General features: G+C 42.1%; 41 protein-coding genes and 1 tRNA gene. 2 read left to right on the top strand and 40 right to left on the bottom strand.

Annotated features, from left to right (window positions below; all coding sequences use genetic code 11):
* Positions 1–334: 334 nt before the first annotated feature.
* Positions 335–559 carry a hypothetical protein gene (locus BMZ06_RS05205; protein WP_089750801.1) on the bottom strand — a complete coding sequence of 75 codons (225 nt, stop codon included), beginning with the start codon at positions 557–559 and terminating at the stop codon, positions 335–337.
* Between the two features lie 262 nt (positions 560–821).
* Positions 822–897: transfer RNA gene (locus BMZ06_RS05200), tRNA-Arg, on the bottom strand.
* A 482-nt stretch (positions 898–1,379) separates the two neighbouring features.
* Here BMZ06_RS05200 and clpP point away from each other — a divergent pair.
* Positions 1,380–2,003, top strand: a complete 624-nt coding sequence (gene clpP / locus BMZ06_RS05195) for an ATP-dependent Clp endopeptidase proteolytic subunit ClpP (protein ID WP_269448406.1) — start codon at positions 1,380–1,382, stop codon at positions 2,001–2,003.
* An 80-nt stretch (positions 2,004–2,083) separates the two neighbouring features.
* Here the strand turns inward: clpP and BMZ06_RS05190 are convergent, their stop codons facing one another.
* The 38 genes from BMZ06_RS05190 to BMZ06_RS05005 form a co-directional block, all read right to left on the bottom strand.
* Complete coding sequence (locus tag BMZ06_RS05190; protein ID WP_089750799.1) at positions 2,084–2,338, bottom strand: HPr family phosphocarrier protein; 255 nt, start codon at positions 2,336–2,338, stop codon at positions 2,084–2,086.
* Between the two features lie 134 nt (positions 2,339–2,472).
* On the bottom strand, positions 2,473–3,429 hold the full coding sequence (gene whiA, locus BMZ06_RS05185) for a DNA-binding protein WhiA (RefSeq protein WP_089750798.1): 957 nt from the start codon (positions 3,427–3,429) through the stop codon (positions 2,473–2,475).
* Between the two features lie 35 nt (positions 3,430–3,464).
* On the bottom strand, positions 3,465–4,418 hold the full coding sequence (locus BMZ06_RS05180; RefSeq protein WP_089750797.1) for a gluconeogenesis factor YvcK family protein: 954 nt from the start codon (positions 4,416–4,418) through the stop codon (positions 3,465–3,467).
* Positions 4,419–4,421: 3 nt separating this feature from the next.
* A complete protein-coding gene (gene rapZ, locus BMZ06_RS05175; RefSeq protein ID WP_014644245.1) occupies positions 4,422–5,306 on the bottom strand; it encodes an RNase adapter RapZ in 885 nt (294 codons plus the stop codon).
* Positions 5,307–5,323: 17 nt separating this feature from the next.
* Positions 5,324–5,791, bottom strand: a complete 468-nt coding sequence (locus BMZ06_RS05170; RefSeq protein ID WP_014644246.1) for an 8-oxo-dGTP diphosphatase — start codon at positions 5,789–5,791, stop codon at positions 5,324–5,326.
* Between the two features lie 219 nt (positions 5,792–6,010).
* Positions 6,011–6,961 carry a thioredoxin-disulfide reductase gene (gene trxB, locus BMZ06_RS05165; RefSeq protein WP_089750795.1) on the bottom strand — a complete coding sequence of 317 codons (951 nt, stop codon included), beginning with the start codon at positions 6,959–6,961 and terminating at the stop codon, positions 6,011–6,013.
* A 210-nt stretch (positions 6,962–7,171) separates the two neighbouring features.
* A complete protein-coding gene (locus BMZ06_RS05160; RefSeq protein WP_089750793.1) occupies positions 7,172–8,188 on the bottom strand; it encodes a tetratricopeptide repeat protein in 1,017 nt (338 codons plus the stop codon).
* Between the two features lie 86 nt (positions 8,189–8,274).
* Complete coding sequence (hisIE, locus tag BMZ06_RS05155; RefSeq protein ID WP_089750792.1) at positions 8,275–8,898, bottom strand: bifunctional phosphoribosyl-AMP cyclohydrolase/phosphoribosyl-ATP diphosphatase HisIE; 624 nt, start codon at positions 8,896–8,898, stop codon at positions 8,275–8,277.
* Positions 8,895–9,653, bottom strand: coding sequence for an imidazole glycerol phosphate synthase subunit HisF (gene hisF / locus BMZ06_RS05150; protein WP_089750789.1), 759 nt, complete (start codon positions 9,651–9,653; stop codon positions 8,895–8,897). Before hisF ends, hisIE begins: the two co-directional genes overlap by 4 nt.
* On the bottom strand, positions 9,653–10,384 hold the full coding sequence (gene hisA / locus BMZ06_RS05145; RefSeq protein ID WP_089750787.1) for a 1-(5-phosphoribosyl)-5-[(5-phosphoribosylamino)methylideneamino]imidazole-4-carboxamide isomerase: 732 nt from the start codon (positions 10,382–10,384) through the stop codon (positions 9,653–9,655). Before hisA ends, hisF begins: the two co-directional genes overlap by 1 nt.
* A gap of 13 nt (positions 10,385–10,397) precedes the next feature.
* On the bottom strand, positions 10,398–11,027 hold the full coding sequence (hisH, locus tag BMZ06_RS05140) for an imidazole glycerol phosphate synthase subunit HisH (RefSeq protein ID WP_089750785.1): 630 nt from the start codon (positions 11,025–11,027) through the stop codon (positions 10,398–10,400).
* Complete coding sequence (gene hisB / locus BMZ06_RS05135; protein ID WP_089750783.1) at positions 11,028–11,621, bottom strand: imidazoleglycerol-phosphate dehydratase HisB; 594 nt, start codon at positions 11,619–11,621, stop codon at positions 11,028–11,030.
* The gene (gene hisD, locus BMZ06_RS05130) at positions 11,618–12,892 is read right to left on the bottom strand and encodes a histidinol dehydrogenase (protein WP_089750782.1); all 1,275 of its coding nucleotides are present in this window, start codon (positions 12,890–12,892) and stop codon (positions 11,618–11,620) included. The genes hisB and hisD overlap by 4 nt, the downstream gene beginning before the upstream one ends.
* A complete protein-coding gene (hisG, locus tag BMZ06_RS05125; RefSeq protein WP_089750780.1) occupies positions 12,892–13,527 on the bottom strand; it encodes an ATP phosphoribosyltransferase in 636 nt (211 codons plus the stop codon). The genes hisD and hisG overlap by 1 nt, the downstream gene beginning before the upstream one ends.
* Positions 13,520–14,704: an ATP phosphoribosyltransferase regulatory subunit gene (locus BMZ06_RS05120; protein WP_089750778.1), complete on the bottom strand. Its 1,185-nt coding sequence runs from the start codon at positions 14,702–14,704 to the stop codon at positions 13,520–13,522. Before BMZ06_RS05120 ends, hisG begins: the two co-directional genes overlap by 8 nt.
* A 434-nt stretch (positions 14,705–15,138) precedes the next feature.
* Positions 15,139–16,800 carry an acyl-CoA dehydrogenase family protein gene (locus BMZ06_RS05115; RefSeq protein ID WP_175477802.1) on the bottom strand — a complete coding sequence of 554 codons (1,662 nt, stop codon included), beginning with the start codon at positions 16,798–16,800 and terminating at the stop codon, positions 15,139–15,141.
* A 10-nt stretch (positions 16,801–16,810) separates the two neighbouring features.
* Positions 16,811–18,328: a class I adenylate-forming enzyme family protein gene (locus tag BMZ06_RS05110; protein ID WP_089750776.1), complete on the bottom strand. Its 1,518-nt coding sequence runs from the start codon at positions 18,326–18,328 to the stop codon at positions 16,811–16,813.
* Positions 18,325–18,714 (bottom strand): MerR family transcriptional regulator, encoded by a 390-nt coding sequence (locus BMZ06_RS05105; protein ID WP_089750774.1) that lies wholly within the window; start codon positions 18,712–18,714, stop codon positions 18,325–18,327. The genes BMZ06_RS05110 and BMZ06_RS05105 overlap by 4 nt, the downstream gene beginning before the upstream one ends.
* Positions 18,715–18,844: 130 nt before the next feature.
* Positions 18,845–19,654: a hypothetical protein gene (locus tag BMZ06_RS05100; protein ID WP_139205802.1), complete on the bottom strand. Its 810-nt coding sequence runs from the start codon at positions 19,652–19,654 to the stop codon at positions 18,845–18,847.
* Positions 19,655–19,789: 135 nt separating this feature from the next.
* Positions 19,790–21,457 (bottom strand): glycerol-3-phosphate dehydrogenase/oxidase, encoded by a 1,668-nt coding sequence (locus BMZ06_RS05095; RefSeq protein ID WP_089750770.1) that lies wholly within the window; start codon positions 21,455–21,457, stop codon positions 19,790–19,792.
* 243 nt (positions 21,458–21,700) lie between these two features.
* The gene (gene glpK, locus BMZ06_RS05090) at positions 21,701–23,197 is read right to left on the bottom strand and encodes a glycerol kinase GlpK (protein WP_089750769.1); all 1,497 of its coding nucleotides are present in this window, start codon (positions 23,195–23,197) and stop codon (positions 21,701–21,703) included.
* Positions 23,198–23,228: 31 nt separating this feature from the next.
* Entirely contained in the window at positions 23,229–24,029 is an 801-nt protein-coding gene (locus BMZ06_RS05085) for an MIP/aquaporin family protein (protein ID WP_089750767.1), read from the bottom strand.
* A gap of 118 nt (positions 24,030–24,147) precedes the next feature.
* Positions 24,148–24,702, bottom strand: coding sequence for a glycerol-3-phosphate responsive antiterminator (locus tag BMZ06_RS05080; RefSeq protein ID WP_089750765.1), 555 nt, complete (start codon positions 24,700–24,702; stop codon positions 24,148–24,150).
* Between the two features lie 139 nt (positions 24,703–24,841).
* Positions 24,842–25,354, bottom strand: coding sequence for an acyltransferase (locus BMZ06_RS05075; RefSeq protein WP_089750763.1), 513 nt, complete (start codon positions 25,352–25,354; stop codon positions 24,842–24,844).
* 3 nt (positions 25,355–25,357) lie between these two features.
* A complete protein-coding gene (gene ppaX / locus BMZ06_RS05070) occupies positions 25,358–25,996 on the bottom strand; it encodes a pyrophosphatase PpaX (RefSeq protein WP_089750761.1) in 639 nt (212 codons plus the stop codon).
* Positions 25,971–26,927 (bottom strand): nucleoside recognition domain-containing protein, encoded by a 957-nt coding sequence (locus BMZ06_RS05065; protein WP_089750758.1) that lies wholly within the window; start codon positions 26,925–26,927, stop codon positions 25,971–25,973. The genes ppaX and BMZ06_RS05065 overlap by 26 nt, the downstream gene beginning before the upstream one ends.
* Before the next feature lie 13 nt (positions 26,928–26,940).
* A complete protein-coding gene (lgt, locus tag BMZ06_RS05060) occupies positions 26,941–27,774 on the bottom strand; it encodes a prolipoprotein diacylglyceryl transferase (protein WP_089750755.1) in 834 nt (277 codons plus the stop codon).
* Positions 27,775–27,788: 14 nt separating this feature from the next.
* Positions 27,789–28,721: an HPr(Ser) kinase/phosphatase gene (hprK, locus tag BMZ06_RS05055; protein ID WP_089750753.1), complete on the bottom strand. Its 933-nt coding sequence runs from the start codon at positions 28,719–28,721 to the stop codon at positions 27,789–27,791.
* A gap of 881 nt (positions 28,722–29,602) precedes the next feature.
* Entirely contained in the window at positions 29,603–29,953 is a 351-nt protein-coding gene (locus BMZ06_RS05050; RefSeq protein WP_089750815.1) for a phage holin family protein, read from the bottom strand.
* Positions 29,954–29,984: 31 nt separating this feature from the next.
* Positions 29,985–31,022, bottom strand: a complete 1,038-nt coding sequence (locus BMZ06_RS05045; RefSeq protein WP_089750751.1) for a DUF4097 family beta strand repeat-containing protein — start codon at positions 31,020–31,022, stop codon at positions 29,985–29,987.
* 115 nt (positions 31,023–31,137) lie between these two features.
* A complete protein-coding gene (gene bshB2 / locus BMZ06_RS05040) occupies positions 31,138–31,785 on the bottom strand; it encodes a bacillithiol biosynthesis deacetylase BshB2 (RefSeq protein WP_089750749.1) in 648 nt (215 codons plus the stop codon).
* Entirely contained in the window at positions 31,778–32,149 is a 372-nt protein-coding gene (locus BMZ06_RS05035; RefSeq protein WP_089750746.1) for a YojF family protein, read from the bottom strand. Before BMZ06_RS05035 ends, bshB2 begins: the two co-directional genes overlap by 8 nt.
* A gap of 165 nt (positions 32,150–32,314) precedes the next feature.
* On the bottom strand, positions 32,315–35,191 hold the full coding sequence (gene uvrA, locus BMZ06_RS05030; protein ID WP_089750744.1) for an excinuclease ABC subunit UvrA: 2,877 nt from the start codon (positions 35,189–35,191) through the stop codon (positions 32,315–32,317).
* Between the two features lie 6 nt (positions 35,192–35,197).
* Positions 35,198–37,180, bottom strand: a complete 1,983-nt coding sequence (gene uvrB, locus BMZ06_RS05025) for an excinuclease ABC subunit UvrB (RefSeq protein WP_089750742.1) — start codon at positions 37,178–37,180, stop codon at positions 35,198–35,200.
* Between the two features lie 156 nt (positions 37,181–37,336).
* A complete protein-coding gene (locus BMZ06_RS05020; RefSeq protein WP_089750740.1) occupies positions 37,337–40,546 on the bottom strand; it encodes an ATP-binding protein in 3,210 nt (1,069 codons plus the stop codon).
* Positions 40,546–40,908 (bottom strand): response regulator, encoded by a 363-nt coding sequence (locus BMZ06_RS05015; RefSeq protein WP_089750738.1) that lies wholly within the window; start codon positions 40,906–40,908, stop codon positions 40,546–40,548. The genes BMZ06_RS05020 and BMZ06_RS05015 overlap by 1 nt, the downstream gene beginning before the upstream one ends.
* Entirely contained in the window at positions 40,905–42,542 is a 1,638-nt protein-coding gene (locus tag BMZ06_RS05010; protein ID WP_089750736.1) for a GGDEF domain-containing response regulator, read from the bottom strand. The genes BMZ06_RS05015 and BMZ06_RS05010 overlap by 4 nt, the downstream gene beginning before the upstream one ends.
* Before the next feature lie 134 nt (positions 42,543–42,676).
* A complete protein-coding gene (locus tag BMZ06_RS05005) occupies positions 42,677–44,260 on the bottom strand; it encodes a peptide chain release factor 3 (protein WP_089750734.1) in 1,584 nt (527 codons plus the stop codon).
* A 345-nt stretch (positions 44,261–44,605) separates the two neighbouring features.
* On the opposite strand from BMZ06_RS05005, the gene BMZ06_RS05000 reads away from it, so the two are divergent.
* Entirely contained in the window at positions 44,606–47,803 is a 3,198-nt protein-coding gene (locus tag BMZ06_RS05000) for a DEAD/DEAH box helicase (RefSeq protein WP_089750731.1), read from the top strand.
* Positions 47,804–48,120 lie beyond the last annotated feature (317 nt).

Below are 48,120 nucleotides of genomic sequence, written 5' to 3'. Positions count from 1 at the left end.
GATTCTTTGGGGAATCGGTTACCGCATGTGTACGGCTTGTCCATCAGACCTCCCCGGGTAAAAGCATAAACTTCCTTTCCATATCCCCGCCTCATTTACTGCCTGCCCCTTTGGTCGTTGGGGTTTCGTCTTGTTATGCAGACTCACCCCAGACAGACAGCCTTTTATGAGATTTGTGTTCCTCGGGGCGGAAATTTGTCTCCGGCTTCCTTCAGATTTCAGGTCACCCTGGACACCCTTGCCTTTGACTAACGGCTACAACGACCTTCGCCGCTCGGGACTTGAACCCTAGAGTTTACACCCGTGCCGGGCACACATAAAGAGCATGCTCTAGTCAAGAAGCATGCTCTTCATTATCATAAACGCCATTATCTATTTTTAATTTCCTCTTCTGTAAAAACTCAGTTAATTCTTCGTAGGCATTATTCTTAGGTGTTCGCTTCAACGATTCATAATTAAAAGAAAGTTTTTGCTGCTGCTGCATATCGAACACGTGAATCCGTCTGTCCTCAGAAATTTGCTCAGTCGACAACATTTTATAACGGATTAAGTTTGTCATAAATACCCCTTTTCTTTGGCAAAAGCGTCAAGAAACGGCAACTACATGAAATAATAATAACATAGAAAACGAAATAAAAAAATTACATTGACATAACAATCAACTTACGATTGTCCGTATATATTTTGTTTCACCATTGTTTAAGTTATCAGCTTTTATACCTTGCCCAACAATATTATTACAATATAAAAAAACAATTATACACAAAAAACGCCTTTCTTTCGGAAAGGCGTTTTTTGTGTATAATTGTCTCATTTAGTAGCGCGCCCGAGAGGATTCGAACCTCCGACAGACGTAGAACCGGAATCTACCGCTCTATCCAACTGAGCTACGGGCGCAAATTGACATGCAATATACATTATATGAAGAACAGGTGAATATTGCAAGGTTTTTTTATTATTTGACTCCAACCACATGCGAATATAGTTAAGAATTGGAATCAGCCCGTTTAATAAGGTGAAAATTTCAAAGCAGTTTCTAAAACTACATCGTCCTCAAACATAAAGGGATCATTCAACTTCTCCCCCCAGATGTTAGAATCCTTCGCAGAAACTTCTGCGTAAGAGGCACAAAGGAGATGAGACACATGTCAATCTCTAACCATGAGTCCGCTAGATCATTTACCACCACCTGGGCCCATAAATCAAATCTTTAGGTGGATGGCCCTGTAGAGAACTTTATTAAATAAATCTATATTTAGGAATAAAAACCATACACTCTACGTTTATCCAAAAATATTTAGGGAATGATGGTATAAGGAATTCTACGAAAAAGGTCGATCGTTTTTGTTTGACCTTTATTGACCTTAATTGTATGATAAATGTATTCCATCATAACTAGTGATGATAAGGAGGAAATCACAATGAACTTAGTACCTACAGTTATTGAACAAACAAACCGAGGAGAGCGTGCTTACGACATATACTCCCGTCTATTGAAAGACCGGATTATCATGCTTGGCAGCCCGATCGACGATAACATTTCCAACTCCATTGTAGCTCAATTGTTATTCTTGGCAGCTGACGATCCGGACAAAGATATTTCACTATATATTAATTCACCTGGTGGTTCTATCACATCCGGTATGGCTATTTATGATACGATGCAATTTATCAAACCAAATGTGTCTACCATCTGCACGGGCATGGCAGCTTCAATGGGTGCTTTCCTGCTAAACGCTGGTGAACCAGGCAAGCGTTATGCCCTTCCAAATAGTGAGGTTATGATCCACCAGCCTCTAGGCGGCACACAAGGTCAGGCTTCCGATATTGAAATTCACGCTAAACGTATTATTAAAATGCGCGAGAAGCTGAACAAAATTCTTTCTGAACGTACAGGCCAGCCTTATGAAGTGATCGAACGTGATACTGATCGTGATAACTTCATGTCTGCCCACGAAGCTGTAGATTATGGATTGATCGACAAAGTTATGGAGAAATCTTAATCTAATACTTATCCGCTGTGTAAAATACACAGCGGATTTTTTATGAGCTTATTTAAGTTCATTCTTTCACAAATACAGGTTTACTTCTCCTTCACAAATTCGTGAAGCTGTTCCATTGCAGTTTCTTCATCGGAACCATCTGCAATCAATTTAATACTTTCACCGGTGCCCACTGCAAGACTCATTAGACCCATAATGCTTTTGGCATTTACCCGCTTGTTTTCCTTCTCAATAAATATATCACTGCTGAAGCGATTAGCATTTTGGACAAATTGAGCGGCCGGCCTTGCCTGTAATCCTGTTTCCAGTTCAATCTTTATATCTCGTTCTATCAATGAATTCTCTCCTCCCTTACTCTCTTATTTCACCACCGAAAACGCATTCATAAAAACCGAAAGAAAACGCTCCCCGATCCATGAAAGCGTTTTTAATTATAGTTCATTATAGCATGAATTAAAGTGGAGAAACATTAATTTCTTGTGTTTTCTGTGACTTCTCCTCTTCGAACTTTTTCAGCAAATTCATCTATTTTACGCAGCCGGTGGTTGATACCAGATTTGCTTATTGCGGCTCCTGAAACGTATTCCCCAAGTTCTTTTAAAGAAACATCCTGATGTTGTAAACGCAAGGAGGCAATCTCCTGAAGCTTATCAGGTAAAGCTTCTAGGCCGACAGTGCGCTTAATAAATTTAATATTTTCAACCTGTCGGAATGCTGCTCCTATCGTTTTATTTAAATTAGCTGTTTCACAATTCACTAAACGATTGACAGAATTCCTCATATCTCTAACGATCCGTACATCTTCGAATTTAAATAATGCTTGATGAGCTCCAATATTACTGATTAGTTCAGTAATTTTATCGGCTTCCTTCAAATACGTAATAAACCCTTTTTTTCTTACGAGGGTACGAGCGTGCAGCCCAAAACTATTCATTAGCTGACACAACGCTTCGTTGTGTTCCTCATCAGAAGAATAAATTTCGAGGTGATACGAGGAGGTTTCTGGATTATTGACCGAACCACCTGCTAAAAATGCCCCTCTCAGGTAGGCACGCTTGCAGCACGTATCCTTTAAATACTTTTTAGGAATTTCCGGATTAATGGATAGTGGACCTTTCAGGATTTCCAGATCATGCAGCACCTGCTCAGCTTTTTCAGAAAGACGTACAATGTACACATTGTTTTTTTTCAAGCGCATTTTTTTTCGAACCAGCAGTTCTACTGGATAAGGATACAATTTTTTGATTAACATATACGTTCTTCTTGCTATGGCTGCATTTTCTGTTTGGATATCCAATATATAATGACGGTTGGAAAAAGAAAAAGTCCCGTTCATTCTAATTAAGGCTGCTAATTCTGACTCCATACAGCAAGCATCTGCTTCAACGTTGGTCAGTTCTTTTTTTATCTCTGATGCAAATGACACAGATGAACACCTCCCTCTGGCAGAAAGCCTCTCCGTTAAAGCATCGAATGCAGTAACTGAGTAAGCTTATCTGTATCATGCCGCAACATGGCTTGACTTTCATCTATAATATCTTCTTCCACTACTTCAATTCCCATTGACTTAATACGCTCTATGTCATAAATAACGGGTTCAGCATTTTCTTTCGCGTAGGCTTTCTTTACTTTTTGTTCAATCGGCTGGTTATGAACTACGATCGAGTTAATAACCCCTTGTCCAATGTGATCAAATAACGCCTTCAAGTGGTCTCCAGCAGTATATCCTGAGGTTTCCCCTTCTTGGGTCATAACATTACAGACATACGTTACTTTTGCTTTCGTATCTCTTAAAGCCTGACCAATTTCAGGAATAATAATGTTAGGAAGAATACTTGTATAGAGACTACCAGGTGCGATCACAATTAAATCCGCTTCCTTAATTGCACTCACAGCTTCCGGAAGCGGCTGGATAGGTGTAGGACTTACAAACACCTTTTTAATTTTTTTCTGTTGTTTAGGAATGCTCGATTCCCCTGTAACAATGGTGCCGTCTTCCATTTCTGCATGTAAATTCATGGAGTGATTCGCAATAGGATAAATGTGCCCTCTTACGTTTAAAACACGAGAAATTTCTTTAATTCCCTGATAAAAATCTCCAGTCATGGATGCGAGAGCAGCAAGAAGTAAGTTACCCATGGAATGACCAGACAACCCGTTTCCATCTGCGAAACGGTGCTGGAAAAGATCTAAAAGCATCGGTTCAGCATCTGATAAGGCAGCGACTACATTTCGAATATCCCCCGGCGCAGGTATAGCCATTTCATTACGAAGTTTTCCTGAGCTGCCTCCATCATCCGCTACAGTTACAATGGCAGATAAGTCAATTGGCAGATTTTTAAGTCCCCGAAGAAGTACAGGCAGCCCTGTGCCTCCGCCTATAACCACGACTCGGGGTGTGGCTGTATGATCCATCCTTTACAAACCCTTCCTTTTATCAATGTCTCTATGGGTCACGTGTGTGACGTAATCATTAGAGAAATACTCTGATAAATATTCTGCCAGTGCCACTGAACGGTGCTGACCGCCCGTACAGCCTATGGCTATAACCAACTGGCTTTTACCCTCCCGTTTATATTGCGGGAGCATGAACTGTAGTAAATCTTTAAGCTTCTCGAGGAACTTCTGCGTATCCGACCACTTGAAAACATAAGAAGAAACTTCTGTAGTGAGACCAGTAAGCGGCCTCATATGTTCTACGTAGTGGGGATTCGGCAGAAAACGAACGTCAAACATCAGATCGGCATCAATCGGCACACCATATTTAAAGCCGAATGACACCATTTGGACAGAAAATACCTGTTGCTCACGCTGCCGATAGCTCTCTACAATGCGTTCACGAAGTTCTTTTGGTTTTAAAGAAGTCGTATCAATCAAAGTTTGCGCGCGTCCGCGTAACTCATCAAGCATTTCGCGTTCTTTACGAATCCCTTCCAGTGGAAGTCCTTCTTTCGCTAAAGGATGAGATCGGCGGGTCTCTTTATAGCGTGATACTAGCGCTTGGTCTTCAGCATCAAGAAATAAAATCTGCTCGTGGATCCAGTCTTCTTTACCGAGCCGGTCTAATGAATCAAAAAGAGAATCAAAAAATTCCCGACCTCGTAAATCCATGACTAGTGCGACACTTTGAATGTTATTAGTAGAATCCTTCATCAGTTCTAGAAATTTAGGAAGCAAGGCTGGCGGCAGGTTGTCCACACAAAAAAAACCGAGATCTTCAAAGCTTTGAACAGCCACGGTTTTCCCTGCCCCTGACATTCCGGTAATAATTACTAACTGAGTATTGTTCGCTTCTTCTTGCATCCTCGATCGCTCCTCATTTAGTCAGGTCGTGACGGATCCATATCCTTATCAATCAGCTGGAAATCCGTCGTATATACAAATGTCCCATAAATTTGATCATCGCTATTTAAGATGTGTTTAAATATATGGCGGTCTCCCTCAGCCATTGGTTTACCGAGCACCTCATCTACAGGCACCCATTCGAGTTCGCCTTCCTCACTCGTCTCAAGGAGATTTCCAGAAGCAGAGGTGCAGTGAAAAGTGAACATCATCCATTCTTGAACTGTTTTTTCACCTTCACGCATAACAAAAGTAAACGATCCTCTTAATTCCGGCTCGTTAATTTCAAGTCCTGTTTCTTCCTTAAATTCACGGATAGCTGAATCTTTGATGTTTTCACCGTTCTCCATTTTACCACCAGGCGCTACATACCAGCCCCTTCTCGGTTTTTTTAACATTAATATGGAGTCATTCATTCTTAAAATACAATTGGCTACACGTTGCAACTTACAGTCACCTCATTTTCTTTCTAGAGGACATCATCCCTCATTATACAATGAATATGTCAGAAGCTACAATATTATAATTCGATGCAAAAAAAATACACAGGTGATAAGCACCTGTGTTTAATAGAGATATCTAATAAAAGGGGGTCAATTGATCAACTACATTGTAACTTAGTTTTATGTCATAGAGGTTACAGCATAGTTAATTTGAAGTGATTTTTAATTGACCATTTTAAGCTCTTCTAATAGGTTCTCAATATAATGCTGAGCAGATTGTGCAGCAATACTGCCATCGCCTGTAGCTGTTACGATTTGACGCAGTTCTTTTTCACGAATATCCCCTGCAGCAAACACACCCGGCACTTTCGTTTCCATTTTTTCATCTGTTTCGATATAGCCTTGATCATTCGTGACGCCAAGGCTTTCAAATGGCTTACTTAATGGAATAAGACCAATATAAATGAACGCACCATTTGTATTAAATTCATACTCTTGATTTGTTTTCTTATTGTTTAGGGTCACGCTGCCTACTTTGCCATCCTGTTCATTAATGGAAGTAACAACGGTGTCCCATATGAAATCAATCTTGTCATTATCAAAAGCACGATCCTGAAGGATTTTTTGAGCGCGAAGCTCATCACGGCGGTGTACAATCGTTACTTTGCTGGCAAAGCGGGTTAGATACACGCCTTCTTCTACCGCTGAGTCTCCTCCACCTACAACCACGAGTTCTTTATCGCGGAAGAATGCGCCATCGCATACCGCGCAGTAAGATACGCCGCGGCCGCCTAATTCTTTCTCTCCAGGTACACCAAGCTCTTTATATTGAGCCCCTGTCGTAATAATGATGGTACGTGCTTTATATTCTTTTTTTCCTGCTTTAATTGTTTTATACTCTTTTCCATCGATTACTTCTTTGATATCTCCGTAAGCGTACTCAGCTCCGAATTTTTTCGCGTGGCCAAACATTTTATTAGAAAGGTCTGGCCCAAGAATACTTTCGTAGCCCGGGTAGTTCTCTACATCTTCCGTGTTGGCCATCTGCCCGCCCGGAATTCCGCGTTCAAGCATTAGAGTATCAAGGTTAGCACGGGAAGTATAAACGGCTGCAGTCATTCCTGCTGGTCCAGCCCCTGCGATAATAACGTCGTAAATACGATCTTCCGTCATCCGTTATCAGCTCCTTGTTTCAGTGTGTGTCCTGTTGCCTTCGTTCATTTCATGTACATATCATATTAAAACAAATAAAAACCGTCCATTAATGTGCTTGTCATCTGATTATAATGAGCGTTTATTTTCTATAAACCTACAAATTTCGCCACAAAAACAAGTAGACACTTCAAAAAAAAGCGGCTAGCTGTTGTGACTATTCTTTTTAAATCAGTATTGTTTCCAGGGGCCCTCTTCTTTACTCAAAGTAGGGAATTGCTGGCACCCTTTTTCCCATAATTCTAAAGCCTTAGAAGGATTACCTGTATGATAAACCGAAATACTGTACCATTTATAATAAACTCGTCTTCTTGTAACCTGGCGGTCTTTCAAGCTGCGAAAGCGCTCCACAGCTTCTTTGTAAAAGCCTGCTCTTGCCAGCGTCTCAGCAACAGCTAATTTTTGCTGACTGTGCATGGGATAGACATTACGAAGGAGATGGATGTGTAGCAAAGCTTCTTCCCTGTCCCCCTGCATAATAAGGAAGGCAGCGAGGTTTACGTGGCTGTGTATATTTTCAGGTTCATTTTTCAACCATTCTTGTTCAATTTCGATAGCTTCCTGCTGATCCCCGTTCATGAACAGCGCATAAGCGTACTTATGCTTCGCCATCTGAAAGTCAGGAAAGAGCTGCATCATTTCTTGTAACAAGCTTAACGCCTTGTCCCACTCTTGGTGCTCAAGGTGATAGAAAGCAGTCTCTTGATAGATTAATAAATCATCTTCATCATCAAAAGCCCACTCATCATCATCCTCTTCTTCATCCACTGACTCCAGCATTTCCAGAAGCTGCTTGGATGCTTCCTCAAATTCTCCGTCTTCGGACTGTTCAAGATAGGTTTCGGCATATTTTTTAGCATCACTTAATAAGCCAAGATGAGCATAGTTGTTGGCCATCAAATAGTAACAATCCACATATTCTTTTCCGAACCGGGCCAGTACTTCCGTCAACAGCTGGTTAGCTGCGTGATACGAACCGATTTCCGTGTACACAACAGAAAGCTGGCAGGTATAAAGTGGTTCGTCAGGTGCTGCTTCTATTGCTTTTTTAAGCCACTTCACAGCCACATTGAAACGACGCTTCTGAAACGCCTGAATTCCATGGGTGAAATAGAAGTTTCCAGATGGCAAAAAAGGGATAATATTCGTATTTTCTTGAGCAGCTGTGCTATTTAGTGATGTCGTCATGAGCGTCCCCCTATTTCCGTTACAAATCTCACTAATAAAGCAGTATAACATAGAAATGTGTTATGAAATAGGAGATTTTGTAACTTTTAAGAGTGGCGTTCTTCCAGAACCGATAGTACGTCATCAAGTGGGACTCCACGATCAGTCAGAATAACAAGTAAGTGGAAAAGCAAATCTGCTGATTCCATAGCCATTTCTTCTGGATCATCATTTTTAGCTGCAATGATCACTTCTCCCGCTTCCTCTCCAATTTTCTTAGCAATCCGGTCTACGCCTTCATTGAATAGTTTGGCTGTATAAGAACCTTCTGGAAGTGTAGATTTCCGTTCGGCAAGTGTACTTTGTAGCTGGTCCAGAATTTGATAGCGATTCTCTTTCACATGTCCTTCCGTGTCGGTTAATGATTCGGAGAAGCAGCTGTAATCACCTTTATGGCATGCAGGTCCATTTGGAACGACTTGCACAAGTAAAGCATCCTGATCACAATCGAAATGGATGCTCGTTACTTTTTGTGTATTGCCAGAGGTTTCTCCTTTATGCCACAACTCTTGACGAGAGCGGCTGAAAAAAACGGTTTCCCCCATTTCCAATGTTTTTTCTAATGATTCTTTACTCATATAGGCAAGCGTTAATACAGCCTTTGAACGCGCATCCTGCACAATAGCTGGGACAAGTCCTTGTTCATCGAATTGTAGATCATTTACATTCATCTCACGATTACCCCTTTCTCCTTCAAATATGCTTTCACATTCGCAACTGACGTTTCTTTATAATGGAAAATCGACGCAGCTAAAGCGGCATCCGCATCGACTTCTGTAAATACATCATAGAAATGTTCACTGGACCCAGCTCCACCTGAAGCAATGACTGGTACGTTTACGACGTCCTGTACTGCCTCCAATAAGGGAAGATCAAAGCCTGTTTTTTCACCATCTTTATTCATAGATGTCAGCAGGATTTCTCCAGCTCCACGGCGCACTGCTTCCTCAGCCCATTCGGTCACTTTCCACTCAGAAGGGGTACGTCCTCCGCGGGTGTAGACACGCCATGTGCCCCACTCTTCATCAAAACGAGCGTCAATCGCAACAACAATACACTGGCTGCCAAAATAATCCGCTCCTTCTGTAAGCAGTTCCGGGCGGTTCACCGCTGAAGAATTTAAAGAAACTTTATCCGCCCCGTTTCTCAAAGTTTCTTTAATATCTTCGAGTGAGCGGATTCCCCCTCCGACTGTAAAAGGAATTGCCAGCTCTGAAGCCACCGAGCGTACGACATCAATCATAGTTTTCTTTCCTTCATGAGTAGCTGATATGTCTAGAAAAACCAGTTCGTCCGCTCCCTGCTCGTCATAAACCTTTGCAAGCTCTACGGGATCTCCGGCATCACGAATATCGACGAATTGAATCCCTTTCACTACTCGTCCTTCCTTCACATCCAGACATGGAATAATTCGTTTGGATAACATCAGCTTTCCTCCAATTCAAGAGCTTGAGAGAGCGTGAAACGATCAGTATAAAGGGCTTTTCCAACAATGGAACCAATAACGTGACGGCCCTGGTAGTTCTTAAGTATTTCTAAATCGCTCAGCCCCTGGATCCCTCCTGAGGCAATAACATTAACCTTCGTTTCATCCGCTAATCGAACAATTTCTTTCACATTAGGTCCAGACAACATGCCATCTTTCGCAATATCGGTGTAAATAAATGTCCTTGCTCCTGCCTCGGCTAATTCACGGCCTAAATCAACTGCCTGTATTTGAGAACTCTCAAGCCAACCTGCTGTAGACACGTAGCCATCTCGTGCATCGAGCCCGATGACGATACGCTCTCCAAAATTATGAAGAAGAGATTTCGTTAATTCTAAATCACGAACCGCAAGTGAACCGATGATCACTCGATCTACGCCCTGCTCCAAATAGAAACGTACATCTTCTTCACTGCGAATCCCTCCGCCAATCTGTACATGTGAAGGCAATTCCTTCGCTGCACGAAGTACGTGCTCCGCATTTTTTCTTGAACCTTCTTTTGCCCCATCAAGGTCGACCATATGAATCCAGGAAGCACCTTTATCGGAGAACTCACGGGCCACTTCATACGGGTCTTCCCCATACACGGTTTCCTTATCAAAGTCTCCCTGCTCAAGGCGGACGCATTTTCCATTACGCATATCAATTGCTGGATAAATTGTAAAACTCATCTCAAAAAACTCCTCACTGTTTGACCATTACTTTGCAAAAATTCTCTAAAAGCTGCATGCCGGCTCTCCCGCTTTTTTCAGGATGAAACTGACTCGCTACCAGGTTATTACGACCTACGATGGCCGGTACTTCCAGGTGATAATCGGCTGTTGCATAGAGGATAGATGGATCAGAGGTCTGTACGACAAAGGAATGAACAAAATAAACATAGTCTTCTTTCACATCGGAAAGCAGCGGCTCTTCAGGCTGAAGAAGGTTCATCTTATTCCAGCCCATATGAGGTACCTTATAGGATTTCCCCTGTTCATTCACACCTGGAAATCTTACAATTTTGCCCGGAAAGAGACCCAGTCCTTCAGTTTCTCCGCCTTCCTCACTGGCTTCAAATAACAATTGCATGCCTAAGCAAATTCCGTAAATCGGTACACCTGCTTTGACTTTTTCTTTTATGAAAGGGATGAAGCCGTGTTCTTCCAGTGCTTTCATAGCATCAGGAAAAGCACCAACACCCGGCAGAATGTATCCATCACAATTCTCAATTTCGGCAGGACGTTCACCAAATATATAAGGAACTTTTAAACGCTCTAAAGCTTTAGAAACACTGAATAGATTTCCCATACCATAATCTATAATTCCTATCATTTATAAACTTCCTTTCGTACTTGGCACTCCTTTGACCCTGGGGTCAATTTGAGTTGCTTCGTCAAGCGCACGAGCAAGTGCTTTAAACATGGCTTCGACAATATGGTGCGTGTTATGCCCATGGTGAAGCACAATATGAAGGTTCATTCTTGCTTCTACCGCAAATTTCCAAAAAAACTCATGTACATTTTCCGTGTCAAAGGTACCCAGGCGGTCTTTAGGTAATTCCGCTTTCCACTCCAGATGCGGACGGTCACTAAGATCCACCGCTACTGTAACAAGAGTCTCATCCATAGGAAGGGTCATCGAACCATACCTTTTCATCCCAAACTTGTCTCCCAATGCTTCCCGGAATGCCTGGCCCAGACAAATACCAATATCCTCAGTCAAGTGGTGATCATCGACTTCGACATCCCCATGTCCTTTAACGGAAAGGTTAAATAAACCATGCTTTGCAAAAAGCTCGAGCATATGAGCTAAAAAAGGGACCTGCACATCCAGATCTGCTTTACCAGCACCATCAACGGAAATGCCAAGTTCAATGTTCGTTTCTCGCGTTTTACGTACAATTTCAGCGTACCTTTCATTGGTCATTTCCATCTCTCCTTCCTCGTATCAATTGCTTTTGCATGTGCTTCTAACCCTTCCAGTCTGGCAAAACGGGCAATCTTATCCCCATGTTTTTTCAGCGCTTCGGAACTGTAAGAAATAACACTCGACTTCTTAAGAAAATCGTCTACATTCAAAGGACTGGAAAAGCGAGCCGTACCGTTCGTCGGAAGTACATGATTCGGCCCGGCAAAATAATCACCTACAGGTTCGCTGCTATAAGGTCCGAGGAAAATAGCACCAGCATTTTTAATTTTACCTAAGTGCTGAAAAGGGTCGTCTGTTACAATTTCCAAGTGTTCAGGAGCGATTTCATTTACTGTAGTAATAGCTTCGCCCCACGTTTCGCATAAGAGAATCATTCCGTAATCCTCCACGCTTTTACGGGCAATCTCAGCACGAGGCAGTTCCTCTAATTGGTCCTTCACTTGTTGCTGCACCTGTTCGGCAAGCTGCTGACTCGTTGTTACAAGAACACTGGAGGAACGTGCATCGTGCTCAGCTTGAGACAGAAGATCAGCGGCTACTTCAGAAGCCAGGGCAGTGTCATCAGCCAATATAGCAATTTCACTGGGACCAGCAATCATATCGATGTCTACATCGCCGAAGACTTCCCTTTTCGCAAGGGCCACAAATACATTTCCTGGTCCAGTTATTTTATCTACAGCAGGAACGGACTCCGTCCCATAAGCCAGGGCTGCAATCGCCTGGGCACCGCCAACTTTATAAACGTCCTCAACGCCTAGAATATGAGCGGCAAGTAATACACCATCCGGAACCTTACCATCTTTTCCAGGGGGAGTGACCATGACGATCTTTTCCACTCCCGCTACCTGAGCCGGAATGACATTCATAAATACAGAAGACGGATAAGCTGCTGTGCCTCCAGGTACATACACCCCTGCCGCTTCAATAGCGGTGATTTTCTGGCCCAAAATTGTACCATCCTCTGATGCATCAAACCAGGAAGCAGGTCGCTGTTTTTCATGAAATTTGCGTATATTGGTCGCTGCTTCTTGAAGGATCTCTACAAATTCCCCATCAAGCGCTTCATATGCTTCTTCAAATTCTTGTGGTGAAACTTTGTATTGATCGATCTTTACCCCGTCGAAGCGTTCTGTGTAATTAAGTACGGCTTTGTCTCCCTGAGCTTTCACATCACCAATAATCGTCTGAACGGTTTTTCTCTGTTCCTCTGTTCCTTGCTCCACTCGGCGACGTAACGAAACACGGTCACTTTTTCGAATAATTTTCATTACTTTATTCCCTCCATGACGTCACTGAGGTTTGTCACCATATGTTCAATTTCTTCATTTTTCAAGCGATAGCTAACTGGATTTACAATTAATCGAGAAGTGATGTCGGCGATCTTTTCATATTCCACCAGACCATTCTCTTTTAAAGTCCTGCCTGTAGAAACAATGTCAACGATTCGGTCGGCCAGCCCAATTAGCGGCGCCAGTTCAATCGAACCATTGAGCGGAATTATTTCAATCTGCTCACCCTGTTCACGAAAATAATCGGAAGCCACTTTCGGATATTTAGTGGCAATCTTTGGTGCAATCCGGCTGAGAGGCTGATCCGGTACGCCTGCAACGGCTACATAACACGGACTGATTTTTAAATCGAGTACTTCATAGACATCACGATCCTGTTCCAGAAGCACATCTTTTCCAGCAATCCCAAGATCAGCGGCGCCATATTCTACATAGGTAACTACGTCCATCGGCTTGGCCATCATCACACGAATATTTTGCTCAGGAAATTCAAGGATAAGCTTCCGGGACTCTTCAAGATCTGCTCCCAAGTCATAACCGGCCCTTTTCATCAGCTCAGCTGCTTCCTCATATATCCGGCCTTTGGGCATAGCGATTGTCAGACGTTTATTCATCCTGACCACCTCCTACCTGAGTAAAATCAATTGTATTAGCTAATTGTGAGTAAAAAGCAGGAAGATCCGGTATTTGATCAACATGCTGGAGAAGAACCGCGCGTCCTTCTTTTCGATATTCATCTGCCTTTCTTTTTCCCTTTGCATACGAATCGTCGTCTACAATAATACCGATCCGTTCATCCTGATCCTCAAAATCATTCAGTGCTTCTACCAGGCGCTCTAAATGGACAGCAAAACCTGTAGCGGATGCATTTAGTTCAAAAGATGGGAGCAAGGTGTCATAGCGTCCACCATTACAAAGCAGAGCACCTAGATTTGGTGCATAACCTTCGAAAAGAATGCCGGTGTAATATTCCATATGGCTGATCAAATTTAAGTCAAACTGAATGTAGTCTTCTACGCCGTTCACTTTTAATAAACGATAGAGCTGTTTCAATTCATTGACTGCCTGCATACACGACTGATTTCGTGCCAGGGAACGACTGGCTTCAAAAATTTCTTCTCCGCCTCGCAGAGAGAGCAGTTCAAGTAGCGCCTGTTTTTTATCTCCCGAGATAGATAATGACTTCACACATTCTCTAAATCCAACATAATTTTTTCTATATAAATAATGAAGCAGAGTTTCCATCGTTTCTTCATCATCTCCGAGAAGATCACTGAAAAATGCTTTTACATATCCAATGTGACCGACAGTAATGACAAAATTATCGAGGCCCGTCTGTTTAAGTGAATCTACAAGCAGGGCAATAACTTCCGCGTCCCCATAAGAGGAGTGATCTCCAATCAATTCTGTTCCTACTTGCTCAAATTGTGCAGGTTTACCACCTTCAGCCTGCTGTGCACGAAAAACAGGACCGTCGTAAGCCAGACGCAGTGGAAACTCTCCGTTCTTTAACTGTGAAGCGGCTACACGAGCAATGGGCGCTGTCATATCCGGTCTGAGTACAAGTGTATGGCCTTGCTGGTCCAGTAGTTTGAATAACTGTTGATCCAGCGTCGCACTCACTTTTCCTACTGTATCGTGATACTCCATAAGCGGTGTATCCATAAACGAATAGCCATATGACAAGATGGCTTCTGATAACTGTCTTCTCGCTTTCGACTTTTGATTATAAAAAAAAGGGAGCGTGTCGCGCATCCCCAGTGGCTTTTCAAACATTAACCGTTTAACCAATGGTATTCATTCCTTTCGACAAATCCTTTAGCTTGCTAATATGCTAACAAAATAAAGATACAGCGTCAATCCTCAATCTCTCCCTTATGTTCCCCTCCTTATCATAGCAGAAACAATAGTTTCGGTCTTATTTGAGAGGTGAGGATGTTTAAAGAATCACGATAAATACCTTTATAATTTATGTTGCACATTGCTGAAGATTTAATAAGAATGTTACTACACTATCGAGCCGGATTGTGGAAGACTCAGTTTCGAGACACCTTAGGTCCGTCGCTAATAAATAGATCAGGGCGGCTACAGAAACAACTCGCTTTCCTGCGGCCCCAACAGGACGTGGCGATTTTAGTCGATCCTCCTTTTTACCACAAGTCTCCTCGGTCGCTTCACTCCTACAATAAAATAAGCTCCTATAGGAAATAGGAGCTTTTGGTTGGTCATTCTCTGGCTTTCGGCAAATCCAGTAATTCATTTGCGTAGCGAAGCGTCAAGGGCTCCCCTGTCACTTGTTCCTCTCCAAAAGCAAGCTGAACATAAATTTCAGCCACTTTTTCCGCATTTCCTCCATTCCCTCCCGCTTCAAGAGCGACAACGGCTTCATAAATTAATGCCATCTGTCTGGCAATTGATTTACTATAGTACGTCTGAATATCTGATGATTGATTGAGAATATCTGTAACCTGATCTCCCAAGGATTTAATTTCCTGTTTTACCACCTCTACTTGAGAAGCCAATCCATTGACCTGTTCAAGGCGCTGGATCATTTCTTCATAAAAAAAGGAATGAGCTTCAAATTTATTTAACAGACGTATGACCTCAAGGCCCAGTATATTTGCTGTACCTTCCCAGACTGTGAGCACTTGCGCGTCACGCAGCAGCCTGGGCATTACAAAGTCCTCAATGTATCCATTGCCGCCGTGTAATTCAATCGCTTCATGTGTAAATGCTACCGCCTGCTCTGCCGTTTCTTTTTTTAGAATTGCAATTTTGAGCCGGTTCATGACTTCTTCTGAAGAAGGCGTTGAGTTCTTGCTTAAGACAGACTCTTCGAAATGACTGACCATGTCAAAAACCGCTCTTGTTTCTATTTCCTGCTTTACACTCAAGCGGACCAGGGTATCCTTAATCATCGGAAAGTCAATCAGCCTGTTACCAAAAGTTTTCCGCTTACTAGCGTAATCCAAAGATTCTGTGTAAGCGCGCCTCATAATACCGATAGAGGCTGTAGCATTGCACACCCTGGATAAATTCAATGCTTCCATCATGTAATAGAAACCTTGTTCTGGCTTGCCAATAAGATAAGCTTCAGCCCCGCTGAATTCAACCTCCGCAGATGGAACAGCCCGAACACCAAGCTTGTCTTTCAATCTGCGGATCTGAATACCATTCAGATCCCCATTGTCTTTTCTCCAGGGAACTAAGAATAAACTGAGTCCCTTCGTGCCTGAAGGAGCATCTTCCAACCTTGCGAGAACCATCGCTATGCCGCATGCGCTAGCATTACTCGCAAAGTATTTTTCCCCGTAAATCAGGAAATGATTTTCTTCAGAAAAAGCTTTAACTTCATTAGCACCTACATCCGAACCACCCTGCCTTTCTGTTAAAAATGTCGCTCCTTCATATAATTCCACTTCCCCTGTAGAAAGGACATGAGGAAGATATCTATCCTTTAATTCCTGAGAAGCATAACGTTCGATTAAGTAAGCTGTGGCCATGGTCAATGTGACAGGACAGTAGAACCCTGTCTCCGCTTGCGATAGAAGGTAACCTTGAGCAAAGGAATAGACGTATCCGCCTGGACGTCCAAGTTCTGGTATATCTTTATGAATGTATCCCACAATTCCTGCTCCATATGTTTCCGCAATCGTTTTTTTATAGCCTTCATTTAACCACACTTCCGATTGGTCTTCCCCGAACTTATCATATTTTATTAACTTAGGTTGGCCTTCGCGATCTGTATGACGTGCCCGTCTGTCAATCTCACCGGCGCACAGAGCTCCAAATTCTTGCAGCTGTTCATCAGCCCATTCCCATAATGGCGGGTCCAAATATTCCTTTAAAATCATCTGCAGGTTTGAATCTTCCTCATAAAAATTCACAGTTTTCCTCCTACCGATTATGGATTTGGTCACGAAGCTGATTCTTCATTAATTTCCCTGTAGCGTTCCTAGGGAGTTCACTTATCCCTTCATAAATCTTCGGAATTTTATAATCTGCAATCTCATGTCGTAAGTATTCCTTGCAGTCTTCCGCAAGTTGATGCATTGTTCCGTCATGAACAATGAATGCTTTAACGGTTTCTCCCCAATCTGGGTGAGGGACACCAATTACGGCGGCATCCTGTACATGTGGGTGCCTGAGGAGCGCGTCTTCGATTTCACGAGGATAAACATTCGAACCACCCGAGATAATGATGTCTTTTTTACGATCTACTACCCAATAAAAGCCATCCTGATCTCTTTGCGCCAGATCCCCAGTGTATAGCCACCCGCCTTTCAGCGCTTCTTTTGTTTTTACTTCATCTTTATAATATCCTTTCATCGTTCCTTCTCCACGGAGAATGATTTCCCCTACTTCATCTATTCCAGTTTCATTTCCCTGCTCATCCACTACCTTCATCTCACAATTTAAGGCTGCTCTCTGGCCAATACTCCCTGCTTTCTCATCATGATCAAGCGGTAAGAGCAGTGACCCATTAGGTCCCGCTTCCGTTAAACCATATACACAGTATAATTGCTCTGTGTCCAGCTGTTCCTGAATGAACTGTACCTCACTCCTTGATAACGGAGCACCACCATAGACCCAATATTTCATCCAAGACAAGTCGGTCTCCGTCACCTTAGGGTGTTTGGCAGTTAATAGATAAGCTACCGGTGCACCGAAGAAATGAGTAGAACGTTCCGATGAAGCCAATTCAAGTAAAAGTTCCGGGCTAAAAGATGGAGCGAGAATATGAGCGGCACCCACATACGTTCCAGCAGCCATAAAAAGGTGAAGTGGCGCAGAATGACTAAGCGGCATCATATGCAGCATACGGCTCCCTGGTTTCATCTCCATTTCCACCGCCATCATTCGGGCTACTGTCAAAATATTGCGGTGAGTGAAGACCACTCCTTTCGGTTTTCCGGTTGTACCAGAAGTATAGAGGATCGAAGCCTCTGCATCTTCCTCGACTGTGTTCACGATATCCACCCCGCTTTCATAGGACATCAATTCTTCAAATGACAGCCAATCATCCGTAGCTGAACCTGTTTTGATAAATGTCCCTATTTTCTCGTGTACCAGATCAGCGACTTGTTCAAATAGAAGTTCATGAGTCAGAAAGAACGTCGTATCACTATGATTAAAAATATAGGATAGCTCGCTGTTGATTAATCGAGCATTCACAGGCACGGCAATGGCCCCAATCCGGTGAACAGCAAAATAACTGATGACAAATTCAATCGTATTCGGCATATGGATCATTACTTTATCGGCTCGCTGAATACCGAGCCTCCTTAAAGCATGTGCAAACTGATTTACTTTAGAATTCCATTCCTTATAAGTCACACGGGTAGTCGGAGTAATCAAACCCTCTTGCAGAGGATATTTACGGGACTGATAAGCTAAAAGTTCTGATAGATTCACAAGGGTTCCCCTTTCCTTTTTACTAACTCTTCTTCAAACTTCTGCAACCATGAATTCATCTCAGTCTTCAGTTGCTCCAATTCCACTAATCGACGGTCAATTTCTCTCATTTTTCTGCGACCATACTCCATTGTTTTTTCTAATTGCTGTACACCCGAAGGATCAAGATCAATCAGTTGGATCATGTTTTTAATTTCTTCTAATTGAAATCCATATTTCTTTCCGCGAAAAACAAGACTTAATCTTGTTATGTCTTTTCGGCTGAAGCGTCTATGTCCATTCTCTCGATGGGGATGAACGAGTCCAATTTCTTCATAATAGCGGATCGTCCTTGTGGTCACCTGAAATTTTTCTGCTACTTCAGCAATTGCTAAATCTTCAACCATCTTTCCCTCCCTGATCAGTTTGAAAATTCTAACAATTATAATATACCATTTACGTTAACGTTAAGTTCAACTATAAAAATTTGGAAATTATCATAAAAAACACCCTGTTTGTTAAACAGGGTGTGCTGCCTCATAGATTCTGTCGTGATTGTAATAGAAACAAAAAAGCGAGTAGGGATTGAGGAATTTCATCGCGCTTCTTCCACTCAATTAAGTATCCATTTATTTCTTCAAAGCGTTCTGCCGCTTCTACAGGAATGGCATTCTGTTTAATAACAGCCCAGACGGTCCCCACATGGTCCTTTACCTTATAGTGTCCAATATAAGGGTCCCCCTCCGCACTCCATCTACAATAATCTTTCTCTACATAGTGAAAGATCCTCCTGCCTGTGGCCTTATCTTTACTATCCTTTGTATAAGCCACATAATGCCCATTTGGGAGCTGGACATATCCGCGCCATGAGAACCCTCCCTTCTTCTCTATGTGGTACACAGCGTCTCCGTGTTGATTGTACATGGTATAGTCTGCAGAAAGAATCGATCCATAATAAGCTAAAAAAGTCAGCTTATGCAGGAAGCTGGGTTCTTCGTTAATACGAGTGTATGCCTTTCCATCCATATCATATAATGTGGCCTGAAAAAAATTTTTCGTACTATGACCCATATACATGCGCCCCGGAAGTTTTTCAACTGTATCGATCATATAATCTTTGGTAAAACCGCTATCGGTCTGTTTAGCTTTTTCATAATCGCGGAACCCGGTTTTTAACAAAGCTAGTCCGCTAATCGTTAACACAGGTCCGTACAGAAGACTCAATAGAAAACTTTGATATTGCCAGGCAAGTATGCTTAGTAAGAAAAAAAGTCCGGTGGCGACCAACACCCCTCCCGTAATCAGTTGCCTCCGGCCGTCCTGCCGGATCAGAGTTTGGACATTCAACATATTCTTCACCTCTGTCCTATTTTATGGTTCCTTTTGGTAATAGTTTCATAATTATAGTTTACCATATCCCTTTTTTTCCAATATAAGCACAAAAAAGCGCCCCGGAAATACGGGACGCTATTCGACGAAAATTTACACATATTCAATTGGGACTACGGCTTCTTTGAGAAGCTGGTCCAACTCTTGCGTGTAGTTGTGTTTTTGTTCATCGGTGTAATTCAAGGCTTGCGCCATATAGTTAATAACAGCTTCCTTGTGTTCATGAACCCAGTTAATATTAAAGAATAAAGCTGCCGTCCTGCGCACAAAGAAGTCTACGGGTTTATACGTGAATTCTGCTTCCAGTGCATAAGCAAGCTGGGCAAAAACCACCGGTTCAAGCTGCGCCTGTTGAGCTTCCTGTTTACAGTTTTTATAAATATGGAAAACCGCGTCTACATTGGATCCGTAAAGACGGACAAGTTTTTCAGCCGTTTCTTCGGAAAGACCGATGGATTCTCCAATCTGAATTCTCTCTTTTAAGAACTGCTTAAATCCTTGGGAGCCATTTACTTCTCCACCAGAAATCGGCATGTACTTCGTTTCAGAGTCAGAATAAAGAATTCCGTATTCCTCCATCAGTTGATCGCGTACGATATCTACAGCTTGTTGAGACATCTTACGGTAACCAGTTAATTTACCGCCTGCCATAGAAATCAAACCTGAATCAGAAATAAAGATTTCATCTTTTCGTGAAATTTCTGAAGGATCTTTTCCTTCCTCATGAATCAATGGACGTACCCCTGCCCAGCTGGATTCTACGTCTTCCGCCGTCACATCAACGGTTGGAAACATATCATGAATAGCATTAAGCACATAGTCACGATCATCTTCCGTCATGGTCGGGTGTGAGATCTCCTCCGAATACTGCGTATCGGTTGTACCCACATAAGTCTTACCGTCACGAGGAATGGCAAAGATCATTCGACCATCCGGGCTGTCGAAATAAATTGCCTGTTTAAGCGGGAATTTAGACTGATCGAACACAAGGTGTATTCCTTTTGTAAGCTGAAGGGTTTTTCCTTTTTTCGAGCCATCAATTTCACGCAGATCATCTACCCATGGTCCTCCTGCGTTAATAATTTTCTTAGCTTTCACATGATATTGCTTCCCGGAGATGGTATTTTCTATTTTAGCTCCGACCATCTTACCGTCTTCATTATAGATAAAATCGACCACTTTAGCGTAGTTAAGGGAATTTGCCCCATGCTCTACTGCTTTTTTCATAACTTCAAGCGTTAAGCGGGCATCATCAGTTTTATATTCTACATAGAAACCGGCCCCTTTAAGGTTTTCCTTCTTAACTAGTGGTTCCCGTTCTAGAGCTTCTTCAGGGCTGAACATCGTTCGGCGTTCCGATTTTTTCACCCCTGCCAGGTAATCATAAACACGCAGTCCAAGGCTTGTCGAAAATGGACCAAAGTTGCCTCCCTGATGGAACGGAAGCATCATCCACTCTGGTGTAGTTACGTGAGGACCATTTTCGTACACGATTTCACGTTCTTTCCCTACTTCTGCAACCATTTTAACTTCGAAATTCTTTAGGTAACGAAGACCACCATGGACAAGTTTTGTGGATCGGCTGGAGGTACCAGCTGCGTAATCCTGCATTTCAACTACTGTTGTTTTCATTCCTCGGCTGGCTGCATCAAGAGCAATCCCAGATCCGGTAATGCCGCCTCCAATGACAAGGACATCCCAATCTTCTTGGGTGAGTTTATCAAAATGTGATGTTCTCTCATAACTTGAGAAGGGTTTCATGTTATCTCTCCTTATTTCGTTGGGCTTGATTAATGTTACCATCTTCTGCTACGTTTATTCCCCATTATTCGCGGAAATATGTGTGCAATTACCTATTGTGATAGAATCTTTGACCGGATATAAAAAAAGAGACCACGAGTCACTTTATGTTATGTGCATAAAGGTTCGTGGTCTCTCCATATCTCCGACCGATTGAATTAACTTGTATTTCAATTATATCAGATTATTTCCCTAAGTCAAAAATCAGTCCTGCTTAAAGACTCGTGTAGCTTCTACTGCTTTTTGCCAGCCTTTGTAAAGATCCTCTCTTTTTTCCTTGTTCATCGTCGGTTCAAATTCACGCTCTATTTTCCACTGATTCGCAATATCCTCGCGGGTTTCCCAGAATCCAATGGCAAGACCAGCAAGATAGGCAGATCCAAGAGCTGTCGTTTCATTTACTTCAGGTCGTTCAACTGTAACTTCAAGCAGATCACTTTGGAACTGCATTAACAAGTTATTTTTTACCGCTCCTCCGTCTACCCGAAGTTTTTTGAGTTGAATGCCTGAGTCCTCTATCATAGCGTCCACAACATCCTTCGTCTGGTAAGCCAAAGATTCAAGTGTAGCCCTCACAAAGTGAGCTTTTGATGTACCCCGTGTAAGACCAAACACAGCTCCCCTGGCATCACTATCCCAGTAAGGTGTTCCTAAACCGACGAACGCCGGAACGACGTAGACGCCCTCTGTGTTGTTAACTTTTCCAGCAATCTCTTCACTTTGAGGTGCATCTTCAATCATTTGAAGACCATCTCTCAGCCACTGAATCGCCGATCCTGAAACAAATATACTGCCTTCCAAAGCGTACTCAACTTTTCCGTCAATTCCCCACGCAAGAGTGGTTAAAAGGCCATTGTCAGATTGAACTGCTTCCTCGCCAGTATTCATTAACATAAATCCACCTGTACCACAGGTGTTTTTAGCCATTCCTTTTTCAAAACAGGCTTGGCCGAATAAAGCGGCCTGTTGATCTCCAGCAACTCCGGCGATAGGAACTTCTTTTCCGTAAAAATGATAATCAACGGTATGAGCATAAATTTCCGAGGACGGTTTAACCTCTGGAAGCATACTTTTTGGCACACCCAGGATGTCGAGCAATTCGTCATCCCATTTTAAGTCAAAGATGTTATACATGAGAGTACGGGAAGCATTCGAATAATCCGTAACGTGAGCATTTTTTCCAGACAGTTTATAAATCAGCCACGTATCAATTGTACCGAACATTAATTCTCCATTTTCAGCTTTTTCCCGTGCTCCATCAACATGATCAAGTATCCATTTCACTTTCGTACCTGCGAAATAGGGATCAAGCAATAGACCAGTTTTATCCCGGAATGTGTCATTCAAACCTTGCTCACGGAGTTCATTACAAATACTCTGGGTCTGTCGGGACTGCCATACAATCGCTTTATAGATCGGCTTCCCGGTATTCCGATCCCAAACCACTGTTGTTTCACGCTGGTTCGTAATGCCAATTCCCGCCACCTGGCCTGGGTCAATATCGGCTCTTCTAAGTACATCCGCTATACATGCGAGTACCGAAGTCCAAATTTCGTCGGCGTCGTGCTCAACCCAGCCGGGCTTAGGAAAGTGCTGTTCAAATTCTTTCTGACCTGTTTCTACAATTTCACCTTTATGGTTGAATAAGATAGCTCGTGAACTTGTAGTTCCCTGGTCAATCGATAAGATGTATTTTTCCATCGTTTATGCTTCCTCCTCTAATTATTAAGTATTAAGTAGTTTGAACTTTCTTCAACTCTATTCTCATAGATAAAATAAGCAGGGTTACTATAATTAAAGATAATACCCAGAATCCTGCCGTGTAACTTCCTTTGAAAATGGCCTGGTAGAATAAACCTCCATACACGCCTCCGATAATCGGGCCAAGTACAGGAACCCATGAATAGCTCCAATCGGATCCACCTTTACCAGGAATAGGAAGAACGGCATGAGCTATTCTTGGACCCAAATCACGCGCGGGGTTGATGGCGTAGCCGGTTGTAGCTCCAAGAGACATACCGATGGCTACAATTAACAAGCCGACAATTATGGGGTTCAGCCCTTCAGTGAATTCGTTTGCCCCAATGAACAAAATCCCCATCACTAGTACGAAGGTTCCAATTATTTCACTGATTAAATTGGAAATTGGACTACGGATTGCTGGGTCTGTACAAAAAATAGACTTAATCGCTAATTGATCTTCTGTATCCTTCCAGTGAGGGATATAATGAAAGAATACGATGACTGCGCCTATAAAAGCGCCTGTCATCTGAGCAGCAATATACATAGGTACTTTTTGCCATGGAAAATCTCCAACGGATGCCAGTCCTAGCGTAACTGCAGGGTTAATATGTCCACCCGTCAGTTTTCCTACGGCATAAACGCCCATGGCTACAGCCAGCCCCCATGCTACAGTAATAAGAACCCATCCTCCGTCTGCTTTCGTATCTTTCAAGTTGGCACCGGCAATAACGCCCCCACCAAGAATGATAAGTATCATCGTTCCAATCAATTCACCCATGAACTCAGTCAATAGTCTTCTCTCCTTCCTCATAGCCGTTCATACATAGAAAAAAAACCACACAAACTAATCGCTTCAGCTGAAAGCGTTTGTGTGGCTTCGTCAGTTTCAATCACGAAAGGACTGAAGTTTACCTTTGCTTATATTGCCATAAACCAGAACGTGAAGTTGAAACTGCTGAAGCCCCCGCTTCAAGAGCTCGATTGATCTCATCATTCGTTCGAATCAAACCGCCAGCAATAACAGGGATGTCCAATTGATCTTTAATCTCTTTTATCATTCCCGGTAAGACCCCAGGTAAAACTTCGACAAAATCAGGCTTTGTTTTTTGGATGATTGATATATTATGGTCAATAGCCTGACTGTCTATTAGAAATAAACGCTGAACAGATATAAGATCATGCTTTTTAGCCTGATGGATTACATTGGCCCTTGTCGATATCACCCCATCGGGTTTAACTTCCTGGGCTACATATTCCATTCCATAATCATCCGCTTTCAATCCTTGAATTAAGTCAATGTGTACAAGTATCTTTTTCCCAGCTTTTTGTCCGATTCTTACCAGTTTTCGAAGTAATCCCAAGCGGCTGTCAAGTATAATTATATATTCCGTTTCGCTATCTAATAAAGCTTCAAAATCTTTAATCTTCCGCACAGCCGGCAGGACAGATTGATGAATATTCATCAGTTCACCTCATTTCTTTTATGAACCTTCGATAAAAATGATGCTGGGGATTCCTTTCTTTTCCCTTTAGGATGAAGAACTAGGGAAAGCGGGTCTCCATAATTATCAGGCACTACGCTTGCAGTGAGTCATTTATAACTCAATTGGATTCCTTACGCGCGTCCATTTCTTCCTTTGTATAAATTATTTTCATTGGATTACCTCCAACAAAGGTTCCAGCCGGCACGTCTTTATGAACAAGCGTACCTGCGGAGACCACTGCATGATTACCTATTGTAATACCCGGGAGAATCGTCGTATTGGCCCCAATCAGTACTTCATCCCCGATGGTGACATCTCCTAATCGATATTCATCAATTAAATACTCATGAGCTAGTATGGTTGTATTATAGCCGATCACCGTATTGTGGCCTACTCGAATCCGTTCCGGAAACATAATATCTACCATAACCATTAAGGCGAACGCGGTTTGCTTTCCAACTTCCATACGTAAAAGTGTCCGATAGAGCCAGTTTTTCATCCCCAGAAAAGGGGTGTAGCGAGCCAGCTGAATGACCGTAAAGTTTTTAACCACCTTGAAAAACGGCACCGTCTTATAGATGTGCCATAAAGAATTCGCACCTTCAACTGGATAACGTTCCGTTTTTCTCATCGGTTATCCCCCTGTAATTTCAAGCAGTTCACTCATATGGTTAAGCATATAATCAGGCTTAAGCTGCTCAAGTACTTCTCTGCCTTTAACCGTCCATGCTACACCTGCCGTGTGAGTACCAGCGTTATGACCGGCTTCAATATCGTGTGTGTTATCTCCAACCATCAAGGCCTCGGAGGCTTTGGAGTCTAATGCGTGAAGAGCCTTAACGATAGGTTCAGGATGTGGTTTTGCATTGGTTACATCATCAAGGGTGATAATGGTTTCAAACAAGCCGTCAAGCCCAGTAATTTCAAGGCCCATCTGAACCGTGTTTTTCATTTTGGTAGTTACAATCCCCATTCTGTAACCTGCTTCCTTTAACTGGCGGATTGTATCCACGACTCCGTCATAAGCCCTGACATAAGCCTCATGATTTTCAATATTATGTTTCCGATACGTTTCTACCATGTCTTCCACACGCTCGGGATTAATCTTTTCTAAACTCTCACGAAGAGGAGGACCTATAAAGTCCAGAATTTCATCTCTAGTGTACGAGCGATCACTGTACTCCTTTATGGTATGTGTAAATGAAGCAATAATCAGGTCATTCGTATCGATCAGGGTTCCATCTAAATCAAATAGAATGGTGCGTATGTTCATTCGAAGTTTCCTTTCTCTCTTGTTGTAGTTTATTCCATATAAAACCGACAGAAGCGGTAAGTAATATAGCTGTCACCAGCCGTATTGCGAGCAGTGGCCATATTGGTATCCCAAGCGGGATAAAAATCAGTGTATCCTCTACCACAGCGTGACAGGACACTAGAAAAATGAGGGCTAAATACATGTCCTTCTTGGACACCCCATCTTCCTCCACAGCCTGAATCATTAAACCAGCACCATAGGCCAGGCCTATCGTTAATCCAGCTGCCAGCGTCATCGAGGTGTTTCGCTCCATCCCAAGAAAACGAGTTGCTGGAGCAACCCATTCTGAGAAGCGGTCCAGCCAGCCTTTTTCGCGTAAATATTGCATAAAAACCATTAATGGAATGACAATGAAAGCCAGTTGGAGAATTCCCATAAAAGCTGTCTCCAAGCCCTGCCATATAATCTCATTCCATCCTTCTGGATCAGCGGCTTTCTCCGGAGTCAAGCCGTATTTAGCTGCGCTGCTTCCACCATTCCAAATAAGATTGATAAAAATAGCAGACAAGAAAGCCAGGCCGATCCTAATTCCAGCCACAAACCACCAGCTGACTCCAACCCGCTTCGCAACCGTTGATTCTATCAGCAGATTATGGGAAAAGGACATCATCACCGCCATAATAAAAACCTCTTTCACCGTGAAATCAAAAGAAATAATCGCGGCAATACCAGCATACAAATTCAAAAAGTTGCCTAAAACAAGCGGAACAGCTGCTTCCCCTGATAGTCCAATCCATTGCATCAGTGGTTCTAATTGATCCATAACCCACGACAGCACTGGTGTAAATTGAAGGATCGTTACTATAAGAGTTACTGGAAAAATAACCTTTCCAAGTGACCACGTGAGGTCTAGTCCTTTCCTTCCCCCTCGTAATAAAATGCCCTTCATTTCCTACTCTCCCTTATTTTGCTTTCTTTCCGTTATAATATTTATCCGCATACCCAGCTTTTCTACGATAAACCATCACGGCTACAGCGAATAAGACTAAGACGATGGAAATGAATTGAGCCATACGAATTTCCCCGAATAAATAGAGACTATCTGTGCGCATACCTTCAATAAAGAATCGTCCTACAGAATACCAGATTACATAGCTTAAGAATACTTCTCCACGACGAGGATTAAATTTATGACGCAGTACCAGAAGAAGAATAAACCCTAGGATATTCCAAAACGATTCATATAGAAAAGTCGGATGATAAACCGTGCCTTCAATACACATTTGTTGATTGATAAATCCAGGCAAATATTGCATGAAATTATTGTAAAAAGCTTCTGAAACAGGGCCGCCATGAGCTTCCTGGTTCATAAAGTTCCCCCAGCGTCCAATCGCTTGTCCAAGAATTAAACTCGGTGCAGCAATATCCGCCATCATCCAAAAGGAAATTCCTTTTACCCGCGTATATATAACGGCTGTGAGTACGGCTCCTATTAAAGCCCCGTGAATAGCAATACCGCCTTCCCACACGGCAAAAACCTTCCACCATGGACCGCCGGCATATCGATCCCATTCGAAGATTACGTAATAAATTCTTGCAAATAAAATGGATACTGGAATTGCATAAACTACAATATCCACCATATAGTCTTTTTTAAGTCCCAGACGTTCGGTTTCATTGGTCGCAATCCACAGTCCTAAAAAGGCGCCAGTTGCGATAATAAATCCATACCAGTAAATAGGTAAAGGCCCCAATTGGATTAAGACAGGATCCAGAGCCTCAGGTGTACAAGTCATGTCGCGCACGCTCCTTAATCATTTTGCTGATCTTGATCGATTACATTGGTTAAACGTTCCGAAAATTCTTCAGCAGCATTTACTCCCATACGCTTCAGACGGAAGTTCATGGCTGCTACTTCGATAATGACAGCCAGATTACGTCCAGGGCGAACCGGTATGGTAGCTTTAGGGATTTCTACGTCCATAATTTTCATTGTTTCTTCTTCGAGCCCGAGACGATCATACTGTTTGTTTTTCTCCCATAATTCAAGATTAATAATGAGCGTGATTCGTTTAAAACTCCGTACAGCCCCTGCACCAAATAACGTCATAACGTTAATAATACCAAGTCCACGAATTTCCAGCAGATGTTCGATGAGGGGCGGGCTGTTTCCTATTAACGTATCATAGTCTTCCTGACGGATTTCTACACTATCGTCAGCCACAAGACGATGGCCGCGCTTGACCAACTCAAGTGCGGTCTCACTTTTACCTACACCACTTTGTCCAGTAATGAGCACACCTATCCCATAAATGTCTACTAAGACACCATGGATAGCCGTAAATGGTGCAAATTTTGTTTCAAGAAAATTTGTGAGGCGGCTGATCACTCTCGTTGTTTTATGAGGAGAGCGCATTAATGGTACCCCGGCTTCCTGGGCAGCGGTGATTAATTCACTCGGAATGTCCATACCTCTTGTGATAACGATGCCGGGTGTAACATCCGTACACAGTTTCTCTGATCTTTCCTGACGCTGTTCATTGGATAGCTCATTGAAATATGAAAGTTCAGTCTTCCCGAGAAGCTGCAAACGCTCTTTAGGGTAAAACTTAAAGTAACCTGTCATCTCCACCCCTGGACGCGAAATGTCACTTGTATGTATTTCACGGTGTACACCATCTTTCCCAGCCACCAATTCCAGTTGAAATTGATCCAATAAATCTTCTGTACGTACTTTACTCATCTATTAAAGACCTCCTTAGTCGTTCGATCACTAAACACTATTGTAGCATGTTTTACAGGATCTTGGACATACGCAGAAAACGTGCAAATCAGATAGCCTGCACGCTTGTAAGAAAAAAAGGGGTAAGAGCAGGAGATCAATCAGAATGCTCTACATCGCCTATTTAGAAGTCTCTGTTACTCGGTTTTGATTTTACAGTAAAGCTCCCGTTTGTTGAAGATACAGTTTCGAGATATCTAGCTAGAGAGTTAGGTCCTGCGGTGAACGATTTCGCTTTCCGGCCCTGCACGACGCAGGGTCGTTCGACGTTGCCACAGGACGTGGCGATCTTAGTCGAACATCCCTTGTGGTAAGCTTCCTCAGGCTTCGCCTTCCGGGATCTTACCGATCATGTTCATCCACAGAGTCTTCATCGTCCCCCTCCGGACCTTGCCGAAATAGGGAGCTCGAAATCATGGTTGAAACACTGGTTTATGGTGGAGACTTATTTAAGAACGAGCTTGTCCGCCTGGATAATCCTGCTATAGAAGCATCTGAGGCGGATCAAGCATCGCCCTATCGCCTATAGAAGGGTCCGTCTCACTCTTCCATCATAGGGTGGCGAAGGAAACGACGAGACTCCCACGGGAGAAGGAGCTAGGCGAGACCCCACAGGGAGTGAATGAAGCGACCGAGGAGGCTTGCCAGTTCCCCCGTAGGAAAGCGAGTTGTTTCCGTAGCCATCCCCTCTCTATTTTAGTAAAGGACTCAATTTATCTCGAAACTGAGTCTTACAGTAACCGACCCTATTGTTGAACAGAGTCTGATGAAAATCAATGATAAAATTTTTAAGGTGCATCCAAAAAAACCCGTTCAAGCAATTGGTGCTTGAACGGTTTTTCCTATTTCATATCTTTAATCAGGCTATTCAATATTAAATTAATGATCGATATAATAATGGCCGCAATTATAGCCATTCCAAAACCTGCTATTTCAAATGTACTGCCGAGGAATACATCGGTCAGCCATAAGGTAATAGCATTAATAACTAACAGAAACAGCCCCAGTGAAACTATCGTTATGGGCAACGTTAATACGACTAGAATGGGACGGACAATCGCATTTAAAATCGACAATATAAAAGCAGCCAATAAGGCACCGCCGACGCCATCAATATGGATCGACTCAAATAAAGTACCGACTGCAATAATTGCGATCGCATTTACCAAAATATGCAGCAGCCAGCTTTTCACATAAATCACCCACTTTCTTCTATAAGATTATTCATTCTTGACCGGAAGGAGAAACCGTAACTGAGCCTGTTTTCGTTTCCGCCTCTAAATGATAAGCCGATTCATATTCTTCAAATGCTTCAAACGTCAATTGCTTATTGACCACCTCTTTTTTATCATCCAGAATTTTATAATTATCGATTTGACAATTTAAGTTGCCAAAGTTTGTACGGAGCTTTCCATCCACACGTTTATGTTTGGGCAGAGACACTTTAATGCTGCCTGTAGTGGCTTTGTAGAAACCAGTATGGGCTTTTTCTCCAAAATGATCGACTGTAATGCTTCCACTTACAGCAGACACATCACTTTTTCCAAAGTCACCGCCCAGTGTAACGGCACCGTTTAAAGTATCCATTTCACACATATCAAATACGCCATCGGCGACCGTAATAGCTCCATTACCTGTCTCCACTTTACAGGTTTCACCAGTGACACTGTTCAACTGGATCCTTCCATTGGAAGTTTTGAGCTGGTAGTAATCACTATCCATGTGATTAACAGTGATGGTGCCGTTTGCCAGTTTGGATTTAATAAAGTCATATCTCTTTTTAGGAAGAGTGAGGTGAATGAACGTTTTAATTTTCTTAGAAGGACTGGCTAAACGTAAAAGTCCATTATGAATATCAAATTGGCCATCTGCTAAGAAGTGACTCCTGGCTTCTTCTTCAGTATCCACCTGATAAACTCGCACGTGATAAGCGGCTTTTACATAGTCACCATCCCATGTGTCTACATCAAGAGAACCGTTAGCAATCGAAATATCTATATCGTTAAAATCATCGGATTCAGTCTGTGTCTCATAATCAAACTCTACATACTCACCAAACGAAAGATCGAAATCAGTGTTTTTTATTTTTTCAACAGCGTCGCCGAGGAAATTTTTAAGTCCATATTTCTTTTTCTCTTTTTCTTCTGCTTTTGATTCATCAGCTTCCCTGTTTTCTACAGCAGCGAGAAGCTTAGCTCCCTCTTCGGCTGATATATTGCCTTCTTCAATCATTTTTAAAATTTTCATGCGTTCTTCGTTCATACCTACCATCTCCTTTTCTCATTAGTAAAGCATTCCCGGCATTTGGAGTGAAAAAACCAATTAAAAATACACCTTGAAAAAGACAGGCGTTGTCAATTCCAAGGTGTCATAATTATTACGTAAACGAATAACGGTAAAATCGTTCGGTTTTCAAACGTTCCAACTGTTCTGGCTGATTATTTAATAAACTCATCATACCATCAGCCTGAGAAAGGTGTGCCTTGATTGCTGCTAATTTGTGTTCCCAGTAAGGTGTGATATCGTAAATCAGCTCAGGCTCTCCAAGCTCAGCTTCATGATTGTTAGAAATGGCATGCATCCATACCTCTGGGCGTTTATACGAATCAATCTTTTTCACTGCTTCTACCGCTGCAGCACCTAACGCGTCATGATCCGGATGGACGGCATACCCTGGATAATGGGTAATCACCAACGTAGCATTAAGATCCTCAATCTTTTCTTTCAGATGACTTGCAACTTGCTCGATAGGTTCGAATTCAAGGGTTTTATCCCGATAGCCAAGGTACTCAACATTAATGTCCAGCTGTTTCGCTGCTTCTTCCAGTTCTTTTTTACGGTAGGAAGACAGCGTCTCCCGGTTAGCAAATACAGGATTGCCCATATTTCTGCCCATCTCTCCAAGAGTACCGCATAAGTAAGTAACCGGTACGCCTTTCTCTCTGTATTTAGCTATCGTGCCTGAAGCACCGAAAGATTCATCATCAGGGTGTGGAAAAATAACGACTACGTGTTCTTCACTCATCAGGATCAGCCTCATGTGAAAATGGGGTTTCACTAATTTCCAAGGCTACCATTAAACGTCCTTCACGATCATGGCCGGCCATAAGTAAACGATTCTTATCATCAATTTCAAAATCGCTCACCCCTTCTGCGTAAATCCATCCAATATCTAATTTTAGACCCACACGATAGGAGCCTCCTGTGCTGACGATTTTACCATGCTGGTATTTAACGAGAGCATTACGAATAAACGCACCAACATTATAGGCTTCTTCATTAAAGTGGCTCGCATAGGCCCCGTTAGTAGTTTCTAAATGTACATATACATCTTTTTTAGCCAAGCTGTCAATCTTTTTTTGAACTTCGGTCTGACTAATTGGTTTCATTGCGAATTCCTCCTGTCTAAACATCCTGATGACCAGAAATTTCAACTAGAACATTTCTGTGTGTACCTGGTTTGTGTGTATAGACCAAAGGAGAAGCCCTCTCCTTTGGCCATCAGTCTAACCTATCCACCACGATACTGAACTTGGAGGGAGGCGTCAAAACATCTACTCGTTAGCTGCTTTTTCCTTGGACTGTACCCTTTCCTTCATACGCTTACGATCACGTTCCAATACTGGCTTAAGATAATGGCCAGTATAGGAGGCTTTCGTTTCCGCTACTTCTTCAGGGGTACCGGTAGCAATAATTTCTCCGCCTTTGTCCCCGCCTTCAGGGCCAAGATCGAGTATATAATCCGCTTCTTTTATTACGTCAAGATCATGTTCGATAATCAATACGCTGTCCCCATTATCGACAAGCCGCTGGAGCACTTTTAAGAGACGGGAGATATCATCCACATGAAGACCTGTAGTAGGTTCATCAAGGATGTAAAAGGACTTCCCGCTCGAACGCCGGTGAAGTTCACTGGCGAGCTTCACCCGTTGAGCTTCACCTCCAGAGAGTGTGGTGGCAGGCTGTCCAAGTTTAATGTATTCCAGACCTACATCGGCTACTGTCTGCAACTTCCTTTTAATCTTTGGAATGTTATTAAAGAAATCCAAAGCTTCTTCAATCGTCATAGCTAATACATCTGCAATACTTTTCCCTTTATATTTCACCTCCAGAGTTTCCCTATTATAGCGCTTGCCATCACATACTTCACAAGGAACATAAACATCTGGAAGGAAATGCATTTCAATTTTAATAATTCCATCCCCGCGACAGGCTTCACAACGCCCGCCTTTTACATTAAAACTAAAACGGCCTTTTTTATACCCTCGAATCTTAGCTTCATTCGTTTGAGCAAATACATCACGGATATTATCGAATACTCCAGTGTAAGTCGCCGGGTTTGAACGAGGTGTACGGCCGATTGGTGATTGATCAATATCGATCACTTTCTCCAAATGCTCCATACCTTCTATTGTTTTATGCTTACCTGGTTTTTCTTTGCCTCTATGCAATTTCATGGAAAGCGATTTATATAGAATCTCATTTATAAGGGTACTTTTACCAGACCCTGACACGCCTGTAACAGCCGTGAACAGACCCAATGGTATTTGGGCATTAACATTTTTTAAATTATTTTCTTCTGCCCCTTTAATCTTCAGGAAGCGCTCATCGGGTTTTCTTCTCTCCGAAGGAAGTGGAATGAATTTTTTTCCAGAGAGATACTGACCCGTTAATGACTTGCCGCTTTTCATCACTTGCTTAGGTGTACCCTGTGAGACGATCTGACCGCCGTGAGCACCAGCTCCTGGCCCAATATCAATTAAATAATCAGCTGCGAGCATTGTATCTTCATCATGCTCCACTACAATCAGCGTGTTATCCAGATCCCTCATACGCTTCAACGTATTGATCAACCGATCGTTGTCACGCTGATGAAGCCCAATAGAAGGCTCGTCTAGAACATAAAGCACGCCGGTTAGAGCAGAACCAATCTGGGTTGCAAGACGAATACGCTGAGCCTCGCCTCCTGAGAGTGTTCCGGCAGAACGGGATAAGGTTAAATAATCCAGCCCGACGTTTGCGAGGAAACTGAGTCTTTCACAGATTTCTTTTAAGATCATACGGGCAATCGTTTCTTCTTTTTCAGTCAATTCAAGTCCTTCAAAGAATTCCTTTGCTTCGGTTACGGAATAATCAGTTGTTATACCAATATGCTTTCCGTTGATTAATACGGCGAGGGCTTCTTCATTCAAGCGGTTGCCTTTACACTTAGGACAGGGTTTTTGAGCCATATATTTTTCCATTTGCTCGCGAATAAAATCTGAACTCGTTTCACGATACCGACGGGAAATATTTGGTATTACTCCCTCGAAGAAAATTTCATTTTCCCTGACTTTTCCGAAATCATTTTCGTAACGGAAGTAAACTTTTTCATCGCCGCTTCCATATAAGATTCGCTCCATATGTTCCTTCGGTAAATCCTGAATAGGTACATCCATATCTATTCCATAATGATCTGCTACACTTTTCAGGAGTTGAGGGTAATACTGGGAACTGGTTGGTTCCCACGCCGCAATGGCATGTTCTTTCAGAGAACGAGACCAGTCGGGTATGACCAGGTCAATATCTACTTCTAACTGAGTTCCGAGACCATCACATCGGTTACAAGCACCGTAAGGACTGTTGAAAGAGAACATTCTCGGCTCCAGTTCACTGACAGAAAAGCCGCAGATTGGGCAGGCATGATGTTCAGAGAAAGACAATTCTTCCTCTCCTATTACATCCACAAGGGTATGCCCCCCGCCTAATTTTAAGGCCGTTTCAATTGAATCGGATAACCGGCCTTCTACCCCTTCTTTAACAACAATCCGATCCACTACCACTTCAATCGAATGTTTTTTATTTTTATTTAAATTTATTTCCTCGGAAATTTCACGCATTTCTCCATCAACTCGCAGACGAACGTACCCTTCTTTCTGCAATTGTTCAAATACTTTGGCGTGCTCACCTTTTCGGCCTGAGACCACTGGGGAAAGAATTTGCATTTTTGTTCTTTCTGGATACTCCATAATTTGATCAACCATCTGCTGTACGGTCTGCGAATTAATTTCAATTCCATGTTTTGGACAAGTAGGACGTCCTATGCGTGCGAACAGCAGACGTAGATAGTCATAAATTTCAGTTACCGTCCCCACTGTTGATCTGGGGTTACGACTGGTGGTTTTCTGATCGATCGAAATAGCTGGAGAAAGACCTTCTATGGAGTCCACATCCGGTTTATCCATTTGCCCTAAGAATTGCCGGGCATAGGCACTTAGAGATTCGACATAACGTCGCTGCCCCTCAGCGTAGATGGTATCGAACGCTAGAGAAGACTTCCCGGAACCAGACAATCCTGTCATAACGACCAGTTTATTCTTTGGAATATCAATATCGATCCCTTTTAAATTGTGGGCCCGGGCTCCTTTAATACTAATATGCTTGCTGGCCATACTTCCTCATCCCTCCGCTTTTAATTCCAATAATATATCACGTAATTCAGCCGCTCTTTCGAAATCTAAATCGCGAGCTGCCTGTTTCATTTCTGTTTCCATATTGTCAATCGTTTCCTGGCGTTCTTTCTTCGTCATTTCAGAAGGACGTTTCATACCGCTGTCATAAGAACCTTCTTCTTCGGAAACGGCTGTAGCTTTAATAACATCACGGACTTCTTTGCGGATTGTTTTCGGTGTAACCCCGTGCTCTTCGTTATAAGCAATCTGCTTTTCACGTCGCCTGTATGTTTCATCGATTGCAAACTGCATCGACTTCGTGATTTTATCCGCGTACATAATAACGCGCCCGTTTTCGTTACGTGCAGCTCTTCCAATCGTCTGAATCAGGGAACGGTCCGACCTCAAGAACCCTTCTTTATCAGCGTCGAGAATAGTAACTAAAGAAACCTCCGGAATGTCAAGACCTTCTCTAAGCAGGTTAATACCGATAATTACATCGTATTTTCCTACACGCAAATCGCGGATAACTTCAATTCTCTCCAACGTCTTTATTTCAGAGTGCAAGTAAGCTACTTTAATGCCAAGTTCTTTCAAATAATCCGTAAGGTCTTCAGACATTTTCTTCGTTAATGTCGTTACAAGTACACGTTCATTCCTTTCGGCGCGCTTATTAATTTCGCCTACAAGGTCATCGATTTGACCATGAATCGGGCGCACATCAATTTCTGGATCAAGCAGTCCCGTAGGCCTGATAATCTGTTCGATAACTTTTGGTGTGTGTTCCAATTCATAGGGTCCGGGAGTAGCAGATACATAAGTAATCTGATTGATATGGTTTTCAAACTCAGGAAACTTCAGGGGCCGGTTATCAAGTGCAGAAGGCAGTCGAAAACCGTGATCAACAAGCACCTGTTTACGCGCCTGGTCCCCATTGTACATACCCCGTACTTGAGGAAGTGTAACGTGCGACTCATCCGCCATAATCATGAAGTCATCCGGGAAGTAATCCAGCAGCGTGTATGGAGTTGCCCCAGGCTCACGAAACGTCAGGTGACGAGAGTAGTTCTCGATCCCTGAACAAAAACCCATTTCATTCATCATTTCCAAATCATAATTCGTCCGCTGCTCTAAGCGCTGAGCTTCAAGCAATTTATTTTGATCACGCAATTCTTTCACGCGTTCGATCATTTCCTGCTCTATATTTACAATTGCTTTTTTAAGCTTGGATTCTCGTGTTACGAAGTGAGAGGCTGGGAAAATCGCTACATGTTCACGGTCCCCCATAACTTCTCCTGTCAGAACGTCTATTTCGCGGATCCGATCGATTTCATCACCAAAAAACTCGACACGGATAGCATGCTCTTCACGTGAAGCCGGTATGATTTCAACCGAATCCCCACGTACGCGGAACGTCCCCCGCTGGAAATCAATATCGTTACGTGCATACTGAATATCTACCAGATTACGCAATAGTTCGTCACGATCTTTTTCCATTCCTGAACGGATCGATAGTACCTGGCTGCGGTATTCGTCTGGAGAACCTAAACCGTAAATACAAGATACACTTGCCACAATAATAACGTCATTTCGTTCAAACAAAGCTGAAGTTGCCGAGTGTCTCAGCTTATCAATTTCATCGTTAATACTCGCGTCTTTTTCTATAAATGTGTCAGAGGAAGGCACATAGGCCTCCGGCTGATAATAGTCATAATAGCTGACAAAATATTCGACAGCGTTATTTGGAAAGAACTCTTTAAACTCGCTGTAAAGCTGGCCGGCCAGCGTTTTGTTGTGGGCAATGATCAATGTAGGTTTATTAACTTCCTGGATCACGTTGGACATGGTGAACGTTTTACCTGTCCCTGTCGCCCCCAAAAGAGTCTGGTGTTTTTCACCACGATTTATTCCATCCACAAGCTCTTGAATCGCTCGCGGCTGATCTCCCTGCGGGGAATATTGTGAAACCAATTCGAATTTATTCTCCATGACGAAAACCTCCGTTCTTAACTAGTCATCATTAGTTTACCACATTAGTTTATCATTCTAACATTAAACGAACAAACATTCGGTACTAAGCAGGTACAGACTTTTCAAGTAATAAATAAACTCCTGAGAACTTTTCATTTCTCAGGAGTTTTATGGTTATTTTTCCTTAACAACAAGAATTTGACCAGTTTTACTTTCCTGTAAAAGGGTCTTCATGATAGTAGTTGAAAGTTTTCTTAATGGATAAGGTTTGACCAGGTAACCTTCCACTTCGATATCAGGAACTCCCGAAGATTGGCTGAGAGCACTTGAGATAAATATAGGAACGTCAGACAGGTGATCATAGGTCTTAATAGCTTGGATAATATCCCATCCAGAGGTTTGATCAGCTAATGTTAAATCAACGATAAACACGTCAGGTTCCATTTTTTCCAATTCATTAAGAGCTGTTCGGCCTTCATTGTAATGAGAAACTTTAATACCTGCGTCACCTAATTCATCCTTTATAAGCTGAGATAAATTAATATCGTCTTCGATAAGGATTACGTGCGGAACTTTTTCAACCGGACCTTCTTCATTTTTCAACGGTTCTTGTAAAGGAAAGGTAAGGGAAAATACGCTGCCTGCTCCCTGTTCTGAGAGTACAGATATACGTCCATTATGAATTTCTGCTATTTCTTTACTGATGGCAAGACCAAGACCCGTACCGCCGATTTTACGTTGACTAGAGTTATCCACTCTATGGAACTTAGTAAAGAGCTTCGAAATTTCATGTTCCGGAATGCCCAGCCCTTCATCTGCCACATGTACATAAACGTTGGACTGATCGTTATTTATAGCTACTACCACTTCTCCTCCATCCGGGGAAAACTTAATGGCATTCCCTATGATGTTATTCATCAACTGTATAATCTTCTCACGATCTGCGTGGATCTTTGAAGTTAATGTCTGATCTGTGAGTATCAACAGGTGGTCTGTATGAGTGATACGAAAGTTTTCTACCACTTCTTCTACCAGGCTCCCCAATTCTACAACTTCTTTCTTGAAAGAAGACTTTCCAGACTCCATCCGCTGCAGATCAAGAAAATCGTTAATAAGGTTTGTCAGTCGCTTTGCTTCCCCGTGAATGGTATTTAAATATTTCTTTCTCCGGTTTTCCGGCAGGTCACGGTGAATCATTAATTCCGTATATCCAAGGACACTCGCCAATGGAGTTCGTAATTCATGACTCACGGTACTAACCAGGTTTGTTTTCATTTGGTTGACTTCAATTTCCGAAGTAATATCACGGAATACAAATAAAATTCCTTCTTTTTCATTCTGGTGACAAATAGGTTCAGCATAGACCTCAATTGTGCGGAACTCCTCTTCAGAACCTACCTCTATTCTCACACTGCTCTTTGGGTGATAGTCAGTGAAAACCATTCCTTTGCAAAAGTCTGTGAAGCTTTCGGCGTTTGTAATGTAGGAAGAGATTTGATGCAGCCAATCTTCAAACTCAACCTTTAACCAGTTCTCTTGCTGCATGTATGGAAGTCCGAGGAATGTCAGCCAGTTTTGATTGTATTGAACAAGCTTTCCTTCTTCATCTACAAACAGGATTCCTTCATTTATATTATCAATGATATCCTGATTCAATTGACGGTTAATTTCTGATTGTTCATAAGAATCAATTCTTTCAATATTTAACGAAACTCGTTGCAATATGGAAGTAATTCCATTAATCTCTTCTTTTTCATAGGAACCTCCCATTCTTGTAGCTACAAAGACCGCCTCCAGTTTATTTCTGGAATTAAATACAGGTACATAAAGATCATAACTTTTACTAGATGCATTAAAATAGCCCTCTTCATAGATTGTCATTTTGCGTTCCCTGATATAAGGTGTACGTTGAGCGCGTAAACGCTTATGTGCGAAAGAGTTTAAAATATCTCCCTTCAAATCTTCCTCTCTTAAACCGATTTTCGCGTATCCGCCAGAATCAAGCAGCATAAAGATTCCATGGTCGAAAGGAAATAAAATAGAGAGCTGATAAATGACCTGATCCAGCAAAGACTGCTTGTCCATAGTGGTTGAAAGCGTCTGGTTCATAGAATTCAATTTCTCCACTGTACTTCTTGCTTTCTCCGTCTCTTTTAAAGAATCTTTTAACCGTTGCTGGGCCTGTTTAATATCAGTAATATCTTTCTGAATGACAATAAATTGTTCGACTTTGCCATCTTCATTTATGTAAGGAACTACAGTGGTGTTTGTATAAAAAAACTCTCCACCTTTACGGTTACACCTAACCTCTCCTTTCCACACCTTTCCATGTTCTACTCCCGGGAAGGCCAGCTTTATATCGGTATGATCGTAGGCCTCCTCCGTTAAGCTTAAGAAATGGCGCCCCTCCAACTCACTTTCTGTATAATCCGATGCTTCTGCTAATTTACCGTTACAAGTTTGAATCCATCCATCTTCGTCCAATATAGCGACAATGGATGACTCATTTAAAGCCAAGTCCTTGTTTCGTAAATCATTTACATAAGATTCAAGCATTTCCTGTTGAGCCATCAGTTCTTGATTTTGTGCAAAAAGATTGTCTTCCCTTTCTCCAATTTCCTTGGCCATATATTGAAAGGAGCGTGTCAATGTACCAATTTCGTCTTTTCGCTTACTCGAAGGTAACTCATCATAATTATTTCCTGCAGCTAGTGCTTCAGATGCTATCGAAAGTTCAGAAAGCGGTCGTCCTATGCCCCGGCTCAATGTTCTTGAGGCAAGTGAAAGGATGCAAACTACAAGAATCATTAAGGCAAAAAGCAAATAAGAAATCAAGTCCATCCGCTCAAGGAAATTGTCATTTTCTGAGGTTAACGTCTCTTGAGCTTCATTCGATATATCTTCAAGTGTTTGGATAATTTCATTAATTTGTTCGGTCGTATTAGCGAGACTGAGTTGCCGAACTTCTTCAATACTGCCACTTTCTACAGCCGTCTGTACTTCGGGAATTAGACTTCCCCAGTAATATTCCAAAAACTGATTAAGATCAGAAAACAGTTCAATTCGTCCATTAGACCAATTCATTCCCTGGGCTTCAGATAAATATCCGTCAAGGTTTTGACGCGCCTGTTTTGCCTGGAGCAGTTCATTATTATTATTGAATACTATGTATCCACGAGTTCGAAAAACCATGGTCTGATACTCTTCTTTTATATTGCGTAATACGTTACGCTTCTCAACTAGTTCAGCTGTTATCGTCTCATGCTGGCTCTTGTTAGAGTACTGTAAATAAAAAAGAACCGATGTAGCTAGACAGGTGGCAGTCACTACTACCAGCATAACTATGAAGAATTTTCTGCGAATCGATTTTTTAAAATAATCCATTATGTCAGAATTTCTTCTACTAATTGAATTAATTCAATTGGACTGAAAGGCTTTCCCATAAAATATTGAATGCCGGCGTTCTTTGACATCTCCATGTCAGACTCCTGAGTTTTGGCCGTTAACATAATAATAGGTGGTCGATTATTACAATCTCCAGTTATCTTTTCAGCTACTTCAATCCCAGTCAAGCCTGGCATCATATAGTCCAGAATAACTAAGTCCAACGTTTCAATCTGCAGGATTTCCCACGCTGCTCTCCCATCTTCAGCTTCTGTTATGAGATAGCCTTCGTCTTCAAGTGTATCTGTGATGAGCATTCTGAGCACATCTTCATCATCAGCTACTAAAATACGTTTGTTCATTTTTTTCCTCCCTTATGGCGTTGAATCAGCCTACGGATTCGTGCGACTAATTCATCTGTGCTGAAAGGCTTGGTCATATAATCATCCGCTCCGATATTCAAAGCTTTTATAATATCCTTACCTTTCTGTCTTCCCGTGAGCATAATAACTACAGTGTCCTGATCATAAGACCTTATCTGTGATAATACTTCCAGCCCATCCATTCCAGGAAGCACCCCATCCAGAAGAACAACGTGTTTATATTTGCCTTCATGATCGTCTTTTAGAAAACTTTCACCGTCCTTATATGCTCGAACTTCCACAGAGTGATCAAAGAAATTCATTGTTTGAAGCCGGTCCGACAGAATCTCTCTAATGATTGAATCGTCGTCAACTACAGAAATATGGACTTGTTTTTCAGCATTCAAAACGTTGGGGATATCCTGAGTCGGCTCATAAATAGTGACGGTTCCCTTTCCAGAACGCTTTCCCCTGTACAAAGCCAAATCGGCCTGCACAATCAAATCTTCCATTTTTGAAACGGATTCGTTCATTTCTGTTAATCCCGCTGTAAAGCTTAAAGAGAACTCATAGTTCTTATTGGTATGAACAATCGATTTAAATTCTTCTAACATATTTTCGAGTCGCCTTTTAGCCTGTATTCTGCTTATGACAGGCATAACTACAATAAACTCTTCGCCTCCATAACGAATTACACTGTCTTCGGGACGGGTAGAAGCATGTAAAACTTCAGATAGCTGGACTAATACCTTATCACCTACCGTGTGTCCATAGCTGTCATTTACATTTTTAAAATCATCTAAATCAAGAATGGCGAGGCAAAATGTTTCCTCACTTCTTTGAAAGTTTCGTTTCTTCCGATCCAGTAAATCCTGGAGATACGCGCGGTTATAGGCTTTAGTCAATTTATCGGTCGTTATTTGTTTTTTTAAAGATCTCACGTGTAAGAGCCGGTTTCGAATGAGAGTAGTAAAGACTTCAAAATCAATAGGCTTCAGGATAAAATCGAGAGCTGAAGTTTCATATACTTTCTTTGCTAATTCGGGAGAACCATCTTCGCTTATGATAATGACAGGAGTTAGAATACTTGTGGCCTGTGTACTGATTTCTTCCAATATTTCTAAGCCATTTTTATTTTCTAAGTAAAAATCAATTACGACTAAATCCGGCGTTTCGTCATAAAACAGATTCAGTGCCCGTTCCTCTGTGGCAGCGATAAGGATACTGTAGCCATGACTTTCCATTTTGTTACGAAAATGATGCAGGAAATCTAAATTATTTTCTAAAATTAAAATCGTAGGTTGTTTTTCCTCTTTTTGAAATTCGAGCAGCTCCTGTTCCTCCACGGGGAGTTCTAATTCCTTTTTAAAAGCAGCCTGAAGAAAAATCGGCTGTAACAACTCCGACCATGAACCTTCTTGCCAGCTTGTTGTAGATGCTGGGTTTACGTGATCCATTACTTTTTCGGCTTCCGTTGATAATTCCGGGAGCTGTATAGAAGCAGCCGTCCCTTTTACGGAGTGAAGAAATTTGTAAATCTCTTTTTCTTCTACAAAGGGGAGTTCCTGCCAGGTTTCAATTTTTTTAGACACATTAGTTAAGAATAATTTCTGATATTTTTCAAAGGATTGCACATTTCCACTCCTAATAAAATCAATCGCTTTTTATCGATCGGTCTACTGTTCATTATAATAGATTTTCGAAATTAATGGGTATAATTTCCTGTAAAAAAACCACTACAAATTTTTTTGTAGTGGTTTTCCTATTTTTATTCGAATGTTTGATTGTATTGGTTCACTTCAAAGAGATCGGTCAATTCTATATCAGGATGTTTATCTTCAAACCAGCGGAGTGAGAAATCATTTTTGAAAAGGACTAACGGATTGCCTTCCCGGTCTTCGACCAGCATGTTCCGCTCATCAAATAGAGATTCATCAACCTGGTCTTCTCGAAGCCAGCGGGGGATACGCTCTCCGACCGAAGTCAGCTCTATTTCTACGTTGTACTCATTCTTCATACGGTACTCGAAGACTTCATACTGAAGCTCGCCGACTGCTCCAATGATATAGTCTTCAAATCGATACCGCTTAAACAATTGAATGGCTCCTTCTTGCACCAGCTGTTCCAATCCTTTTCTGAATTGTTTGGACTTCATTACGTTCTTAGCCGTTACTTTCTTGAACAGTTCAGGCGGGAACTGAGGTAATTCATCGTATTCAAAGTTCGATTTACCGGTAACGATGGTATCCCCTATCCGGTAAACATTCGGATCATAGATTCCGATAATATCCCCGGCATAGCCTTCTTCCACTGTGCCACGTGAAGAAGCGACAAATTGCTGGGATTGTGCCAGCTTAAAAGACTTCCCTGTACGCGATAAGGTTACGTTCATACCACGTTCGAATTTACCTGAGCAAACCCTTACGAAGGCTATCCGGTCTCTGTGCTGTGGATTCATATTCGCTTGGATTTTGAAAATAAATCCAGAAAATTCTTCGTGGTCCGGTGAAACAATTCCTTCCGTTGACTTCCTTGGCGCAGGTTCCGGAGCCATCTCAATGAAAGAATTAAAAAATGTTTCCACACCGAACGGCGCTAGGGCGCTTCCGAAGAACACAGGAGTTTGGTCCCCTTTCATAACTTTATCCATGTCAAAGCCATCTCCTGCTTCATCCACAAGCAGCATTTCTTCTTCAGCTTCCTGGAAGGTAGCATTTTCAGAAAGCTCTGGATGTTGGTCCAGCTGCTCATAAGGAATATAAGCTTCTTCTTCGTTACCAGTATAATGAACGAATTGCTCATTATTACGGTCGAAAACACCAAGGAATCGTTTACCCATGCCCGCCGGCCAGGTCATTGGATAAGTCTCGATATTCAATGTTTCTTCGATTTCTTCCATTAATTCAAACGGCTCACGACCTTCACGGTCCATTTTATTAATAAACGTGAAGATCGGAATGCCACGCATTTTACATACTTTAAATAATTTCAATGTTTGGGCTTCAATTCCTTTGGTTCCGTCGATCACCATAACCACACTGTCAACAGCGGTCAGAGTACGGTACGTATCTTCACTGAAATCTTCGTGCCCGGGCGTATCAAGTATATTAACCTGGTAGCCTTTGTAAGGAAAATTCATTACACTGGAAGTAACGGAAATTCCTCGCTGCTTCTCAATTTCCATCCAGTCAGAGGTAGCGAATTTTCCTGACTTTTTACCTTTCACTGTACCAGCTGAACGAATAAGATTACCGAATAACAGCATTTTCTCAGTCATGGTCGTTTTCCCAGCATCCGGGTGGGATATAATAGCAAACGTACGGCGTTTTTTCATTTCGTCTTGAATATTCATCGTCATATCCTCCATATTATTATTCATTCGGGTGACTTACGTAAGGTAGGATATACGTATCACATTGGCCGATTCACTCCATAAAAAAACCGCTCACTCGATTGAGCAGTAATCTCGAATTTATAAAACTCATACTTTGAAAGTTAGCACAACCATGCATTAAAATCAATCAAGAATCAATGATATCCCCTATTTTCGCTTGCATAAATCCCCACCTTAAGGATTCCAGTATATGGATGACCTGAGGTGGGAATTTATGGGGGACCTGAGGTGACAGATATAGTCAATTATCATCTGGTCAAACCTGTTATAATAGAGGAAATACTGATAGTAAGGATGCCATTTATGCAATCGTACTTATTACAACCAAGTGATATCAAGAAAATAACCGGCCACACTTTTTACAAACGTGGTAAACAATACTATGAATCAAAGAAAGTCTATGGACTTTCTTATAACGGAGCTATTCGCTCTTGGCGGGCTGTCGTTGCAGGAACGCACGATTACGAGGTGCGTATTTTCTTTTTTGAAGAGGATGATGTTGAAGCCACCTGCGAATGTGAAGCTTACAATAATTACTATACCTGTAAACATATCGCTGCCGTCTTAATAGCTATCCGTGAACGCGCCCTGGAGGAACTTGGGCCCAAGCTCGCCGTAAAAGGACGCCAGGCGAAGAAAGAAACAAACCATGATCGACTGTTTGCCATGCGCTTATTTGAAACTTTCCGCCAACGCAAGGAAAATCGTCAGGCAGAAGACTTGAAGAAACCCATTCAAATTCAATACTTTCTTCATCTTCAATCTATGCTTGGGACTAAGAATTTAAGTGTTGAATTAAAGTTTGGTGAAGGCTATCCATATGTCATTAAAGACATTCGTGAACTGCTTGAACATATCCAAAAAGATCAGCCTTACAGGATATCCAAAAAGTTCACATTCGACCCAGCCGACCATGTTTTCAAAGAAAAAGATAAAGAGATCCTGTCATTATTACAGCAAGCCTATGAGCAAGAACGCTTTTACGAGCAGCAATGGACACATAGCGATAAAAAAACGCTGCGTGTTTCCCCGGTATTAGCTCAACACCTACTGCCCAGGCTGGAGGAGCAACAAGCTCAAGTGTCTGTTAAAGGTGAGCTGGCTGGTCCCCTGCACTATAAAACAGAATTCCCTGAGCTCTCTTTCTATATTTCCGAAGAACGCGGCCACTTTCATATGCATATGAACCATTTGAAAAACTATGATTACTTAGCTGACTATCACCTTTTATACAAGGAAGGCACGTTCTATGCGCTCGATCCGCAAAAAGAGGAAGTACTGGGAACGCTATACACTCTGCTTCCTTATAATTCCAACGGAAACCATACCGTGAGTCACTCTGATATGGAAGGCATTGTTTCTTATGTACTTCCGGAGCTTGAAACCATCGCCGAAGTACAGCTGGATCAGACAGCACAGAAAAAAATCAGTCAGCATCCGCTTCAAGCAGAAGTTTATTTGGATTTCTTCCAGTGGACACTAACGATTAATGTCCGCTTTCGCTACGGAGATCTGATTATTGATCCTTTCAAACAGAACTCTGCTCCCAATCAGACCATCGTTCAGCGTAACAGTACAATAGAACAAGCCATTATACAGATTATTGAATCTGCCGAATTTAAATTTGATGGAGAAATCGTTTATATTGAAGAAGAAGAAGCACTTGACACTTTCTTTTCCGACTATTTACAAAGATTGAAAGAGCATTCTGAAGTTTATTTATCTTCTTCTGTCCATTCCCTGCTTGCCGAACAGGACCATGAGCTTAAACCATCCGTTCAGATGGAAAGCGATGGCAGCTGGCTGGATATCAGTTTCGGCATTGATGGGATAAGTTCAGAAGACGTAAGTGCTGCAATGAAAGCTGCGATCGAGCGTAAAAAGTATTATCGCCTCTCTGATGGAAGCTTACTTTCCTTGACATCCGAATCCTTTGAGCGTTTTCAGAGACTGGCTGATGAACTCGATATCTCAGCTAAGGATATTGATAGCAGTGAGCTGCATGTTTCCCAGGCCCGTACACTGCAAGTAGATGAGGTATTGCAGCCTGAAGAATCAGAGCGGGATGAGAAGTTTACTAAACTGGTGGAGCGTCTCCAATCTCCAGAAACATTTAATTTAAATAAACCTGCAGGATTACAAGCAGATCTACGTCCTTATCAGATGACAGGATTCCGTTGGATGAAAACACTTAGTACCTATGGATTAGGCGGGATTCTTGCAGATGATATGGGGCTGGGTAAAACCATTCAAGCCATTACTTTTCTTCTTCATGAAAAAGAAGAGGGCGCCTTGAATGCACCAGTCTTAATTATTACACCAGCTTCACTCGTCTATAATTGGAAAAAGGAACTCGAAAAATTTGCACCAGATTTGACCGTCCAAATTATCTCCGGAGATCCTATCGCCCGTCAGCAGATGATTACAGAGGGATCAGCAAACGTGTGGATTACCTCCTACCCTCTGCTTCGTCAAGATGCAAAATTTTATGAAACGGCTCAATTTCACGCGATGATTCTGGACGAATCACAGGCTATAAAGAATGATACAACAAAGACTGCTTCAGCGGTTCGAACAATCCGCTCCAAGCATCGCTTTGCTTTAAGTGGTACACCTATTGAAAATTCACTTCAGGAGCTTTGGTCGATTTTCAGAACCATTATGCCTGGTTTTTACACAAGTAAGAAGAAATTCATGCAGATGAAGCCAGAAAAAATTGCCCGCATGACCCGTCCTTTTATACTCCGGCGTATGAAAACCGAAGTGCTGGATGAACTGCCGGATAAAATTGACACGGTACAGTATTCAGAACTTACCCGGGAACAAAAAGAGGTTTACCTGGCCTACTTGGAACGTATTCAAAATGATATCCAGGAAACCATTGCTACAAAAGGAATTCAGCGCGGAAAAATTGAAATTCTAGCCGGCCTTACACGCTTGAGACAAATTTGCTGTCATCCTTCTCTTTTCCTTGAGAATTACGACGGAGGTTCTGGTAAGTTGGATCAACTGAAAGAGCTGGCTCACGAAATGAAAGAGAGCGGACACCGTTTGCTCATCTTTTCGCAGTTTTCCAGTATGCTGACGTTATTGCATAAAGAGCTATCAAACGAGGGTATTGACGGCTTCTATTTAGACGGAAGTACGAAAGCAGACAAACGGATGGACATGGTGGATCAGTTCAATCAGGGAGAAAAAGATGCATTCTTTATCTCCCTGAAAGCCGGTGGCACAGGCTTGAACCTGACTGGTGCTGATACTGTAATTTTGTACGATTTATGGTGGAACCCGGCGATTGAAGAACAAGCCGCAGGCCGTGCTCATCGAATTGGGCAGGAAAGAGTTGTACAAGTAATCCGTATGATTTCAGAAGGTACTATCGAAGAACGCATTTACCAACTGCAGCAAAAGAAACGAGATCTTGTAGACCAAATCATTCAGCCAGGAGAGTCTATGCTCACTTCACTGAGTGAAGAGGAAATTCAAGAACTATTTAAGTAATAAAACCCTGCGGAACGAGCTTCCGCAGGGTTTTATTGAACGTGTTATATATTTATAACATAAAGTTAAATATTTCTAACATGAGAGGTATGTAGATAATTACTACCAAACAAAAGTTAATTCTCTTTTCTCTATCTGTTTAACTATCTTAGAAAAAGTTATTTTATCGCTTTATAAGGAAATGAAGCACGACATTCCGTTTAATGACGAACGTTCGAAAAAGATCAAACCGCTCGCCGGGGGGTTATTCTTTATTCTGTGGATCGTCTTGTTCGCCTTTAAATATATTTTAAAACAGATGCCCTTATAATGATCGA

The organism is Halobacillus alkaliphilus, assembly GCF_900113125.1.
Lineage (GTDB): Bacteria > Bacillota > Bacilli > Bacillales > Halobacillaceae > Halobacillus > Halobacillus alkaliphilus.
The sequence above is the reverse complement of the archived record's forward strand: the minus strand, read 5'-3'. Positions and strand labels throughout refer to the sequence as shown.

Coding starts and splice junctions, on each gene's coding strand:
- hisF (WP_089750789.1), bottom strand. CDS start 9,653: ATGTTATCCAAACGAATTATTCCATGTCTGGATGTGAAGGAAGGACGA.
- glpK (WP_089750769.1), bottom strand. CDS start 23,197: ATGGAAAAATACATCTTATCGATTGACCAGGGAACTACAAGTTCACGA.
- BMZ06_RS05035 (WP_089750746.1), bottom strand. CDS start 32,149: ATGAAACCAATTAGTCAGACCGAAGTTCAAAAAAAGATTGACAGCTTG.
- BMZ06_RS05080 (WP_089750765.1), bottom strand. CDS start 24,702: ATGAATATTCATCAATCTGTCCTGCCGGCTGTGCGGAAGATTAAAGAT.
- BMZ06_RS05180 (WP_089750797.1), bottom strand. CDS start 4,418: ATGGATCATACAGCCACACCCCGAGTCGTGGTTATAGGCGGAGGCACA.
- hisD (WP_089750782.1), bottom strand. CDS start 12,892: ATGAAAATTATTCGAAAAAGTGACCGTGTTTCGTTACGTCGCCGAGTG.
- BMZ06_RS05160 (WP_089750793.1), bottom strand. CDS start 8,188: ATGACGACATCACTAAATAGCACAGCTGCTCAAGAAAATACGAATATT.
- rapZ (WP_014644245.1), bottom strand. CDS start 5,306: ATGCAAGAAGAAGCGAACAATACTCAGTTAGTAATTATTACCGGAATG.
- BMZ06_RS05105 (WP_089750774.1), bottom strand. CDS start 18,714: ATGGTTGAAGATTTAGCAATTGCTGAAGTAGCAGAAAAATTTCAGGTG.
- trxB (WP_089750795.1), bottom strand. CDS start 6,961: ATGACGGAAGATCGTATTTACGACGTTATTATCGCAGGGGCTGGACCA.
- hisH (WP_089750785.1), bottom strand. CDS start 11,027: ATGATAGGAATTATAGATTATGGTATGGGAAATCTATTCAGTGTTTCT.
- hisA (WP_089750787.1), bottom strand. CDS start 10,384: ATGAGTTTTACAATTTATCCAGCAATTGATATGCGTAATGGAAAATGC.
- uvrB (WP_089750742.1), bottom strand. CDS start 37,180: ATGGAGAATAAATTCGAATTGGTTTCACAATATTCCCCGCAGGGAGAT.
- ppaX (WP_089750761.1), bottom strand. CDS start 25,996: ATGAACATACGCACCATTCTATTTGATTTAGATGGAACCCTGATCGAT.
- lgt (WP_089750755.1), bottom strand. CDS start 27,774: ATGACTTGTACACCTGAGGCTCTGGATCCTGTCTTAATCCAATTGGGG.
- hisB (WP_089750783.1), bottom strand. CDS start 11,621: ATGACCAATGAAAGGTACGCTGAAATTGTACGTAAAACGCGAGAAACG.
- BMZ06_RS05015 (WP_089750738.1), bottom strand. CDS start 40,908: ATGAACAAACGTATTTTAGTAGCTGATGATGAAGATGTGCTCAGAATG.
- BMZ06_RS05205 (WP_089750801.1), bottom strand. CDS start 559: ATGACAAACTTAATCCGTTATAAAATGTTGTCGACTGAGCAAATTTCT.
- hisG (WP_089750780.1), bottom strand. CDS start 13,527: ATGAATAAACGTCTGACAATCGCTATGCCCAAAGGCCGGATATATGAG.
- BMZ06_RS05095 (WP_089750770.1), bottom strand. CDS start 21,457: ATGAAACCCTTCTCAAGTTATGAGAGAACATCACATTTTGATAAACTC.
- BMZ06_RS05000 (WP_089750731.1), top strand. CDS start 44,606: ATGCAATCGTACTTATTACAACCAAGTGATATCAAGAAAATAACCGGC.
- hisIE (WP_089750792.1), bottom strand. CDS start 8,898: ATGAATGTAAATGATCTACAATTCGATGAACAAGGACTTGTCCCAGCT.
- clpP (WP_269448406.1), top strand. CDS start 1,380: ATGTATTCCATCATAACTAGTGATGATAAGGAGGAAATCACAATGAAC.
- hprK (WP_089750753.1), bottom strand. CDS start 28,721: ATGAGTAAAGTACGTACAGAAGATTTATTGGATCAATTTCAACTGGAA.
- BMZ06_RS05075 (WP_089750763.1), bottom strand. CDS start 25,354: ATGAGAAAAACGGAACGTTATCCAGTTGAAGGTGCGAATTCTTTATGG.
- BMZ06_RS05005 (WP_089750734.1), bottom strand. CDS start 44,260: ATGAATATTCAAGACGAAATGAAAAAACGCCGTACGTTTGCTATTATA.
- bshB2 (WP_089750749.1), bottom strand. CDS start 31,785: ATGAGTGAAGAACACGTAGTCGTTATTTTTCCACACCCTGATGATGAA.
- BMZ06_RS05020 (WP_089750740.1), bottom strand. CDS start 40,546: ATGGATTATTTTAAAAAATCGATTCGCAGAAAATTCTTCATAGTTATG.
- BMZ06_RS05065 (WP_089750758.1), bottom strand. CDS start 26,927: ATGAAGGGCATTTTATTACGAGGGGGAAGGAAAGGACTAGACCTCACG.
- BMZ06_RS05045 (WP_089750751.1), bottom strand. CDS start 31,022: ATGAACGAAGAACGCATGAAAATTTTAAAAATGATTGAAGAAGGCAAT.
- uvrA (WP_089750744.1), bottom strand. CDS start 35,191: ATGGCCAGCAAGCATATTAGTATTAAAGGAGCCCGGGCCCACAATTTA.